This is a genomic window from Glutamicibacter sp. BW77 (assembly GCF_002332285.1).
GTDB classification, from domain to species: domain Bacteria; phylum Actinomycetota; class Actinomycetes; order Actinomycetales; family Micrococcaceae; genus Glutamicibacter; species Glutamicibacter bergerei.
The window spans coordinates 12,877-70,547 of the sequence record NZ_NRGT01000073.1 but is presented as its reverse complement, the minus strand read 5'-3'; the positions used below and the strand labels follow the sequence as shown (position 1 = coordinate 70,547).

The 57,671-nt window shown below is 59.0% G+C and carries 53 protein-coding genes and 1 riboswitch (1 of these 54 running past the window's edge); of the genes, 15 read left to right on the top strand and 38 right to left on the bottom strand.

What is annotated here, in order from left to right; genetic code table 11:
- From CIK74_RS12670 to CIK74_RS12585, 19 genes are all read right to left on the bottom strand, one after another.
- Positions 1-621 carry the start of an FAD-dependent oxidoreductase gene (locus tag CIK74_RS12670; RefSeq protein ID WP_096256567.1) on the bottom strand. 762 nt of this gene lie to the left of the window's left edge, so 621 of the gene's 1,383 nt are visible here — the first part of the coding sequence; the start codon lies at positions 619-621; the stop codon falls past the left edge of the window.
- A 251-nt stretch (positions 622-872) separates the two neighbouring features.
- Positions 873-2,393 carry a S8 family serine peptidase gene (locus CIK74_RS12665; RefSeq protein ID WP_096256778.1) on the bottom strand — a complete coding sequence of 507 codons (1,521 nt, stop codon included), beginning with the start codon at positions 2,391-2,393 and terminating at the stop codon, positions 873-875.
- Between the two features lie 71 nt (positions 2,394-2,464).
- The gene (locus CIK74_RS18800; RefSeq protein WP_170947873.1) at positions 2,465-3,388 is read right to left on the bottom strand and encodes a Ppx/GppA phosphatase family protein; all 924 of its coding nucleotides are present in this window, start codon (positions 3,386-3,388) and stop codon (positions 2,465-2,467) included.
- Positions 3,388-4,080, bottom strand: a complete 693-nt coding sequence (locus tag CIK74_RS18795) for a DUF501 domain-containing protein (RefSeq protein WP_170947872.1) — start codon at positions 4,078-4,080, stop codon at positions 3,388-3,390. Before CIK74_RS18795 ends, CIK74_RS18800 begins: the two co-directional genes overlap by 1 nt.
- Before the next feature lie 48 nt (positions 4,081-4,128).
- Positions 4,129-4,980 carry a septum formation initiator family protein gene (locus CIK74_RS12655; protein WP_096256566.1) on the bottom strand — a complete coding sequence of 284 codons (852 nt, stop codon included), beginning with the start codon at positions 4,978-4,980 and terminating at the stop codon, positions 4,129-4,131.
- 100 nt (positions 4,981-5,080) lie between these two features.
- Positions 5,081-6,361: a phosphopyruvate hydratase gene (eno, locus tag CIK74_RS12650; RefSeq protein ID WP_096256565.1), complete on the bottom strand. Its 1,281-nt coding sequence runs from the start codon at positions 6,359-6,361 to the stop codon at positions 5,081-5,083.
- A gap of 107 nt (positions 6,362-6,468) precedes the next feature.
- Positions 6,469-7,137 carry a MazG nucleotide pyrophosphohydrolase domain-containing protein gene (locus CIK74_RS12645; RefSeq protein ID WP_096256564.1) on the bottom strand — a complete coding sequence of 223 codons (669 nt, stop codon included), beginning with the start codon at positions 7,135-7,137 and terminating at the stop codon, positions 6,469-6,471.
- Positions 7,138-7,150: 13 nt separating this feature from the next.
- A complete protein-coding gene (locus tag CIK74_RS12640; RefSeq protein WP_096256563.1) occupies positions 7,151-7,702 on the bottom strand; it encodes a pyridoxamine 5'-phosphate oxidase family protein in 552 nt (183 codons plus the stop codon).
- Between the two features lie 26 nt (positions 7,703-7,728).
- Positions 7,729-8,271, bottom strand: coding sequence for a GNAT family protein (locus tag CIK74_RS12635; RefSeq protein WP_096256562.1), 543 nt, complete (start codon positions 8,269-8,271; stop codon positions 7,729-7,731).
- Positions 8,272-8,630: 359 nt separating this feature from the next.
- Positions 8,631-9,821, bottom strand: a complete 1,191-nt coding sequence (locus CIK74_RS12630) for an adenosine deaminase (RefSeq protein WP_096256561.1) — start codon at positions 9,819-9,821, stop codon at positions 8,631-8,633.
- 90 nt (positions 9,822-9,911) lie between these two features.
- Positions 9,912-10,586 (bottom strand): DedA family protein, encoded by a 675-nt coding sequence (locus CIK74_RS12625; protein ID WP_096256560.1) that lies wholly within the window; start codon positions 10,584-10,586, stop codon positions 9,912-9,914.
- Positions 10,587-11,114: 528 nt separating this feature from the next.
- A complete protein-coding gene (locus CIK74_RS12620) occupies positions 11,115-12,428 on the bottom strand; it encodes a thymidine phosphorylase (RefSeq protein WP_096256559.1) in 1,314 nt (437 codons plus the stop codon).
- A 57-nt stretch (positions 12,429-12,485) separates the two neighbouring features.
- On the bottom strand, positions 12,486-12,896 hold the full coding sequence (locus CIK74_RS12615) for a cytidine deaminase (RefSeq protein ID WP_096256558.1): 411 nt from the start codon (positions 12,894-12,896) through the stop codon (positions 12,486-12,488).
- A gap of 8 nt (positions 12,897-12,904) precedes the next feature.
- Complete coding sequence (locus CIK74_RS12610) at positions 12,905-14,185, bottom strand: ABC transporter permease (RefSeq protein WP_096256557.1); 1,281 nt, start codon at positions 14,183-14,185, stop codon at positions 12,905-12,907.
- Positions 14,182-15,399 (bottom strand): ABC transporter permease, encoded by a 1,218-nt coding sequence (locus CIK74_RS12605; RefSeq protein WP_096256777.1) that lies wholly within the window; start codon positions 15,397-15,399, stop codon positions 14,182-14,184. Before CIK74_RS12605 ends, CIK74_RS12610 begins: the two co-directional genes overlap by 4 nt.
- A gap of 11 nt (positions 15,400-15,410) precedes the next feature.
- Entirely contained in the window at positions 15,411-17,042 is a 1,632-nt protein-coding gene (locus CIK74_RS12600; protein ID WP_229677023.1) for an ABC transporter ATP-binding protein, read from the bottom strand.
- Positions 17,043-17,165: 123 nt separating this feature from the next.
- Positions 17,166-18,254, bottom strand: a complete 1,089-nt coding sequence (locus CIK74_RS12595) for a BMP family ABC transporter substrate-binding protein (RefSeq protein ID WP_096256556.1) — start codon at positions 18,252-18,254, stop codon at positions 17,166-17,168.
- A 263-nt stretch (positions 18,255-18,517) separates the two neighbouring features.
- Positions 18,518-19,714 (bottom strand): amidohydrolase, encoded by a 1,197-nt coding sequence (locus tag CIK74_RS12590; protein WP_096256555.1) that lies wholly within the window; start codon positions 19,712-19,714, stop codon positions 18,518-18,520.
- Between the two features lie 98 nt (positions 19,715-19,812).
- Positions 19,813-20,925 (bottom strand): mannose-1-phosphate guanylyltransferase, encoded by a 1,113-nt coding sequence (locus CIK74_RS12585; protein WP_096256554.1) that lies wholly within the window; start codon positions 20,923-20,925, stop codon positions 19,813-19,815.
- A 279-nt stretch (positions 20,926-21,204) separates the two neighbouring features.
- Between CIK74_RS12585 and sdhC the strand changes: the two genes are divergently transcribed.
- The 5 genes from sdhC to CIK74_RS12560 all read left to right on the top strand — a co-directional run bounded on the left by sdhC (position 21,205) and on the right by CIK74_RS12560 (position 26,474).
- Positions 21,205-21,585, top strand: a complete 381-nt coding sequence (gene sdhC, locus CIK74_RS12580) for a succinate dehydrogenase, cytochrome b556 subunit (RefSeq protein ID WP_096256553.1) — start codon at positions 21,205-21,207, stop codon at positions 21,583-21,585.
- Positions 21,586-21,588: 3 nt separating this feature from the next.
- Positions 21,589-22,032 carry a succinate dehydrogenase hydrophobic membrane anchor subunit gene (locus CIK74_RS12575; protein ID WP_096256552.1) on the top strand — a complete coding sequence of 148 codons (444 nt, stop codon included), beginning with the start codon at positions 21,589-21,591 and terminating at the stop codon, positions 22,030-22,032.
- Positions 22,033-22,080: 48 nt separating this feature from the next.
- On the top strand, positions 22,081-23,868 hold the full coding sequence (sdhA, locus tag CIK74_RS12570) for a succinate dehydrogenase flavoprotein subunit (RefSeq protein ID WP_096256551.1): 1,788 nt from the start codon (positions 22,081-22,083) through the stop codon (positions 23,866-23,868).
- Complete coding sequence (locus tag CIK74_RS12565) at positions 23,868-24,650, top strand: succinate dehydrogenase iron-sulfur subunit (protein WP_096256550.1); 783 nt, start codon at positions 23,868-23,870, stop codon at positions 24,648-24,650. The genes sdhA and CIK74_RS12565 overlap by 1 nt, the downstream gene beginning before the upstream one ends.
- Before the next feature lie 357 nt (positions 24,651-25,007).
- The gene (locus tag CIK74_RS12560) at positions 25,008-26,474 is read left to right on the top strand and encodes a catalase (RefSeq protein ID WP_096256549.1); all 1,467 of its coding nucleotides are present in this window, start codon (positions 25,008-25,010) and stop codon (positions 26,472-26,474) included.
- Positions 26,475-26,564: 90 nt separating this feature from the next.
- Here CIK74_RS12560 and CIK74_RS12555 read toward each other — a convergent pair whose 3' ends face one another.
- From CIK74_RS12555 to CIK74_RS12535, 5 genes are all read right to left on the bottom strand, one after another.
- Positions 26,565-27,101, bottom strand: a complete 537-nt coding sequence (locus CIK74_RS12555; RefSeq protein WP_170947870.1) for a 2'-5' RNA ligase family protein — start codon at positions 27,099-27,101, stop codon at positions 26,565-26,567.
- Positions 27,102-27,103: 2 nt separating this feature from the next.
- Positions 27,104-28,126 (bottom strand): tryptophan--tRNA ligase, encoded by a 1,023-nt coding sequence (trpS, locus tag CIK74_RS12550; protein ID WP_096256547.1) that lies wholly within the window; start codon positions 28,124-28,126, stop codon positions 27,104-27,106.
- Positions 28,127-28,141: 15 nt separating this feature from the next.
- Positions 28,142-28,987, bottom strand: coding sequence for an exodeoxyribonuclease III (locus CIK74_RS12545; protein ID WP_170947869.1), 846 nt, complete (start codon positions 28,985-28,987; stop codon positions 28,142-28,144).
- Positions 28,988-29,055: 68 nt separating this feature from the next.
- The gene (locus tag CIK74_RS12540; RefSeq protein WP_096256546.1) at positions 29,056-29,559 is read right to left on the bottom strand and encodes a hypothetical protein; all 504 of its coding nucleotides are present in this window, start codon (positions 29,557-29,559) and stop codon (positions 29,056-29,058) included.
- A gap of 76 nt (positions 29,560-29,635) precedes the next feature.
- Complete coding sequence (locus CIK74_RS12535; RefSeq protein WP_170947868.1) at positions 29,636-30,460, bottom strand: GAP family protein; 825 nt, start codon at positions 30,458-30,460, stop codon at positions 29,636-29,638.
- A 108-nt stretch (positions 30,461-30,568) separates the two neighbouring features.
- Here CIK74_RS12535 and CIK74_RS12530 point away from each other — a divergent pair, with 108 nt between their 5' ends.
- Both CIK74_RS12530 and CIK74_RS12525 read left to right on the top strand, forming a co-directional pair.
- Positions 30,569-31,822 (top strand): histidine kinase, encoded by a 1,254-nt coding sequence (locus CIK74_RS12530; RefSeq protein ID WP_141392949.1) that lies wholly within the window; start codon positions 30,569-30,571, stop codon positions 31,820-31,822.
- On the top strand, positions 31,819-32,463 hold the full coding sequence (locus CIK74_RS12525) for a response regulator transcription factor (protein ID WP_096256543.1): 645 nt from the start codon (positions 31,819-31,821) through the stop codon (positions 32,461-32,463). The genes CIK74_RS12530 and CIK74_RS12525 overlap by 4 nt, the downstream gene beginning before the upstream one ends.
- 21 nt (positions 32,464-32,484) lie before the next feature.
- On the opposite strand, the gene CIK74_RS12520 is transcribed toward CIK74_RS12525, so the two are convergent.
- Positions 32,485-32,841 (bottom strand): VOC family protein, encoded by a 357-nt coding sequence (locus CIK74_RS12520; protein ID WP_096256542.1) that lies wholly within the window; start codon positions 32,839-32,841, stop codon positions 32,485-32,487.
- 146 nt (positions 32,842-32,987) lie between these two features.
- Positions 32,988-33,920: a LysR family transcriptional regulator gene (locus tag CIK74_RS12515; RefSeq protein WP_096256541.1), complete on the bottom strand. Its 933-nt coding sequence runs from the start codon at positions 33,918-33,920 to the stop codon at positions 32,988-32,990.
- 135 nt (positions 33,921-34,055) lie between these two features.
- Here CIK74_RS12515 and CIK74_RS12510 point away from each other — a divergent pair, with 135 nt between their 5' ends.
- The gene (locus tag CIK74_RS12510) at positions 34,056-35,456 is read left to right on the top strand and encodes an MFS transporter (protein WP_096256540.1); all 1,401 of its coding nucleotides are present in this window, start codon (positions 34,056-34,058) and stop codon (positions 35,454-35,456) included.
- Positions 35,457-35,662: 206 nt separating this feature from the next.
- Here the strand turns inward: CIK74_RS12510 and CIK74_RS12505 are convergent, their stop codons facing one another.
- Positions 35,663-36,547 (bottom strand): bifunctional methylenetetrahydrofolate dehydrogenase/methenyltetrahydrofolate cyclohydrolase, encoded by an 885-nt coding sequence (locus tag CIK74_RS12505; RefSeq protein WP_096256539.1) that lies wholly within the window; start codon positions 36,545-36,547, stop codon positions 35,663-35,665.
- Between the two features lie 327 nt (positions 36,548-36,874).
- Between CIK74_RS12505 and CIK74_RS12500 the strand changes: the two genes are divergently transcribed.
- From CIK74_RS12500 to CIK74_RS12485, 4 genes are all read left to right on the top strand, one after another.
- Complete coding sequence (locus tag CIK74_RS12500; RefSeq protein WP_308422399.1) at positions 36,875-37,993, top strand: NAD(P)-binding domain-containing protein; 1,119 nt, start codon at positions 36,875-36,877, stop codon at positions 37,991-37,993.
- Between the two features lie 50 nt (positions 37,994-38,043).
- Positions 38,044-38,889: a formyltetrahydrofolate deformylase gene (gene purU / locus CIK74_RS12495; protein ID WP_096256538.1), complete on the top strand. Its 846-nt coding sequence runs from the start codon at positions 38,044-38,046 to the stop codon at positions 38,887-38,889.
- Between the two features lie 78 nt (positions 38,890-38,967).
- Entirely contained in the window at positions 38,968-39,489 is a 522-nt protein-coding gene (locus CIK74_RS12490; RefSeq protein WP_096256537.1) for a gamma carbonic anhydrase family protein, read from the top strand.
- A 45-nt stretch (positions 39,490-39,534) separates the two neighbouring features.
- A complete protein-coding gene (locus CIK74_RS12485; RefSeq protein ID WP_096256536.1) occupies positions 39,535-40,593 on the top strand; it encodes a Gfo/Idh/MocA family oxidoreductase in 1,059 nt (352 codons plus the stop codon).
- A gap of 80 nt (positions 40,594-40,673) precedes the next feature.
- Here CIK74_RS12485 and CIK74_RS12480 read toward each other — a convergent pair whose 3' ends face one another.
- The 5 genes from CIK74_RS12480 to CIK74_RS12455 form a co-directional block, all read right to left on the bottom strand.
- On the bottom strand, positions 40,674-41,678 hold the full coding sequence (locus CIK74_RS12480) for a bile acid:sodium symporter family protein (RefSeq protein ID WP_096256535.1): 1,005 nt from the start codon (positions 41,676-41,678) through the stop codon (positions 40,674-40,676).
- 183 nt (positions 41,679-41,861) lie between these two features.
- Entirely contained in the window at positions 41,862-43,595 is a 1,734-nt protein-coding gene (locus CIK74_RS12470; protein WP_096256774.1) for an HNH endonuclease signature motif containing protein, read from the bottom strand.
- Positions 43,596-43,654: 59 nt separating this feature from the next.
- Entirely contained in the window at positions 43,655-44,854 is a 1,200-nt protein-coding gene (locus CIK74_RS12465) for a cystathionine gamma-synthase (RefSeq protein ID WP_096256533.1), read from the bottom strand.
- The gene (locus CIK74_RS12460; protein ID WP_096256532.1) at positions 44,854-46,155 is read right to left on the bottom strand and encodes an aminotransferase class I/II-fold pyridoxal phosphate-dependent enzyme; all 1,302 of its coding nucleotides are present in this window, start codon (positions 46,153-46,155) and stop codon (positions 44,854-44,856) included. Before CIK74_RS12460 ends, CIK74_RS12465 begins: the two co-directional genes overlap by 1 nt.
- A gap of 88 nt (positions 46,156-46,243) precedes the next feature.
- Positions 46,244-46,334: riboswitch (SAM riboswitch) on the bottom strand.
- A 232-nt stretch (positions 46,335-46,566) separates the two neighbouring features.
- Positions 46,567-47,508: a LysR family transcriptional regulator gene (locus CIK74_RS12455; protein WP_096256531.1), complete on the bottom strand. Its 942-nt coding sequence runs from the start codon at positions 47,506-47,508 to the stop codon at positions 46,567-46,569.
- 122 nt (positions 47,509-47,630) lie between these two features.
- On the opposite strand from CIK74_RS12455, the gene CIK74_RS12450 reads away from it, so the two are divergent.
- The 3 genes from CIK74_RS12450 (at position 47,631) to CIK74_RS19075 (ending at position 50,058) form a co-directional block, all read left to right on the top strand.
- Positions 47,631-48,623, top strand: a complete 993-nt coding sequence (locus tag CIK74_RS12450; RefSeq protein WP_096256530.1) for a DUF1852 domain-containing protein — start codon at positions 47,631-47,633, stop codon at positions 48,621-48,623.
- A 31-nt stretch (positions 48,624-48,654) separates the two neighbouring features.
- Positions 48,655-49,695 carry a methionine synthase gene (locus tag CIK74_RS12445; protein WP_096256529.1) on the top strand — a complete coding sequence of 347 codons (1,041 nt, stop codon included), beginning with the start codon at positions 48,655-48,657 and terminating at the stop codon, positions 49,693-49,695.
- Positions 49,696-49,911: 216 nt separating this feature from the next.
- Positions 49,912-50,058, top strand: a complete 147-nt coding sequence (locus CIK74_RS19075) for a hypothetical protein (protein ID WP_240520537.1) — start codon at positions 49,912-49,914, stop codon at positions 50,056-50,058.
- A gap of 365 nt (positions 50,059-50,423) precedes the next feature.
- Here the strand turns inward: CIK74_RS19075 and CIK74_RS12435 are convergent, their stop codons facing one another.
- From CIK74_RS12435 to CIK74_RS18545, 6 genes are all read right to left on the bottom strand, one after another.
- Positions 50,424-52,529 (bottom strand): hypothetical protein, encoded by a 2,106-nt coding sequence (locus CIK74_RS12435; RefSeq protein ID WP_096256528.1) that lies wholly within the window; start codon positions 52,527-52,529, stop codon positions 50,424-50,426.
- 555 nt (positions 52,530-53,084) lie between these two features.
- Positions 53,085-53,897, bottom strand: a complete 813-nt coding sequence (locus tag CIK74_RS12425; RefSeq protein WP_096256526.1) for an AAA family ATPase — start codon at positions 53,895-53,897, stop codon at positions 53,085-53,087.
- The gene (locus tag CIK74_RS12420; protein ID WP_226910932.1) at positions 53,897-55,405 is read right to left on the bottom strand and encodes a Mu transposase C-terminal domain-containing protein; all 1,509 of its coding nucleotides are present in this window, start codon (positions 55,403-55,405) and stop codon (positions 53,897-53,899) included. The genes CIK74_RS12425 and CIK74_RS12420 overlap by 1 nt, the downstream gene beginning before the upstream one ends.
- A gap of 6 nt (positions 55,406-55,411) precedes the next feature.
- Positions 55,412-56,005, bottom strand: a complete 594-nt coding sequence (locus CIK74_RS12415) for a recombinase family protein (RefSeq protein WP_096256525.1) — start codon at positions 56,003-56,005, stop codon at positions 55,412-55,414.
- 299 nt (positions 56,006-56,304) lie between these two features.
- The gene (locus CIK74_RS12410) at positions 56,305-56,766 is read right to left on the bottom strand and encodes a hypothetical protein (protein ID WP_096256524.1); all 462 of its coding nucleotides are present in this window, start codon (positions 56,764-56,766) and stop codon (positions 56,305-56,307) included.
- Positions 56,754-57,194, bottom strand: a complete 441-nt coding sequence (locus tag CIK74_RS18545; RefSeq protein ID WP_141392948.1) for a hypothetical protein — start codon at positions 57,192-57,194, stop codon at positions 56,754-56,756. Before CIK74_RS18545 ends, CIK74_RS12410 begins: the two co-directional genes overlap by 13 nt.
- Positions 57,195-57,671: the final 477 nt, after the last annotated feature.

Sequence of the window (57,671 nt, the reverse complement as noted above, 5' to 3'; positions counted from 1 at the left end):
GCGTGCTTCCTTCTCATCGATGCGATCGTTGAGCTTGATCAGGTGACGAGCCATGTCTTCCAGCTCGGCGATGGTCTCGATGCCGGCGAAGCCGCCACCGACCACTACGAAGGTCAGGGCACGCTTGCGCGCTACCGGATCAGTCATGTTCGATGCGGATTCGATACGCTCGGCAACCTGGTTGCGCAGCGCTACGGCCTCTTCGATGGTCTTCAGGCCGATACCCGCGTCGCCTAGTCCCGGAATCGGGAAGGTACGAGTGATCGCACCTGCAGACATCACAATATCGGTGTACTCCAGCTCGAATTCTTCGCCACTCACGGGAGCGACGACTGCCTTCTTTGCTGCGTGGTCAATACTCAGCACCCGACCGTTAACCAGTTCGGAGTGCTTCAAGTGCGCACGGTGGGAAACCACAACGTGACGCGGTTCAATCTGGCCACCTGCAACTTCTGGCAGGAATGGCTGGTAAGTCATGTATGGGTTCGGGTCTACGACGGTGACAATGCCACCGTGATCCTTGACCTTCTTCTGCAATTTCATCGCGACGTAAAGGCCAACATAGCCACCGCCAACGACAAGAATGCGCGGACGCTTCTGGGAGCTTTCGATGATCGACATATTCCTTATTCTACGCGGGTTTTCGGAGTTAGTGAAAACATTCACTAACTTTCTGTGTTGGCTTCGTCTCCAGCCACGCACACGGTCTGCACGCAGTCCGGCCCAACCTACTTTTAGTTCATCACGCACACGAGGTTTTCTGCTGATTTCGGCTCCCCCTGCACCACCGTTTTCACGGCGGTTAACGCATCGTGGCGACAGACAAACGAGGAATATTTCTACGTTTATCTGCCGCCACAACGTTGCGTCAACTATTTTTCATCTTCGGGAATCTCGTCGAAGAAATCACGCCCATCGTTTGGTTCATCCACCGGGAGTTTACTCAACGCGGCAAGTTCAACCTCACGAATCTTCTTCTGCCGGCGCGCACTGACCCCTATTTGAGTTCCGCCGAGCAGAAGCGCGAGCAGTAGCAACACACTGCCGCCAACAACGATTACCGGCTGCAAGACCGGAGTCGAGTCATCAGGAAGGATAGGTTTTGGTGCGGCCACCGGGTTGAGTGTGGACTTCTCCATGGACACGCCCGGATCTGGGGCCTCGGTGGTGCTATCGACATTGCGACGGTGAATTCGAATCCATTCAGTAATGGTATTCAACGGGTTTTCTTTAGCCACCGGCACATTCGCGGTCACGGCTGCATGGGCATCAATAATTCCGTAGCCATACAGGTTATCCACGCCCGGTGCCCCGGTGTCCTTAGCGGTCTGCAAGATTCGATTGATCACCTGCGGGGCTTTCATCTGTGGATGCTCCGCACGGATCAAGGCAGCCACTCCGGCGACTAACGGAGCTGCACCGGATGTTCCGGACCAGCGGGCATAACCACCGCCTGGCAAACCACCGACAAGTTGTTCAGCCGGAGCGGCGACACCGATGGAGATGCCCTCCGTGGAGGAATCTTTCGATGCCTTGCCCGACTCGTCGACACCAGCGACGGTCAACACGCCTGGGATTGTCGCCGGGGCGCCAACCTGGCTCATTCCACCGGAACGGTTACCGGCGGCGGCCACGATCACCACGTCCTTATCTTCGGCGTATTTGAACGCATCGTCCCAGCTCTCGGGCCATGCCGGAGAGGTTGATCCCAGAGACATATTGATCACCTTAGCGCCGGAATCAACAGCCCAACGCACTGCCTTAGGAATCTGTTCTTCCACCGGAATGCCCGCGGGGTTGTCCCCGCCCATCCACAACGATACCGAAAGTAGTTCCGCCTCAGGAGCCACGCCAAGTACCCCATCGTTACCTGCGCGCAGAGCAGGGATCTTCTCGTATTCGGGTTCCTTGGGGACCTCTACCTTTTCTTCGTCGTCCTTTTTGTCTTTATTTTCGTCTTCGGCGTGTTTCTTCGCCTTTTCCCAAGCGGTCTTTAAACGTTCGTTCTCGGATTTAACCCGTTCAATTTCTTGCTTGTTATTTCCGCGGCCGCCCAGCAGCGTAGCCACGAGCGTGCCGTGTTCGCTCATCACGCCGATCGGTTTGTCACCTTGTGGTCCGCCGGAACCGGACATATCGGCGCCACCGGTGACCGTCCCCTTCAGATCGGGGTGACTGGTATCAATACCAGTGTCAATGATGGCGACTTTAACGCCTTTGCCCTTGGTGACCTTGTGCGCTTCGCTAATTCCGCGTGCTTTGAGCCAGTACTCGCTACTGCGAATGTCGTCTGCATGAGCCGGAACGGCACCAACAAAGGTTGCGCTGATCAGCAACGCCGCGAGTACGGCGGCTATCCAAGTCCGCGCCACAACGGGTTTACCGGTTCTCATGTAACCCACAATCATCTCCTCGCAAGGGGGCTCCGGCACACCTAGCCGGTAGGGCAAAGTGTTGCAGTTGACTAGTTTCTCGCGGCCGAAGCCGCAATTCCATCGAGAATATCGTGTTCTGAAGCAATCAACGTCATTGGACGCTGCGCGCTAGCTCGTTCAAGGTAATCCAAGATGCGTTCCACGATTAGCGCTCCCGCCTGAATCACATCAACGCGTCCAGGATGCATGAACCCTAAGGCTTCGCGCTGTTCTCGGTTATAGGAGAGCATTTGCTTGGTGGCACGACGCATGTCACTAAAGCTCAGTTCGGCTCCGTGAATGGCAGCCGAGTCATAAGCGCTGAGTCCCAGGGCCTGCGCGGTCAGCGTGGTAAACGTCCCCGCCACCACAATCACCGCGTCAACTTCTGACACATCAACACGATTTTCGAGGGTGGACAGCGTCTGATCGATAAACTCGACCGCGTCGCTGAGCTGGGCAAAGCGTTCGGTAACCCGCACGCAACCCATATCCAGGGAGGTAGCCGCCAACATTCCAGATCCGTCACCGAGCACAAACTCGGTCGATCCTCCGCCTAAGTCGATGACCAGTATCTTGCCATCTTTGGCTTCGCGGACCGAGGCGGCACCGGCGAATGACAGGTTTGCTTCCTCATCTCCGGTGATCACCTCCGGGGTGACACCTAGCAGGTCGGTGATGGTGGAGAGGAAAACATCACGGTTTGACGCGTCACGGGCGGCGCTCGTCGCAGCAAAACGAATCTGCTGGACTTCATGCTCATCACACAGTGCCTTGTATTCGCGAACCGCTGCAAAGGTACGTTCCAAAGCCTCGGGGGCAAAGCCGCCGGTCGCATCAACGTCTTGGCCCAGACGTACTATGCGCATGGTGCGAAGCACGTCGCTCAGCTGCATACCGCTGTCGGTTTCGACAGAGTCGGCGATCAGCAGACGGATGGAGTTGGTACCGCAATCAATTCCAGCGACACGCATTAGGCTTGATCCGCTTCGTTGGCTTCACGCTCTGCACGCTTACGTGCACGTTCGGCCCGTTTGACGGAAGGGTCAACCTTTTCCTGAGTCTTCACATGACGTGAACGATCCTGGCTCGGCGCCTGGCCGGTAGTCTCCCACGCACCTTCACAGAAGCATTTGTCTTTAGTCCACCACTCGGCGATCTGAGCGATTGCCTCATCTCCGAGTGGGTTAACACCTTCGCCAGAGGCCAAAGCGTGACCGACCAGTACGTGCAAACATTTAACTCGGGTTGGCATGCCACCAGCAGAGACGCCGGCGATCTCCGGGACCTCACCGGTGCCCGAGCGTGCGCCGATAGCATCACGGTTTGCTAGGTAAGCCTCATGGGCCAACTCGTAGTCGGCAGCCAGCTGTGTGTCATCACCTAGGCGTTCGTTCATTGTGCCCATCAGTCCCGCTGCTTCCAGCCGAGACACCGCGGCGGTAATCACCGGGTGCGTCAGGTAGTAGGTGGTGGGGAACGGGATGCCACTGGAAAGCCGTGGTGCCGTGGTCGCTACCAAGGGGTTGCCACAAACGCAGCGTGCACCAATTTCCACCACGTCACGTACCGGACGGTTGAGTTGGCGGCTGAGCGTGTCTAGGTCCTGTTCGCTCGGAACTCGTCCGGCGGCGTCGAGGGCTTCGCGGATGGGCTTATCAGTCAAGTTTTTGTCTTTTCGCGTCGTGTGGTTCGGCTTGGGTATGTTTGCTTATTAGTCGGTCGCTGAGCGGTGTACCGAATCAAGCAGCGCATCAACCCAAGGAAGATCTGCGCGCACCTCATAGGTGCTGCCGTTAGGCGTTGCGGTAGCTTCCTCGGTAGGAAGTTCACCGACAACCTTGTAAAGCTTTTCACCCGGCATGACCAAGTTTATCCGCTCACGAGCCTGCTGCTTGATGTACAACGGATCATCCCACCGTGCGATCTCTGCATTCAGCTCATCACGCTGCGCCTCTTTTTCACTGATTGAGGCTCGCAGTTCACTAATCTCGGTCATTTGTGTCCGGTAAAAATTCACCGTAGGTACCAGCATCACAGCAAAAAACGCGAGTACCACTAGCAGCGCAGCAACGCGTCCGGAAAAACGGTGGGCCGCTACCGGAGCTCCGGCCGGAGTCTCATGTGGGGTCTGCGCCTTCTCACCCGGCTTGCGGCGTACCGCTGCGGAGAACTTCATCCGGTCATCACGGCGGCGTTCGTTTTGCTTCTTTTTAGCACGCTCCCGCAAAGGTGTTTTCGACTTATTTTCCTGAGCGCCTTGGCTCTTGGCCGTAGTGCTGCGCGAATTGGCTTTGGGCGCGCCAAAAGAAGATGTTCTAGGTGTTTTGCGCTCTTCGGAAGGCAACTGCCGAACCCGGCGTGCGCTAGGGGTGCTCGGCGACGCTGTGGGCACAATGTGCAACGCATCGGTGCTTGGATCGGCTTCGTGTGCTCCGCGTGGGGCATGAGGCGTATGCTCGGCCGAAGTGTGGCCCTGTGGATCCGTGTGCGTCGCGACCACCTCAGGTGGCTGATCACCTGTAGGGGTATTTCGTCGCGGCATGCGCGGTGGTCGCTGCGCCATACTCCCCCATTCAAACTTGTACTTCCAACGTTGTCTTCATTAAATAACGAAAAGCTCGTCGGTATCCACTACCGACGAGCTTATGCGTTTTACCTGAATATTAGCTGTTGAAACGCGGGAACGCGCTGGTTCCAGCGTAAACTGCTGCCTCGCCCAGGTCCTCTTCGATGCGTAGCAGCTGGTTGTACTTTGCTACGCGCTCGCTTCGGGCTGGAGCACCGGTCTTGATCTGACCTGCGTTGGTTGCCACGCAGATCTCTGCGATGGTGACATCCTCGGTCTCGCCCGAACGGTGCGAGGTGATCGTGGTGTAACCGGCGCGCTGAGCCATCGAGATGGCGTCCAGGGTTTCGGTCAGGGTGCCAATCTGGTTAACCTTCACCAGCAACGAGTTAGCGGTGTCGGACTTAATGCCCTGTGCCAAACGCACTGGGTTGGTAACGAACAAGTCATCACCGACCAGCTGAACCTTGTCACCGATGTTTTCGGTAAGGGTCTTCCAACCCTCCCAGTCGTTCTCATCGAGTGGATCTTCGATGGAAACCAGTGGGAAGTCTGCAACAAGCTGTGCATAGTAGTCGCTCATCTGCTGAGCGCTGCGAGCTTCGCCCTCGAACTGGTAAGCACCGTTCTCGTAGAACTCCGAGGAAGCAACGTCCAACGCCAGGGCGATGTCCTTGCCCGGGGTGTACCCGGCGCGCTTAATCGCTTCGGTGATCAGTTCCAGTGCCGCACGGTTGCTTGGCAGGTTCGGCGCGAAGCCGCCCTCGTCACCCAGACCGGTGGACAGGTTCTTTTCCTGCAGTACGGCCTTGAGGTTGTGGTAAACCTCAACGCCCCAGCGCAGACCCTCGGAGAACGATTCCGCACCCAGTGGGGCGATCATGAATTCCTGGATGTCCACATCGGAGTCGGCATGGGAGCCACCGTTGAGGATGTTCATCAGTGGCACCGGCAGTACGTGTGCGTTCGGGCCACCCAGGTACTTGAACAGTGGCAGGTTGGCGCTGGCGGCTGCGGCGTTAGCCACGGCCAGGGAAACACCCAAGATGGCGTTGGCGCCGAGCTTTGACTTATTCTCGGTACCGTCCAACTCGATCATTGCTTGGTCGATGGAGCGCTGGTCGGTGGCGTCAAGGCCCTCCAACTCGTCGGCGATCTCTTCGATGACCGATGCAACAGCGCCTAACACGCCCTTGCCTAGGTAACGCTTCTTGTCCCCGTCGCGACGTTCCGCGGCTTCGAACTGGCCGGTGGATGCACCGGATGGAACCGCGGCACGGCCGTGGGCACCATCGGTGAGTAGGACCTCGACCTCAACGGTCGGATTTCCGCGGGAATCGAGAATTTCGCGCGCGTGAATGGCGTCAATCAATGCCATGAGTAAGGACTCCTTGTATAAAGGGGTTGTCTAAGGGCTGGTCGATCCAGCGGTCCGATCGACCGTTGGCACCATTGCCTGTTCCTAGCCTAGCGCGTCACACCTTGTTAGGGCGACGTTGTTTCGTTCTTCATCCCTGCATATTTTTTCGTCAACGCATCACGCAGCACCGATTCGGCGTCTAATCCCAGCTCTTCGGCCCGGGCAGACAGGGCCAGTAATTCTGCACCAAGACCCTGCTCATCATGCACCCGGGCGCGCATTTGCTCCGTCGCTTCGGGAAGATTTGAGGCACCTGAGCGATGGTGTCGATCCAATAGCTTTTGTGACAAGGTCAGTGCTGGAAGACCAGCGGGAAGGCCTGCATTATTTCGTTTTGGTGCCCCGTCACGCTCGGCTTGTTTGGCCGCATCCCAAATGCGAATAATCTCCGCAACGTCGTCCGTGATCGCCGGCTCAAGGTTTCCCTGAGCATCAAAGACGTGGCGGTTGCGCCGCAGAAGTTTATCGGCCAGCGCTTTAGCCACGTCCTGTAGACCGAAGTGTTCCTGCTCGCTCGCGATTTGTGCATGCAATAAAATCTGGAAGAGCAAGTCGCCAAGTTCTTCGCACAACAGCTGCGGATCCTTCGCCCCAATAGCGTCGAGCACCTCATAGGATTCCTCAACTAGATAGGTACGCAGCGACTCATGAGTCAGTGCGCCGGTCCAGGCACAACGCTCTCGCAAGGTCTCAATAATCCCGATGAGCCGGTCTAGTTCGCTCTCACTTCGCATAAAGACAAGCTAATCACATCGGTGAGTCCAGCCCCGGCAGGCCATCGATGCTCAACGAATTCTTCTGACCACGATATTCGTTCAGCCCAGCTTCGCCCTTTTTCTGTGCCCAAAGGTCCATGGTGTCGCGTTCACCGGTCAGCTCCATTTGCGGAACGCCCCATCCGCAAGAGTCACTGATCCGAGTCACTTCAACCTCGATGACCGCGCGTGTACCCAAATTTTTGGGGTGCAAGGCAACGACCTCGTCGAAAATTTGATCACCCGGGACATGCACCGTTCCACGACCATGTAGCCGAACAATGCGTGGTCGTTGCTCGAAGGAGTTAAACATCAGGCAGATCCGACCGTTTTCGCGCAGGTGCGCAATCGTTTCTACGCCACTCCCGGTGAAATCCACCCAGGCGACCCGGTTGGGTCCCAAAATCGAAAAAGAATCCAAACCCCGCGGCGACATGTTCACATGCCCTTGGGCGGAAAGTGGCGCTGTGGCCACAAACCACATTGGGTGTTGCCCGATCCAAGCCTTCAGGTTCTCGTCGATTTCCTCGTATATTTTACCCACGCTACGAGCATAGTTGACGCAGAAATCTAAGGCGCGAGGTCATCCCAGTCAAAAGTGGTGACGGTGTTATTTGCCCAGTCTTGGCGCAAGATGGTGTAAGCCACCGAGGCGAGGTATCGCCCATCGCTGGTCGGCCACCCCATACGATAATGTGCTTCTTTCACAAACCCCGCACGCACGAACGTCTTTCTCATCGCGATGTTGTCCTCACGCGTCTGACCTTCGAAACGCAACACCTGAGGCATGGTCTCAAAAACTAGGTCACACAGCGCGCGAAGGACTTTTAACCCAAGTCCATTGCCTCGCTGGTCTTCGGCCAACCGCAGATCAAACACTGGAGAGTCCTCATCTTGCAGGTCTTCCAGAGCAACCATTCCAACCCGGCGCGCATCATCATTGATCCAGTAGCCTTGGGTATCGTCGTTCCAGAAACGTCCCGCAGAAACTTTTGCTCTGGCCTCCTGCTCTTGTGGAGCGGGCTGAACATGAAAAGGAAATGAATTGGATACCAAGAAGTCGACGACTTCGTCGGTATCGGTTTCATTCAGGGCGACAAAAGTGATGGGCATGAGTCGACCCTATCTGCTGAAGCTGGAACCGTGGCTAAAAGATGCAGAAGAATAGACTGCCAAGGGTCGTTTCCGTTTTCTTACGCTTGCCCACAGGGCAGCAAAGCCACGAGCGAGAATTTATGACAGGTAACGTGCGAATCAGCTTAGTCTCTGCGTCATGGTGATGCTCGCTGAGGCCATCACCGGTCATTACTCCTAAATTCTTTGTCGGCGTTGGTATTCGAAGTTAACCGCTGATCGCGATAAATCCGCAACGGGGTTCGGAAATGTAATATTTCCACGCCTAATGCAGGTTTTTAAACACCACAAGGGCCACCGTCTAGGTGACCCTTGTGGTCAAAAGTATGCGTCGAGAATTAGATCTCTTCGTATTCCTCATCGTCATCATCGTCGTCTTCGTCGAGCAGGTCGGCGTAGTAATCGTTGATGTATTCAACCAGCAGTTCACGCATTTCCAACGGTACGAAGGCAGCCTCTGCTGCGTTCAATGTCAGATCCAGCAGATCTTCGAGGTCATAGTCGAAAGCTTCGACCAGAAGTTCGAACTCGTCTGACAGACTGGTGCCACTCATCAGTCGGTTATCCGGGGAGATCGTGACGTTAAAACCTGTCTGCACCAGCAGGTCGATCGGGTGGGATTCAATTCCCTCACCGAAGGCGGCGGTAGCACCGGTCTGAAGGTTTGAAGATGGGCAGATTTCCAGTGGGATTCCACGTTCACGAACCCAGTTGGCCACTGGGCCCAAGGCAACCAGTCCGGTGTCCTGGTCCAGGGTTTCCCCGTCATCATCAACGCCACCGAATTCAATTTCGATATCTTCGGCAACGCGTACGCCATGGCCCAAACGGGTGGCACGGCCAACCAAGATCGCGTCCTTGATCGAGTCTAGGCCGGCACCTTCGCCAGCGTGCACCGTCGTCGGGAAGAGATTTTCCGCCAGCAGATCGAAGGCTTCCTTCATCCGCGAGGCAGGGAATCCTTCCTCCGGCCCGGCAATGTCGAACCCCACAACACCGTGCCCACGGTGACGCAAAGCCAGCTGTGCGATCTCCAGACCGCGGTCAGCCTGACGCATCGCCGAGATTACCTGACCAACCTGAATCGGGTGACCCTCATTGTTTAGCGCCTCAACGGCCTGCTCCATGCCTTCCTGCACGGCGTCAACGACGTCGTCCAGGCTCAGACCTTCGCGTAGGTGTTGTTCTGGTGCATAGCGTACTTCGCCGTAGATCACGCCATCGGCGGCGAGGTCCTCTACGAATTCGCGAGCCACACGGATCAACGCGTCACGCGTCTGCATGACCGCAAGGGTGTGTTCGAAGGTCTCTAAGTAGCGTGGCAATGAACCAGAATCAGCCGATTCATGGAACCAGTCAGCCAGGGCTTCAGCCTCGGTGGCAGGCAGCTCATGGCCGACCTCCGCCGACAACTCAATGATGGTTTGCGGGCGCAAGCCACCGTCTAGGTGGTCATGTAGCGAAACTTTGGGCAGATCCCGGAAGTCGAACTCTGGATCATAGGCAAGATGAATCATTTCTTCAGTCACAGGTCGAGCCTAGTCGCATTTTGCCCGCACAGATAGTTCTAATGGGTAAAGATCTGCGAGCCTGTATGTGACCATCGTCAAGCCAGCAGGTTAACCCTGCTCACGCTCTGGCGGAACAAGTTCCAATACCCCGGTCGATTGCACGGTATCAGCCTTTTGCGGACGCTTACCGTACTTGCTCAACACACGATTAACCAACAAATCAATAAGGTAACCCAAGACCACGGCAATCACTACTGAGGCGATAATTCCGACCAGTTTGTTGTGTGCCAGCCAGTTGCCCGCCAAAGCTCCGATACCCACCGAATAGGCACCCCAAGTCACACAGCCGATCACGTCGAAGAGCGTAAACCGGCGGTGGCTGAAACCGGTAGCCCCGGCAGTCAGGTTCACCGCCACACGACCAATGGGGATATATCTTGCGGTGAAGATCAAAAGTGCGCCGGAGGTTTCAAGTTTTCGCGCGGAGAACCGCAGCACCCGCTGGGCCCTCGCACCACGCATCCAACGGAAACCTTTCGCACCAAGCTTGCGCCCGATGAAGAAAGTAATTTGATCGCCCAGGATGGCTCCGGCGATGCCGAGCAACGCGACGAGGAACAAGTTGGGCGTACCGGTGCTAATACCCACGGCAGCAAGCGACACAAGAAAAGATTCGGAAGGCACTATCGGGAAAAAAGCATCAATCATGCAGAACAAGAACAGCAGCGGCAAAACCCACCACGCACTGGCAGCCTGCGTGATTGCCTCGTTGATCAGTTCCATTAATCCTTATTTCTTCCCCGAGCATGTGCGTGAGCACTGATAATCCATTCTCACTCGAGGATCGGCGCCTTGGCATCCAACCTTCGTCGTATTATGGAATTCTTTGAGACACACCTCCCGGCGGACTCATCAAATCAACGATTGACTATGTCATTTTGGTTCCCACGAGTTTACTGGGAGTTACTGGTGAACATTGCGATTGGCTTCGTGGAAGAAGCTACTTGAACTGGCTAGCGATCATCAAGCCGAAGTTTTGGGATAAAAATACTGCCGCGGCAAACCTCGTGTGTTTTAAGAAGGTCGCAGCTGTTTCAAGGAGCCCACGATTGCCTCGCCGGCCCCGATGCGCAGGCCACCAATCTCACCCACCAGTCTAAAAAGCCTGAGTTTCTGAGCATTCAACGCTATCTGTTCGCAGCTGGTTGGCCCAAATCAGCGAGTAAAAAACCGGCGACAGCAGGAAACCAATTCCATTGCTGTCGCCGGAAATGAATCACGTCAAAGAGTATTCGACCTAATTCAGCGAAATTATTTTGCTGCGATCCGACCCAAGATCAGTCGGGTATCTGCACGGTCAGTATCCGAACCGATCAGGATCGCCTTTTCCACCAGTTCGATAGCACGCGGGAACTTCTCCGGGGTATCGGTGAGCAGGGTAGCAATTGGCTGACCACGGCGCACCAGGGCACCTGGCTTCACGTGCAGGCGCACACCGGCTCCGGCCTGCACCGAATCTTCCTTGCGTGCACGTCCAGCACCCAGGCTCCACGCAGCCAGACCAATATCCATGGCATCGAGCTTTAACAACGCACCTTCAGCCTGCGCGTACACGGTGTGCGACTCTTTGGCCACCGGCAACTTCACATCCGGATCGCCGCCCTGAGCGATGATCATCTGACGCCAGCGGTCCATGGCCTGTCCATTATTTAGCGCACCTCGCACATCCACGTCGGTGATCCCGGCTCCTGCCAACATCTCGGTGGCCAAAGCGACGGTCAGCTCGATCACGTCTTCGGGTCCCCCACCGGCGAGCACCTCAACGGATTCATCCACCTCGATCGCGTTACCGGCGGTCAAGCCCAGCGGGGTGTCCATATTTGTCAGCAACGCCACGGTATTCACCCCGGCGTCCGTACCTAGGTACACCATCGTTTCGGCCAGCTCGCGAGCCATGGCCTCGTCCTTCATGAACGCGCCGGAACCGACCTTCACGTCCAAGATCAGTGTGCCGGTGCCTTCGGCGATCTTCTTGCTCATAATCGACGAGGCGATCAGTGGCAAAGAATCTACCGTGGCGGTCACATCACGCAGTGCGTAAAGTTTTTTATCGGCCGGAGCTAACCCGGTTCCCGCCGCGCAAATTACCGCTCCGGCACCGGCTAGCTGAGCAAACATTTCCTCGTTGGATAGCGCCGCGCGCCAGCCCGGGATCGCTTCGAGCTTGTCCAAGGTACCGCCGGTGTGGCCCAGTCCACGGCCTGAAAGCTGCGGAACCGCAACCCCAAAGCTGGCGACCAATGGTGCCAGAGGCAAGGTGATTTTGTCCCCTACCCCACCGGTGGAGTGCTTATCGGTGGTGGCCAAAATCTTCCCGGTGGTGTCCTTGAGTCCGGAGAAATCCATGCGCTCACCGGAGTTGATCATCGCGTGGGTCCAGCGCGAGATTTCCTTGCGATTCATGCCTTGGAAAAAGATCGCCATATTCAGCGCGGACATCTGCTCTTCGGCGATGGCCCCGCGGGTGTAGGCGTCGATGGTCCAGTCGATCATCTCATCGCTGAGGATTCCGCCATCGCGTTTGGTACGAATGATGTCAACGGTGCTGAATGCTTCGGTAGCCACTTTCGGCTCCTTACTGGTGGAAAGCGTCGGTGTTTGAGACCGCTGGGAAACTACGGCTTAGAGTGAAATATCGTTGGGTCCAAAGGCATAGGGCAACAGCTGCTCCATGCTCAGTACACCCGTGTCGGTTTGTACTTCCATATCCGGTGCGCGGTGCTCAAAGAGCAGCTGACGGCAGCGGCCACAAGGAGTGATCAGCTGAACCGGACCATCTTCGAGCTGGCCCAAGCACAAAAAGTGCTGGAGCTTGCCGCCGCCGGTGGCAAATAATTCGCCGACCATCGCGCATTCGGCGCACAGGGTCACCCCGTAGGCGGCATTTTCGATATTGCAACCGGAGATCAACCGTCCATCGGTGGTCATCGCCGCGGCACCCACCCGGAACTTCGAATAGGGTGCGTACGCCTTGGACAGCGCCGCCGCGGCCGCAGCTTCAAGCTGCGACCACGGCGCGGTGTTGTTTTCCATGGGAAACGTCATTCCTTCACATAGGGTTCGCCGGCGGCGGCAGGTCCGCGTGAGCGGCCCACCAGACCGGCGACGGCGAAGATCGTCACCAGGTACGGCATCATTGCCATGAACTGGCTTGGCACCGGGGTGCCGATGATCGTGAGGATCACCTGGAGGTTGTCCGCGAAGCCGAAGAGCAACGCGGCGGCGAAGGCGCCAATCGGGTTCCAGCGGCCAAAGATCACCGCGGCCAACGCGATGAAGCCGCGTCCGCCGGAGATTTCCTTGGTGAAGGAGTCGATGGCCACCAGGGTGAAGAAGGAGCCACCAATACCGGCGATGATGCCGCCCAAGGTGACATTCCAAAAGCGGGTGGCGTTAACCTTGATGCCTAGGGTGTCGGCCGCCTTCGGGTGTTCACCGACCGCACGCACGCGCAGACCCCAACGGGTTTTGAACAACCCGAACCAGACCAGGAAGACCGCCAGGTACATCAGGTAGCCGATGACCGACTGCTTGAACAGGATCGGGCCCAGCACCGGAATGGCGCTCAGCCCGGGGATCGCAATGACCGGAAGGTGCGCCGGGGAGTTAAACAGTTCCGGATCTTCCTGCATCACCGTGGTGAACAGGAACCCGGTGATGCCCGAGACGAGCACGTTGAGCACCACACCGACGATGATCTGGTTGACCAGGTACTTGATCGCAAATAACGCGAGCACCAGGGAGACCAGTGCGCCGGCGATGCCTGCGGCGATCAACCCGGCAAAGGCGTTCTTGGTGATCGAAGCGACGATCGCCGCGGTGAATGCACCACCGAGTAGTTGGCCTTCGATGGCGATGTTGACCACGCCGGCACGCTCACAGAGCACCCCGGACAGCGAACCGAACACCAGTGGGACGGCGAGCACTACCGCACCGGCCAGTAGGCTGGCCAGAGAAATACTGTTGATGTTCGCGCCAGAGACCACCCAAATCAGGAAGCCGAGCACAAAAAGCACCGCGCAGAGCACTACAGCGTAGGTGGGCAATGTGCGTCCCTTGGAACGTAGCCACCAGGAGTAGCCAGCGACCGCGAGCAGCAGCACACCGAAGACGATATTTGTCGCCATACCTGGGAAGACCAGGTCAGGGATCTTAAACGCATCGGTGTTGGTGCTCAACGAGAAGTTCGCGGCCTGGCTGCTGCCTAGGAAACCGAAGCTGATTAGCGTGATCAAAGCGATCACACTAAGCACTATTGGAGTCTTTTTGCTAGGTAACAGGGAGATCGACGGCTGCAGGGCCGCTGAGGTCGTGGTGGTCACTTGGCACCTGCCTTGATGGTTTCGGTTTTGCGGACGCGCTTTTTAGGATTCATCCCAAAGATCGACTTCACCAGTGGTGGGGCGGCGATGAACAGGACGATCAGTGACTGCACCACCAAGACAATGTCGATCGGGGTTCCGGTGGAAATCTGCATGTTGACCGCACCGGCGCGGAAGGCGCCGAAGAGCAACCCAGCGAAGAAGGTTCCCCACGGGGTGGAGCGGCCAAGGAGCGCGACGGTGATCGCGTCAAAGCCCAACGAACCGGCCACACCAACGGTGAGCACCTTCTCGGTGCCGGCTACCTGTGCAACACCAGCGGCGCCTGCCAACGCACCAGCGAAGGCCATCGCCAAGATGGTGGTGCGCGCGACGTTCACGCCGGCGGTACGGGCGGCTTCAGGGTTATGCCCTACCGCACGGAATTCGAAGCCCAGCGTGGAGCGTTTAAGCATCCAGGCCACCAGCACCGTCAACAAGATCGCCATCACAAAACCAAGGTGCAAGCGCGAGCCAGTCAGTGCCGGGAAGGTCGCATTGGCATCCAGAATCGGGGAGATCGGGTTAGTCTCACCGGGACGACGGAAGGCGGTGGTATTCATCAAGAAATCCAACAGGTACAGCGCCACGTAGTTGAACATGATCGTCAAGATCACTTCGTGTGCGCCGGTGCGAGCCTTAAGCAGGCCTACCAGTCCGCCCCATAACGCGCCGCCGAGCAGACCGAAGAGCACCACCAAGAGCAGGTGCAGCACCAGCGGCAGGTGCCAAGCGAAGCCGACATATCCGGCCATGGTGGCGCCGATGATGATCTGACCTTGGGCGCCGATGTTGAACATGCCGGCGCGGAAGGCCAAAGCAACGCCCAAACCTGCACAGATCAGCGGTGTGGAGACCGTAAGCGTCTCCAAGAAGGGGGAAAAACCCTGTGCGGAGTTGTAGATGGAGCCGTTAAACAGCGCCACGTAGCTCTCGGTTCCGGCACGCCACAGCTGGGTGAAAAAATCGCTGGGGCGGGCGAAGACGTAGCCGGCGGTCTCGATAACTTTTTTGTCGGTGACAGCCACCAACAGTCCGCCGATGACCAGCGCGACAAAAACACCCAGCACCGAGACGAGGCCCGGACCCTGCGTGATTTTGCGAAATAGCTCGTTATTCGAGTTTTTGCCCTCGGGCGGCGCTACGGGCTTGTCGCCGGCAGGCGGCTGACCGATGGTTTGCTCACTCACTGCGCATCTCCTTCCGCTGTGGTGCTGTGCTTAGGTTTGTGGGTGACCTGCGGTGCTTGGGCAGGTACCGGTTGTGCTTCTACTGGTTCGGCGTCGGCCTTAACATGATCGGCCTGGCTGATCGCATCGGCTTGGGAGACTCCGGCCATCATCAGGCCGAGCACCTCGCGGGAGGTATTGCCCGGCACGATGCCGTTGATCTTGCCCTTGTAGAGCACCGCAATGCGGTCCGCGAGCTCCATGACCTCGTCCAGTTCGGTGGAGACGATCATTACCGGGGTTCCCTTGTCGCGTTCGGCGACGATGCGCCGGTGCAGGAATTCAATCGAGCCCACGTCCACGCCGCGGGTAGGCTGCGAGGCGATGAACAGCTTCAAGTCGCGGCTCAGCTCGCGGGCCATCACGACCTTTTGCTGGTTGCCGCCGGACAGGCTGGAGGCCGGGTTCAACGCGTTGTCGGTACGCACGTCGAAGTCCGCGATCTGCTTGGTCGCGTTCTTCTTCATCGCGTCCAGGTTCATCGAAATACCCTTGCCGAAGGGTTTGCGGTCATACAGGTCCAAGATCAGGTTCTCTTCGATGGAGAACTGGGTGACCAGTCCGTGCACCGAGCGGTCCTCGGGGACAAAGCCGACGCCGGCGCGCAAAACCTGCTTGACCGATTTGCCAACAAGTTCCAAACCGTCAAGCTTGATCGATCCGGCGGTCACCGGCTGGGTGCCTAGAATCGCCTCGGTCAGCTCGGTTTGTCCGTTGCCCTGAACACCTGCCACGGCGAGGATTTCGCCCTGGTGGATTTCGAAGGAGACATGGTCCAAGGTGGTGGTGCCGGCGGCGTTGACCACACTGACATCGCGGACCACCAAGCTCGCTGCACCCGGAGTTGCGGCTTCCTTGTTCAGATTTAGCTGCACCGCACGGCCCACCATCAGGTTAGCCAGGTCGGTGGTGGAAGTTTCGGGGGCCACCGAATCGATCACTAGACCGCGGCGCACTACGGTGATCACATCGGAGACCGCACGGACCTCGCGCAGCTTGTGTGAGATAAACACGATCGAGGTGCCATTGGCTTTGAGCTGGCGCATGATGTCCAACAGCTCGTCGGTTTCCTGCGGGGTCAGCACCGCGGTCGGCTCATCAAGAATGAGCACCTTCGCCTCACGGACCAGGGCCTTGATAATTTCCACGCGCTGTTGCACACCGACCGGCAAATCCTCGACGATCGCGTCGGGGTCAACGTCGAACCCGTAGCGATCGGAGATTTCACGGATCTTCTTGCGCGTAACTTGAAGGTCCAGGACGCCGCCGGCCTTCGTGGCCTCGGCTCCCAGAGCAATGTTTTCGGCGACGGTGAAGACCGGGATCAGCATAAAGTGCTGGTGCACCATGCCGATGCCGGCTGCCATCGCATCGCCTGGCCCGGAGAATTGTACGGGCTTGTCGTCGATCAGGATTTGACCCTCGGTCGGCTGATACAGGCCGTAGAGCACGTTCATCAGCGTGGACTTTCCCGCGCCATTTTCACCGAGCAAACAGTGGATTTGGGCATTATCGACCACGAGGTCGATATCCTTATTGGCGTAGAAAGAACCGAAGGCCTTCGAGATTCCTCGTAGTTCGAGTTTCACGATTCCACCATCTTTGTTGTTCGGTTGTTGGGCGGTGGGCAGTCATAGAGCGCGTCACCAGTTCACCGCTCAGGCGGTGAGCGGTGACGCGCTCGGATGACTTATTCTGTGGTGGTGCAAACCCTACTTAGGGCTGGCCTTCGATTCAACCTTCAGGTCACCGGAGATGATCGATGCCTTCAGTGCGTCCAGTTCGGACTTGGTCTCATCGGAGATCTTGGAGTCAAAATCGTGGAATGGGGCCAGTGCCACACCCTCGTTCTCCAGGGTTCCCACGTAAGGGGTTGCGTCGAAATTGCCGTCAGCGTCGGTGACGATGACTTCTTCGACTGCCTTGTCCATGGTCTTGACCACGGAAGTCAGCATGACTGCCTTGTAGTCTGGAGCGGTTTCGTAACCGTCGGAGTCAACCCAAATCAGTTTGACGTCCTTGCCGCCCTTGTTTGCGTCAACCACTGCAGCGCCGGCGCCCTTGCCTACGGGGCCTGCAACCGGCATGACCACGTCTGCACCGTTGTCGATGAAGTTCTTGGTCACCTGCTTGCCCTTATCCTGCTTTTCGAAGTCGCCGGTGAAGGTACCATCCTGCTTCTTCTTATCCCAGCCAAGGAGCTTGACGTTTTCGCCCTTGTCTTCGTTGAACTTTGCGACGCCGTCGGCGAAGCCGTCCATGAAGATGGTCACGGTAGGGATCTTGACGCCGCCGAAGGTGGCTACTGTGCCGGTCTCGGAGGCTGCTGCAGCTGCGTAGCCTGCCAAGAAGGCAGCCTGAGCCGTGTCATAGATGATCGGCTTGACGTTTTCGATCGGCTTCTCGTACTGGAAGTCGACGATCGCGAAGTGCTTTTCAGGGTTAGCGGCAGCGGCCTGCGCAGTCGCATCGCCAAGCAGGAAGCCAACGGTGACGGTCAGATTACAACCGGCATTCATCATGCCAGTGAGGTTAGTGGCGAAGTCCGAGTTGGACTTCGACTCTGCCTCGCGTGGCTTAAAACCAATATCATCGGCAGCGGCCATCAGGCCACGGTGCGATGACTCGTTGAAGGACTGGTCATCAAATCCGCCGGAGTCGGAAACGATGCAGCCAATGTAGTCAGAGTTTCCGGCGGCTTTGTCGGAATCTTCTGGGGCAGCGCCACAGGCGCTTAATGCCAAAGCTGAAATGCCGAGCATGGCCGCGGCCACACCGGTCTTGCGCGATAAGAAGCGCATCTAAACCTCCATGAGTGAAGTGCGAGATTACCGGGAGGCGAGGAACCTTTAGATTCGTGAAGTTGACCTTCGCGAGTGGCAAAAAAGTACTAGCTTTCCCATCGTTTCCATAGCCTATCGGAGATACGCCTTAGGTAAAGACGTTGAAGATTACAAACCGGTAACTTCCAGACCACAAGACGGCAAGCGCTTAACGCCAACACCCAAGTCAGATGACAGTTTGTTAAAGCGTCAAACAAGTGTTAAAAATTTTCGGGTTTCCCCTAGTTGGCCAGCGCTTCGTCGATGGCTTGAATGGCCGCCGCTGCCATCAGCCGGACGCCAACAGAAATACTGCGCTCGTCCGGGTTGTAGTCCCCCCGATGCAGGTCAAAGGTTTTGCCACCCGGGGTACGGGTACCCAAGCGCAACATCGCCCCAGAAACCTTCTGCGTCATCCACGCAAAGTCTTCCCCGCCCATGGACTGCGGAGTCAGCTCAATAGCGGCAGCACCGAATTCACGACGCGCCGCGTCTTCGATCAAGGCCGTCTCCGCCGGGGCATTAATTACCGGCGGAACCCCGCGGGTATGCTGCATTTTAATTTCAACGCCATAGGGCGCGGCCACCTGACGAACGGTCGCATCCAGTAGCTCTCCGGCGGCGTACCAAACCTCACCGTCGAGGCAACGCATGGTGCCAGCAAGGTAGCCGGTGGCCGGAATCGCGTTCGGCGCGCTCCCGGCGTGAATTTGCCCCCACACCACCGATACCGCTGAACGTACATCAAGCTTGCGTCCGAGCACCGCCGGGACCTGGGTGGCGATCTGGCTCATCGCAAAGACAATATCTTCGGTCAGATGTGGCCGTGAGGTATGCCCTCCCCGACCATTAACCTCGATGCGGATGGTGTCGCTGGCAGAGGTGATCGCTCCGATACGAGTACCGATCTTTCCCACGTCGATGCGCGGATCACAGTGCAATGCGAGCACGCGGGGAACCTCGTCCAAAATCCCCTGTTCGATCACCGAGAGCGCACCGCCAGGTAGCTTTTCTTCGGCAGGCTGGAAGATCACCCGGATTTTGCCGTGCAGTGCACCGGCATCGTCCATGGATTTGAGCGCCAAGGCCACCCCGAGCATCACCGTCGCGTGAATGTCGTGGCCGCACGCGTGGGCTACCCCGTCGGTCATTGAGGCGAATTCCAACCCGGTTTCTTCGAGCACCGGCAAGGCATCAATGTCGGCGCGCAGCCCCAAACGAATCGGACCCTGCCCCACATCAACAAACGCTCCGGTTTGCTCCATCGGCACCGGGTCCAATCCGGCTTCACGCAACGTGTTAAGGATCCGTGCGGTGCTCTGGAACTCGGCGAAGGAAAGCTCCGGGTTGCGGTGTAGCTCGCGGCGGAACTCCAGCAGCGCAGGCAGTAACGGCTCGGTCCACTGCTGGACGGATGCTAACTTGCCATTTTCATTCATCGAAGACACCTTAACGAAGATACGCCCCGAGCCATGCGCTTCCTAGCCAGCACGTAACTTTTGGACACCCGATGAAATAGTCTTGCGCTCTGCCCGACCTAGAGGACCGAGGTATCCCCGCGCTCCTTGAGCTGTTCCACGGTCGCTTTGACCTTTTGCGCGTGCTCCTTGGTGGTCACCAACAACGCATCGGCGGTATCCACCACGATCACGTCATCGATGCCGATCAGTGCAACCACTCGTGGTCGATCGCTGTAGACCACGCCGGTGGCGTTGTCGGCGTACACCCGCACTGCCTCACCGAGGGTGATGACGCCCTCTTCGGCGTCTTCGCTGTTCAAACGGCCGATGGCGGCGAAGTCTCCGACATCATCCCAGTTGAAAATACCCGGGATCACCGCGACGTCACCGGCGGCCGCGGCCGGCTCGGCCACCGCGTAGTCAATCGCGGTCTTTGGCAGGTTTTCCCACACCTCGGTCATGACCTCGTCGCGCTGCTCGGTATCCCACGCGTCGGCGATGCGCATCAGTCCCGTATAGAGGTCCGGTTCATTAGCTTCGAGATGTTTGAGCATCAATCCCACCGGTGCGACAAACATTCCGGCGTTCCAGAGGAATCCGCCCCCGGCTAGATAACGCCGGGCGGTATCTTCGTCCGGCTTCTCCACGAACTCCACCACACCACGCGCACTGGGCGCGTTAACTACGTCCAGAGATTCACCGGCCTTGATGTAGCCAAAGGCGGTGGAGGCGTGGGTGGGGTGAATACCGATGGTGACGATCTTGCCGGTGGCCGCGGTATGGATCGCTTCGACCAGCGCCTGCTGGAAGATTTCTACCGGACCGATAACCTGGTCCGCCGCGAAAGAACCCATGATGATGTTGGGGTCGCGGCGGTAAAGAATTGCGGCAGCCAAACCGATAGCTGCGGCCGAATCGCGTGGTGCCGGTTCGAGCACCAGGTTTTCATCGGAGATTTCGGGCAGTTGGGCTACGACCGCTCCACGGTGCGCCTTGCCGGTGACGACCATAATCCGTTCGCCGGCCAGCGGGACCAGACGATCAAAGGTCGCACGAATCAGCGTCGAGCCCGATCCGGTGAGATCGTGCAGGAATTTGGGAGCCGAGGCTCGGGAGAGGGGCCACAATCGGGTTCCGACGCCACCGGCCGGGATGACGCCATGGAAGCGCGCTAAAAGGTCTGCATTCACACGGTCTACACTAATTCATTCGGTGGGCAAACCCCGTCATTGAGACACTTCGCCACCAATAAATACGCCATGCAACTATGCGTTATTACGCGCGTATTCCCGGCCGTTAAGCGCAAAAATGCCACTATTCGGTGAACATACTCACAAGCACAAGACTCAAGATAGAACCAAGGCTCATTTGTGGTTTAGACTCGCACAAGGAACGCTCGCACAAGTGCGTCAAATCTCATTGTGTGCAATATACACATGCGCCGTTGCGAGCCTTGGAGGTTTAGTTCAGTGTCGAAGACTTCGTCAGGCACCCTATACCGCGGCCGTGAAGGCATGTGGTCCTGGGTGGGACACCGGGTCACCGGTGTCGTTATTTTCCTTTTTCTTTTAGTGCACGTGCTTGATACAGCACTTGTACGCGTCGATGCCAGTGCATACGACGCAGTGATTGCCACGTACAAAAACCCCTTGATGGCATTGGGCGAAACCGCTTTGGTCGCTGCCATCCTTTTCCACGCGTTTAATGGTCTGCGTTTGATCTTGGTTGACTTCTGGAAACAGGGCACCAAGTACCAGCGTCAGCTGTTGTGGGGTGTCATCGGCGTTTGGGTAGTTGTATTCGCCGGCTTCGCAATCCGTCACCTCTCGCTTGCATTCGGAGGACACTAAACCATGAGCGCAGAAATTGCTGAACCACGTAGCCAGCGTCTAGATCCGAAGTATGTTCGCGGACCAAAGTCGCGCGGCAACTTCGAGATGCTTGCATGGCTGTTTATGCGCCTCTCGGGCGTAGTGCTGGTCATCCTGATTTTCGGGCACCTCATCGCTAACCTGCTCACCGGCGAGGGCGTAAACGGCCTCTCCTTCGGCTTTGTTGCCGGCAAGTGGGCAGATCCAGTATGGCAGTTCTGGGATTTGGCACTGCTGTGGTTGTCGATGCTGCACGGCACTAACGGTGTGCGTACCATCATCAACGATTACGCCGAGAAGCACGCAACCCGTGCGTGGCTAAAGGGTCTGCTCTACGTAGCAACGATCTTCATCATCGTGCTTGGCTCCCTGGTGATCTTCACCTTCGATCCATGCATCGTGAACAGCCCGTTGCTACAGTGCTAGAACCCGTTTTTTAGTCACAAAGATTTTTTAGAAAAGAGAGCATCAAGAATGCAGGTACACAAGTACGACGTAGTCATCGTCGGTGCCGGTGGTGCAGGTATGCGTGCGGCGATCGAATCCGGTCAGCGCGCACACACCGCAGTGCTAACCAAGCTTTACCCAACCCGTTCGCACACCGGTGCGGCCCAGGGCGGCATGTGTGCAGCACTTGCCAACGTCGAGGAAGACAACTGGGAGTGGCACACCTTCGACACCGTTAAGGGTGGCGACTACCTGGTTGACCAGGACGCAGCGGAGGTCATGGCAAAGGAAGCCATCGACGCCGTGCTCGACCTGGAAAAAATGGGTCTGCCATTCAACCGCACCCCAGAGGGCAAGATTGACCAGCGTCGCTTCGGCGGTCACACCCGTGACCACGGCAAGGCAGCGGTTCGCCGTGCTTGCTACGCAGCAGACCGCACCGGTCACATGATCTTGCAGACCCTCTACCAAAACTGCGTCAAGCACAACGTTGAGTTCTACAACGAGTACTACGTGCTGGACATGCTGATGGTTGAAGAAGATGCCTACCGCGAGGATGGCACCGCCTACAAGCAGAAGCGCGTTGCTGGCGTCGTATCTTACGATCTGGCTACCGGCGAGCTACACATCTTCCAGGCCAAGTCGGTTGTCTTCGCAACCGGTGGCGCCGGCAAGGTCTTCAAGACCACCTCCAACGCCCACACCCTCACCGGTGACGGCATGGGCATCGCCTTCCGCAAGGGCATCCCGCTGGAAGATATGGAATTTGTGCAGTTCCACCCGACCGGCTTGGCCGGCCTGGGCATCCTGCTTTCCGAGGCGGCTCGTGGCGAAGGCGCAATCCTGCGTAACTCCGAAGGTGAGCGCTTCATGGAGCGCTACGCACCAACCATTAAGGACCTCGCACCGCGTGACATTGTCGCGCGTTCGATGGCCAACGAGGTGCGCGAAGGCCGCGGCTGTGGTCCTAACAAGGATTACGTACTGCTTGACCTCACCCACCTGGAACCAGCGCACATCGATGCGAAGCTTCCGGACATCACCGAGTTCGCCCGTACCTACCTGGGTGTAGAGCCATACACCGAGCCGGTACCGGTCTTCCCGACCGCGCACTACGTGATGGGTGGCATCCCTACCAACATCGATGCCGAGGTCTTGCAGGACAACGAAACCGTGATCCCAGGGCTTTACGCGGCCGGCGAAGTCGCCTGCGTCTCGGTCCACGGATCAAACCGTCTGGGCACCAACTCGCTGTTGGACATCAATGTCTTCGGTAAGCGCGCCGGCCTCTCGGCAGCGAAGTACGCGGCTACCGCTGACTTCGTCGCACTTCCAGAAGATCCAGAGAAGTTCACCAGCACCCAGATCGATGCGATGCTGAACTCCACCGGTACCGAGCGTGTTGCGGTACTGCGTAAGGAACTTCAGGACATCATGGACGCTAACGTTCAGGTATTCCGCGATAAGGATTCGCTGGATCGCGCACTGGTTGTCATCGAAGAACTACGCGAGCGTTATAAGAACGTTTCGGTCCAGGATAAGGGCAAGCGCTTCAACCTTGACCTTCTGGAAGCCATCGAGCTTGGCTTCTTGCTGGACATGGCAGAGGTTATGACCGCTGCCGCCATGCACCGCAAGGAATCACGCGGTGGTCACTACCGCGAGGACTTCCCGAACCGCGACGACGAGAACTTCATGAAGCACTCGATGTCCTACCGCGACGCAACGGCTACCACCGAGGGCATTTCAGGCATTCGCATGGAAACCAAGCCCGTCATCTTTACCCGTTACCAGCCGATGGAGCGTAAGTACTAATGAGCACGGAACTTCCGGAACCAGCATCAAAGATCGAGCTGAAGCCAGGTGTCGGCGGTGGCGGAGAAATCCCTACCTTCAACATCACCCTGCGCGTTCGCCGTTACACCCCGGAGAGCACCGCTGACGCGTACTGGGAAGACTTCAAGCTGACCATGTACGGCACCGACCGCGTGCTGGACGCCCTGCACAAGGTCAAGTGGGAGCACGACGGTTCATTGTCCTTCCGCCGCTCTTGCGCACACGGCGTCTGCGGTTCGGATGCCATGCGCATCAACGGCCGCAACCGTCTTGCTTGCAAGACCCTACTCAAGGATCTAGACACTTCCAAGCCGATCACCGTTGAAGCCATCAAGGGCCTGCCCCTTGAAAAGGACCTCATCGTCGACATGGAACCGTTCTTCCAGTCCTACCGCGAGATCATGCCGTTCTTGATCAACGATGGCCACGAGCCATCGGGCGAGCGTTACCAGTCGGCAGCGGACCACGCTAAGTTCGAGGACACCACCAAGTGCATTCTTTGCGCTGCGTGCACCTCGTCTTGCCCGGTCTTCTGGACCGATGGCCAGTACTTCGGCCCGGCAGCAATCGTCAACGCTCACCGCTTCATCTTCGACTCGCGCGATGATGCAGGCGATATGCGTTTGGAGATCCTGAACGACAAGGAAGGTGTGTGGCGTTGCCGCACCACCTTCAACTGCACCGAAGCATGCCCACGTGGCATCCAGGTGACCCAGGCTATCGCCGAGGTCAAGCAGGCAATCTTGTCGCGCACCGTCTAAGGATTAGTCCTTAGTCCTCCCAAAGAGGCTCGAACCACTTGGTTCGAGCCTCTTTGTGCGTTAACCAGGCAATTAACGCCTAGCAACAATGCGGTAAATTCCACATTCCCTATTTGGATCCATTCAAATTTATGGCATGATAGGAGCTATGGGCTTCATCGGTTATTTGTACCAGTTTGCACACCGCGCCTCTGGGCGTAGGCAAACTCTGAGCCGTCCGGAACCCAAAAATTTCACAGACCTCTACGGTGCGTTCCGCGCCCGTGGATGAGGCCCTTGCCAGGGCGAAGCACAGCGGAGTCAATCCCCGCCACACTCTTCCTGACAAAAATGTAGGATCCATGCAAAGGAGAAACAATGGCTGAGAATAAGAACGTGAACCCTGGCGGTTCGACCACCCAGGCAGGTATCCCAGCGGTCAGTGACCGCAACTCCCTGACCGTAGGCGCAGATGGCCCGATCGTCCTGCACGACCACCACCTGGTCGAAACCCTGCAGCACTTCAACCGCATGAACGTGCCCGAACGCCGCCCGCACGCTAAGGGCGCCGGCGCATTCGGCGAATTCGAAACCACCGAAGACATTTCGCGGTACACCAAGGCTGCACTGTTCCAGCCAGGCGTGAAAACCGAAACCCTGATGCGCTTCTCCACCGTCGCCGGTGAGCTTGGCTCCCCCGACACCTGGCGCGACGTGCGTGGCTTCTCAATGAAGTTCTACACCACCGAAGGCAACTTTGACCTGGTCGGCAACAACACCCCGGTCTTCTTCCTGCGCGACCCAATGAAGTTCCCACACTTCATCCGCTCGCAGAAGCGCCTGCCAGATTCTGGCCTTCGCGACGGCACCATGCAGTGGGACTTCTGGACGCAGAACCCCGAATCAGCTCACCAGGTCACCTACATCATGGGCCAGCGCGGCCTACCTAAGACCTGGCGCGAAATGAACGGCTACGGCTCGCACACCTATATGTGGGTCAACGCTGCCGGTGAGAAGTTCTGGGTTAAGTACCACTTCCTGAACAAGCAGTCCGACAAGTTCGAGACCATGCCTGGCGCCGAGGCCGAGGCACTGGCTGGATCGGACGCCGAATTCCACCGCCGCGACTTGTTCGACAACATTAAGGCCGGCAATTTCCCCAAGTGGGACCTCTACGTACAGATCATGCCGTACGACGAGGCAAAGACCTACCGCTATAACCCGTTTGACCTGACCAAGGTCTGGTCCAAGAAGGATTACCCGCGTATCAAGGTCGGCACCCTGACCCTGAACCGTAACCCGGAGAACTTCTTCGCGCAGATCGAGCAGGCAGCCTTCTCGCCGGGCAACATGGTCCCAGGTATGGGCATGAGCCCGGACAAGATGTTGCTGGGCCGTAACTTCGCCTACGCCGACGCACAGCGCTACCGCATCGGCACCAACTTCCAGCAGCTGCCGGTCAACAAGCCAAAGTGCCCGGTCAACTCGTACAACTTCGAGGGCAATATGACCTTCGAGCACACCGGGGACCGCAGCGTCTACGCGCCAAACTCCTTCGGCGATTCCTACAGCGACCAGACCGGACCGGTGGATAACTCCTTCGAGTCCGATGGTGAGCTGGTCCGTGCGGCCTACACGCTGCGCGAGGATGACGGCGACTTCGTCCAGCCAGGCATCCTGGTCCGCGAGGTCATGGACGACGCCCAGCGCGCCGAACTGGTCAACACCGTCACCGGTGCCCTCGACGGGGTTGCCGAGCCGGTGCTGAGCAATGCGTTGGAGTACTGGAAGAACATCGACGCGGACACCGGCGCGAAGATCGAAGCCAACGTACGCGCCAAGTAGTTCAGATGCCGCTACGTTAGGGCAATAAAAATCCCGTGGAACATTTTTGTTCCACGGGATTTTTTGGCTTCTGCACTGAGGGATGCAGGTTCAGCGGCCCAACGCGATTTGTTCGCAGAAGTTCCACGCCCCATTCCGAGTATCGAACAGCTGCACGCTGTGCACCTCGAAGCGCAGATCCACCTCCTGCAACGCGGTGTACGCGGCAGCCAAATCGGCCTCCGCCACATTCTGTGCGATCGTCAGGTGCGGATGATAGTCGAACTTCGACTCGTGACGCAGCGGCCCGGCAAGTAGTGCCTCATGCAACGCCCAACAACGCTCTGCACCCGCAGCCAACGGCAGATACACTACGTCACTGGCGGGCTGGAAAGAACGCGCCGCGGCAAGCCGAACGGTAAAGCGCGAACTTTCCTGCGCCACTTCACGCACCCGTGCCGCGGCTTGCGCCCACGATTTAAGGTAGCCCCCGGAGATCAGCGTGATATGAGGGTCGATCGACTCGGTGTCCGCTCCCCCAAATTTCCTGCGCCATTCACGCAAGACGCTGCGCTGCGGTTCGGGCACGGGAATGACGACCCCCAAGGTGAACTGGGGGTCGCTAATTTCCGTGGCCTGGTCGCTCACGATTAGCTGTGGCTTCCCAATGGCGGCAGGAAGCCGACCTTCTGGTAGACATCGGCCACGGTGGCCGAGGCGACTTCGCGGGCCTTCGTCGCGCCGGCCAGCAGCAACCGGTCAAGCTCCGCCGGATCATCGAGCAGTTCCAGAGTGCGCGTGCGGATCGGGGTCAGGCGTTCGACCACCGCTTCGGCCACCGCAACCTTCAGGTGTCCGTACATCTTGCCTTCAAATTCGGTGACCAGTTCCGGGACGTGCCTGCCGGTCATCGCCGCGAGGATGTTCAGCAAGTTGGACACCCCAGGCTTTTCTTCCTTGTCGTAGGCCACGACGCTGCCCGCATCGGTGACCGCGGACTTGATGCGCTTGGCGATCAGCTTCGGCTCGTCGAGCACATTAATCAGGCCAGCAGGCGACTCGGAGGACTTGGACATCTTCGAGGTCGGGCTCTGCAGGTCGTAAATGCGTGCGCCCTCCTTGGGAATGAACGCCTCGGGCACCACAAAGGTCTCACCAAAGCGGTGGTTAAAACGCTTCGCCAGATCGCGGGCCAACTCCACATGCTGACGCTGGTCATCACCGACCGGCACACCCTGCGGCTGGTAGAGCAAGATGTCCGCTGCCATCAGCACCGGGTAGGTGAACAAGCCAACGCTGGCAGCATCGGCGCCACCCTTGGAGGACTTGTCCTTAAACTGGGTCATTCGGCTGGCTTCACCAAAACCGGTGATGCAGTTGAGCACCCAGGCCAGCTGCGCATGTTCGGGTACCTGGGACTGGACGAAGAGCGTGGACTTGTCCAGATCGATGCCCCCGGCGATAAACTGCGCCGCGGTTTTACGAGTACGTGCACGCAACTCGGCGGGGTCCTGCGAGACGGTGATCGCGTGCATATCTGGAATGAAGAAGAACGCGTCGTGGTCATCCTGAGTTTTGACCCAGTTGACCAAGGCGCCCAGATAGTTACCTAGGTGTAGCGAGTCACCAGAAGGCTGCATGCCGGACAGGACGCGGGGACGAAGTGTTTCCATGAATTGTGGTTCCTTCTAGAACTGGTAGTCGACAACCAACGGTGCGTGGTCGGAGAAGCGCAGATCGTAGGCCGAGGCGCGGTCTACGTGAGACTTGATCGCCTTCGCGGCAAGATCCGCGGTGGCCATCTGGTAGTCGATACGCCAACCGGCATCGTTATCGAAGGCCTGCCCGCGGAAGGACCACCAGGTGTATGGGCCCTGAGCTTCGGGACCGGCAAGCTGCCGGGCCACATCCGTGTAGCCGATCTGCGGACCGAAGAACCCGTCGAAGTAGGCGATCTCCTCATCCATCACACCGGCGCGCTTATTGTGGTTCGGCTTCCAGTTCTTAATGTCCTTATGTGTGTGCACGACGTTCAAATCGCCCACCACCAGCACATGGTCCTTCTCGTTTTTCAGCTCCACCAGGCGCACGTTCATGCGCTCTAGGAAACGGTACTTATCTTCTTGCTTTTGCGTGTTCAGCTCACCGGAGTGTACGTAGGCGGAGACCACGCACAGGGTGGATCCGTCGGACATGGTGAAATCGGCTTCCACCCAGCGACCTGATTGCGCGAAGTACTCCTCGCCAATATGTTCACGCACGGCGGTTGGTTCGGCACGCGAGAGCACGGCCACCCCGGCACGGCCCTTGTCCTTGGCTTCGGCGTGCAAAATGAACCAACCCTCACCGATCAGCTCGCGCAGGATCGCATCCGGTGCGCGCACCTCCTGCAGGCAGAGGATGTCCGCGTCACGCGCGTCGATCCAGTCGGGCATATTACGCTTGTAGGCCGCACGTATGCCGTTGACGTTGACCGAAGCCACACGCACGGCGCCGGCATTCTTGCTCAAAATTTCCACGCTGGTAGGTATCACAATTCCACCTTACAAAAAGACAGCGCAACGTTCTGCCTGAACGTTGCGCTGCGCGGTAACAAATTTATTTAGTTCACGATTTCGCCGTCGATAGCGTCCCCGGAAGGCTTCATCATGTCGCGGGCGTTTGTCGCGGTCATCTGAATAGTTTCCAAGGCGCGGTCGATCATCTCGGCGGAGCCGGCATCGTTCTTTGCGCGCTGCTCGTCGATCACCCGGGTCTGCACCTGAATGATCTTGAAGGAGTGGTCCAGCTTCATATCGCGCTGGCTGGTGCCCTCGTCGACGACGACGGTGGAGGCGCCCTGTGCGCGGCCAGTGGCCGCCGCGGTCGCTTCACGCAACGAATTGTTGATCTTATCCGCGCCGCGCTTGAGGCCGAACATCATAAATGCTGCCAGCAGCAGCCAACCGGCAGAGATCGCGACGATGAACCAGCCGACGACCTGATTGGAGTTAGCGGCGAAGACTACCGCCACCAAAAGGACGACAACCATCACGGCCATGGCCAAAGTTGATGCGTTCAGGGTAACTTTTTTGCCCTGCTTCGCGGTGCTGCCTAGAGGTTCCATACTGACAATTATCTCACCTTGTCTCACCGGTGACCAATTAGATGAGCCCGGTTCGCCCACAGCGTGCCCCCGCTCGCTAAGAGTTAAACGCCCGTTCAAACAAGGACTGCAGATCCGTCCCGCTCAGCGCGCTGCGGATCAGCAGATAACCGGCGATCCCCACCACCCAACCCAGCGTTTCCTGCGCATAACGACCAAGCTTGACCCCGACCCGTTGCAGCCAGCCATCAAGCCGTTCCCCGGCCAGCGCACGAACCCCCACCAACAGCAGCGCCGGCAGGATCATCACCAGGCAGTACAGTCCCAGCGCGATGAGCTGCGTCGGCTCCGCCCAGCCGGAGTTTTTCAGCACCGTCATTGCCCCAAGGTAGGGAAGCATCGTGGGAAGTTCAAGCAACCCCGCCACCAACGCCAACACCAGCACCCCGAATTTAGTGTCCAACGCACCGGCCAACAGCCCGCGAAGGTTCTTCGGCACATCGGGTTGAACCGTTGTTGTGGGGTCGGCCTGGGTTCGCGGCACCCCGGTATCTGCGGCGGCACCAGTTTTTGCACCGGTTTTTGCTCGGGCCGCTTCCTTCTGCGCATCGGTTTTGTAGGTCAGCGCCCAAATAATCATGCCAGCCCCGAGCACCAAGCCCAGCAGCCTCAGCGCCGGTTGCTGGAAGAACCCTTCGGGAATCAGGGCCGCACCAAGATCCCAGCCGGAGCGAAGCAACAATCCAACGACCGCATAGAAAAACGCCAAAATCGCCAAATAGGCGATCACTCGGGGGATCGCGCGCCGATACTCGCTGCGTAGCAGCAACCAGATCGGGATGATCAGCGTACCGATGGAGGTCGCATCGATCAACGCCAAAATGAAAAGTGTCAGGCCCGGAGCCTGTGTCATGAGGTCCATAGTTCCAGTGTGATGCCCGCTGACGTGAGGGAACATCGGGCAACGGGCCACCGGTTCTCCTACTAAAGGAGGACGCGCCGGGACTAAGTTTCTGCGCATAATTAATTGGTGAGAAAAAATCTAGCCACGTTGCTTCGGCGTTTGAGCCGCGGTGATCAGGAACCCGAAACTGCCGGTATGTACGTGGTGCTCACGCTCGTGCTTCATCTTTCCCAACTGGTCAACCCACCCTGGCCGATGTTCCAGCCGCTGGCCGGCTGGTGGTTCCCGGTGCTGCTGCTTGGTGTCGCGGCGATGTTCACCCGGCGCAAGGCACCGACGCTCAGCGCACTGTGGATGACGGCGTTCGCCCTACTGCTGTTGGGGCAGGGCAGCATCGGCGGCTACTTTTTGCTCTTCGAAGCGGTGTTCACCATCTACCTGCTTGCCGCAGAGCCGGTGCGGCGTTGGACGCTGATCATCCTATGCCTGCTCACCCTGCTTGCCGCCGGATATGTGTGGTCGCGTACCGGTTCGTCCAGCGAGGCGGTACTGGTGGTGTTTGTTGCCGGTTTCATCCTCTTTACCCCGATGCTGTGGGCGCAGAATGTGCGCACCGCCAAGGAGCTGGCCAGTAGCGAATCGGCGCGCGCCACCGCGGTCAGTGCCGCCGCCGCGAACCGCGAAGAGCTGCTGGTCGCCGAACATCGTGCGCAGAGCATCGAGGAACGCACGGCCCTCGCCCGGGAGATGCATGATGTGCTCTCCGCCCGGTTATCCTCGATCGCACTGCTCAGCGGGGCGTTGCTGGAACGTGAACCGGTGATCGCGCAGGGAAGCTTGCGGGCCCCGCTGGAAAGTATTCGCAGCGAATCGGTGGCCGGATTGGAAGAAATGACCGCGATGGTGCGCATGCTGCATGCCGGCCAAAGCTCCATGCTGCGCGCCGATCTGAGTGGACTACCCGAACTGGTCCAATCTTTCCAAGCGGCCGGCCAACATATTAACTTCACCATCACGCCGGGTTTTGGTCTGTCGCAGGTGCCCGAGCAAACCCAGACGGCGATCTACCGTACGGTGCGTGAGCTGCTCGTTAACCACGCAAAACATGCGCCGGGCACGCCGCTGACGCTCGAACTTTTCCGCCAGGCAGAGGTCCTGGTGGTCCGCGCGCACAATCCGCTGCCCACAAGGCCGCAACACACAACGTCGGTGACCGGGGCCGGTAGCGGGCTGAAGAACATTCGGGCGCGCGCCGAGATGCTCGACGGGCACTTCGATTGTGACGGCGACACCGACTTTTGGGTGCGTTGCGAATTCCCGCTCACGGCCACCACGGCACCGACCACAGTCATTTTGCAGGAAGACGACGGACAACCATGAGTTTGAAGGTTTTGATAGTGGATGACCACTCGACGGTGCGCATGGGGATCCGCATGATTCTCGAGGCGGACCCGGAATTAGAGGTGGTCGGCGAGGCCGCCGATGGGCGCCAGGCGGTGAGCATGACCCGCGCGCTGCGACCGGATGTGGTGCTGATGGATCTGCGCATGCCGGTTCTCGACGGGGTGGCTGCCACCGGGCAAATCACCGACGCGCAGCTGTCTCGCGTGCTGGTATTGACCACCTTCGACGATGACGACTACCTCTTCGGTGCGCTGCAGGCCGGGGCGCACGGTTTCCTGCTCAAAAGCTCCACGCCGACGCAGATTCTCGCCGGCGTCAAAACCGCTGCCAGTGGGAATTCGGTACTCGATCCGGCGGTGACGGCCCGGGTTGTCGCGCAGGCGATGAGCGCGCTGAGCGAAGCGACACCGCCGGCCAGCGCACTATCTGAGACGCTCACCGGTCGCGAAATTCAGGTGCTTCAAGGTCTGGGCCAGGGGCTGAGCAATCCGCAGATCGCCCAAGATTTAGGTATTGGGGAGACCACCGTCAAAACGCATGTGTCCCGGGTGATGGCCAAATTAGGTGTCGTCTCACGGTTGCAGGCGGCGAAGATCGCCTTCACGCACTGGGGTTAGGCGCATACCTCTGGCAGTTGGCTACCAACTGACCAGGCAGAAGGGATGCTGCTGCGGGTCATGGTACACACGAAAGGTTTCCGAGCCCTCCCCCGTCACCGTCGCCCCGAGTGCGAGCACCTGCTCCTCGGCCAGATCCAGGTCTTTAACCTTCACGTCCACGTGGGCTTGCGCCGGGGAAATATGCCCCGGCCATGCTGGGGCGACATACGGAGTGACGGCCGCAAACGCGAGCCCCGGACGATCTGGCGCATCGCCAATACTCACCCAGTCGGGCTGATCGTCCAGTCGAATCATGCCGAGCAGTTGCTCGTAAAATGTTGCCAACGCGCTGGGATCTTCACAGTCGATGACCATCGCCTGCCATGTGCCAATCATGTCCTTAGCCCCTTCGGTATGTAGCTCCTACGGCGTGCTTCGGTTCACCTCCCATTATGCCCAGCACGGTGTCTGGGCGATAGCCCCGAAATCTCATCGTGCTGCGCCCGACGAGGTGAGCCGGGGTATCGGCTGGCCAGCTAGGTCTAATTACCCGGTGAGCTCTCACGCCACGAATCGTTCATCGCGATGATGGCGTAGTCGATCAGCGCCAGCACGCGGGCCGGAAGCTGCGCCGTGCCCGGCCAGATGGCCACCACGGCGCTGGGGTAATTGGGCGCACGCAGCGGGCGGAAGGCGAGTTTGCGTCCTTCCAGGGAAAGTTCGGCATTGTTCGGACGCGACATCAGCAGGCCGTAGCCCAGCCCCCGGCCGACCATCGCGTTGACCAGGATCATCTGCGGCACCGAGGCGGTGATCTTCGGAACCAGCCCCTGCGCGGCAAAAAGCTGCATCACATAACCGGTGCTGGGCGTGGAGTCATACATGATCAGCGGTTCGTCCACCAGGTCGCTCAGCTCCAAGGGCCGCTGCAGCTGCGCCAGCCGATGGCCGGGGTGCAGCACTACCTGCATTTCGGTTTCGTAGATCACCTGCTTGCCCAGCTGCGCGGGCAGCAGCAGGTCGTAAACGAAGGCCACGTCCAGCTCCCCGGAGTTCAGCGCCGGAATCAGCTCGTCGTGGGTGCCTACGCGGACGCTGACATCCAGATCCGGGTGCAGCGGCGGGAAGCCCTCAAGCAGTGCGGGAATCACATGCGGGGACAGTGAGGCAAAGCAGCCAAAGCGGACCGGGCCGCGCAGCTGGCCATCCTGGTGCGGGAAGGTGGCCTGCAGTTCGTCGACCTGGGCAATAATTTTGCGTGCCATCAACGCGAAGTACTCCCCCGAGGCGGTCATTGTGATGCCATGGGCCTTGCGGCGCAGGCACAGCGGTTCCCGAGCGATTTTTTCGATTGCGGTAATGGACTGAGACAGGGCCGATTCCGAAATTCTCAGTTCGCTGGCCGCCGAGCCCAGGGTCGTGTGCTCGGGCAGCTCGGCCATGATTTCCAGATGCCGTAGGGAGAACTTCGACATACTCTTAAGCTCACCTTCACTTGTTCTGCAGATCTTTGAAGTTTACCTTAGGTTTGTGCGGTGCAACACTTGGTAGTGACTTACAACTCACGCAGTAACGGCCATGGGGTCCGCTACGGCTCAGCGAGGAGCATCATGGGTACCACCGCAGCATCAGCAGGACGGAGCGCCAAGTCCAATCAACGGCGCGTCGCCTTCGCCACCATCATCGGCACCACCGTTGAATGGTACGACTTCTTCATCTACGCGACCGCCGCCGGCCTGGTCTTCAGCCACCTGTTCTTTGAACCGGCAGGCAAGGACATCGCGCTACTGATCTCCTTCGCTTCGGTGGGCTTGTCCTTCCTCTTCCGCCCGCTGGGCGCGTTCCTCGCCGGGCACTATGGCGACAAGATCGGCCGCCGCGCCATGCTGGTCCTGACACTGAGCCTGATGGGAGCGGCCACGATGCTCATCGGCGTGCTGCCAACCTATGAGACCGCCGGCATCTGGGCGCCAATCCTGTTGTTGCTGCTGCGCATCGTGCAGGGCATCTCCGCGGGCGGCGAATGGGGCGGCGCGGTACTGATGGCCGTGGAACACGCGCCGGATACGCATCGCGGACGTGCCGGCTCCTACCCGCAGATCGGTGTGCCGCTGGGCATGCTGCTCGCCTCGGGCACCATGGCGCTGATGACCGGCGTCATCTCCCCGGGCGAAGAATTTGTGCAGTGGGGCTGGCGCGTACCGTTCCTGGCCTCGATCGTACTGATCGCTATTGGCTACTTTGTGCGCCGTGCCGTTGATGAGTCCCCGGTCTTTGAGGAAATCGCCGAGCAGAAGGCACAGACCAAGGTCCCGGTCGTGGAACTGTTCCGCAAGCACTGGCGTCTGGTTCTGGTGGCCGCGCTGGTCTTCGCTGGCAACAACGCTGCCGGCTACATGACTACCGGTGGGTTCTTCCAGTCCTACACCACCGACCCCGACGGCCCGATCGGGCTGGAGCGTACCGACGTGCTGCTCGCGGTGGTCTTCGGCGCAACGATCTGGTTAATCTTCACGATGGTCGCCGGCGTGCTGGCGGACCTACTGGGCCGCGTGCGTACCTACCAGTTAGGGTTCGTGATCCTCGGGCTCTCGCTCTTCCCAGTCTTTGCGCTGGTCAACTCCGGTTCACTGGGTCTGCTCTATCTGGCCTTCGGAATCTTCGGCATCGGATTAGGCCTGACCTACGGCGCACAGTCCGCGCTCTACTCCGAGATGTTCCCCGCCTCGGTGCGCTTCTCCGGGGTGTCGATCTCCTACGCGATCGGCGCAATCGTCGGCGGTGCCTTCGCCCCAACCATCGCTCAGGCGCTGGTTCAGGCCACCGGCGGCACCAATGCGGTGGCCGTGTACCTGCTGATCGTCGTGGTCATCTCGCTGACCGCGGTCAGCCTGATCCGCGATCGCCAGGGCATCGATCTGTCCTTCCGCAACCAGGCAGAGCAGGAAGTTGGTGCGCTGATCTTTGACAAGCGCACCGCGGAACCAGCGAAGAAGCTGGCCAATCACTAGGCAGCACCGCTAACAACGCCCCGGCAAGAACTTTCGGTTCTTGCCGGGGCTTCGCTGTGCCCGGAGCACGAATAGGGATCTGCGCATTCCTCTTGGATCCGCGTCAGCTAGCCGGTGCACTTGAGGTTAAGCGAGCGGCCCGTGGGGCCATCTTCGCCGCGGCGCAGATGGCCCCACGGGCCGCTTGGTTGTGCTGTGCGTTGAACCTAGTTGGAGGTTTTGACGGCGTTGGCGGCGTTGCGTTCGGCGGCTTCAACCACGTTGTTCAGCAGCATCGCGCGGGTCATCGGACCCACGCCGCCCGGGTTCGGCGAAATCCAGCTGGCGACCTCGGCAACCGCCGGATCCACGTCGCCGGTGACCTTGCCATCCACGCGGGAGACTCCCACGTCGAGCACGATCGCCCCGGCCTTGACGTCCTGCGGCTTGATGATGTGCGGCACCCCGGCGGCGGCGATGATCACGTCGGCCCGGGCCAGCAGCTCGGGCAGGTTGGTGGTTCCGGTGTGCGCCAAGGTGACCGTCGCGTTGATCTCGCGGCGGGTGAGCAACAACCCGACCGGACGGCCGATGGTCACGCCGCGGCCGAGCACCAAAACGTGCTTGCCGGCCAGTTCGATGCCGTGGCGTTCGAGCAGCTCCACGCAGCCCAGCGGGGTGCAGGGAAGCGGTGAGGTCATCGGGCGGTTCACGTTCGCGACCAGGCGGCCCAGGTTCATCGGGTGCAGCCCGTCCGCGTCCTTGGCCGGGTCCATCGCCTCCAGGATGACGTCCTGGTCGATGTGCTTGGGCAGCGGCAGCTGCACGATGTAGCCGGTGCAGTCAGGGTTTTCGTTGAGCTGGCGCACCTGGGCGAGCAGCTCATCCTGGGTGGTATCTTCGGGCAGATCCACGCGGATCGACTCGATGCCGACCTGCGCGCAGTCCTTGTGCTTGCCGCCGACGTACCACTTCGATCCCGGGTCCTCGCCCACCAGAATGGTGCCCAATCCGGTGGTGTGGCCCTGCTCCTTGAGCTTGGCCACGCGCTGGGTCAACTCGGCCTTGATGGTTGCCGCGGTGGCCTTGCCATCGAGAATACGTGCGCTCATGCTGTTCCTTCCGGTGGCGTCCCGCGGTGACTGCGGGACTCACGATGCTGATCGGTACAAGACCCAGGCGCGCGGTCCGTATTCACAATGGTTGATCGCTCCCCGGTGGTATTCCACCCAACGCCAGTCACGATACTTACGCGCTTAAGTCTAACGAACTTCACCGGCCGCGCGCAGGTGGATGACGGAGGAAAAATGTGATCTGCCCGGTGCCGCGCGGGTGAGCCAAACCCGTGGTGTTTCCGCTCACCCGCGGAATGCCCGGCGCGCTGAGCGTGTTGCACCAGATAACAGGACAGCGAGTACCCCGCGAAGAGAGAAGACCGCGTGATCTACCAGAGCATCGTGATCGGCGCAGGTCAAGCAGGTCTTTCAGCCGCCTACCAGTTGCAACGGCGCGATCTGGTGTCCGGAAAAGATTTTTTGGTGCTCGACGCGAACGCGCACCCCGGCGGCGCCTGGCAGCACCGTTGGGACAGCCTCACGCTCGGCGCGGCACACCATATCCACCCGCTGCCAGATTTCCCCTTCGAGCATCAAGACCCCACTCGTCCTGCCTCCGAAGTGGTGTCCGCCTACTATGCGGACTTTGAAAAGCAGATGGGTCTGGCCGTACGGCACGGCGCGGCGGTGCGATCGCTGAGCCACGACGGTTCGGTCTTCACCGTGGAGCTCACCACCGGGGAAACCCTTGACGCGCTCACCATCATCAATGCGACCGGCACCTGGACCAACCCGTTCTGGCCCGTCTACCCCGGGATACAAAATTTCGCCGGCCCCCAGGTACACACCGCAACCTATGCCGCGCCGGAACAATTTGCCGGCCAACGTGTGCTGGTGGTCGGCGGCGGCGCGAGCGCCACCCAGTTCATCGTGCAACTTCGAGCCGCCGGAATCGACACGCTGTGGTCCACCCGGCGCGCCCCAGATTGGCGCGAGGTGGGCAATGACCCCGAATGGGGTGTGGCGGTGGAACGCGAAGTTAACGAACGCACCCGCGCCGGGCTGCCACCCAAATCGGTGGTCGGCACCACCGGGCTGATCCTGTCCGATTCGATGAAGACCGGCATCAACTCCGGAGCGTTGGTTTCGCGCGGGCAAATCAGCTGCCTCGGTGCCCAGTCGGTGCGTTTTGCCGACGGCACGCAGGAAAAAATCGACGCGATCCTCTGGGCCACCGGCTTCCGGCACGCCCACCGGCACCTGCGCGGGCTGAAACTACACACCAAAGACGGCGGAATCCGGGTGCTGGAAGACTCGGTCAGCGCCGCCGACGTGCCGGGATTGTATTTTGTCGGCTACGGGGCCTCGGCCTCCACCATTGGCGCCACCCGCGCGGGGCGCAAGGCAGCCCTCGCGGCGGTGCGCCGGTTACGCACCGTAGCCGCCACCGCGCACTCATCGGGCCCGGAATCCACGGACCGGCGCGAGACGGCGAGCGCGTAAGGAAAGTTAAGGATTCGGTGCTGGGGCCTTGCGGAGGTTAACCTCGAACCATGAGCAACCAGTACATCGTGACCCTATCCTGCCTCGACCAACCGGGCATCGTGCATGCAATTTCCGGCGGATTGCTGGGCGCTGGTTGCAATATCACCGAATCCCAGCAGTATGAATCCCCCGATTCGCGCACCTTTTTCATGCGCATCGAGGTGGCCACCGAACAGTCACTCATGCAGGTGCGTGCCGCGCTAGCGCCCATCCGTGAACAATTTGTGATGTCGCTGCGGGTGGACGACGCCGCCAAACGCACCCGCACCATGATCATGTGCTCCAAGGCCGGGCATGCGCTCAACGATCTGCTCTTCGCCCAGCGTGCCGGGAATCTGGCCATCGAGGTGCCGGTGATCGTCTCCAACCACCTGGATCTGAAGCCGATGGCCGACTTCTACGGGGTGGACTTTGTGCACCTGCCGGTGACCGCGGCGAATAAGTCGCAGGCCGAGGCGGAGCTGCTGGCCCTGGCCGATGAGTACAACATCGAACTGGTGGTGCTCGCACGCTACATGCAGATCCTCTCCGACGCGTTGTGCGAGCGGATGAGTGGGCGAGTGATCAACATCCACCACTCCTTCCTGCCCTCCTTCAAAGGGGCGAAGCCGTACCACCAGGCTCATGCCCGCGGGGTGAAGCTGATCGGCGCGACCGCGCACTATGTGACCGCGGATCTCGACGAGGGCCCGATCATCGATCAGGAGGTCACCTCCGTCACCCACGCACGCACACCGGCGCAGCTGGTGAACTTGGGGCGCAGCGTCGAGGGGCGCACGCTGACCCGAGCGGTGCAGTGGCATGCCGAGCACCGGGTGATGCTTGACGGGCAGCGCACCATCGTCTTTTCCTAGGCTTTACGGTGGCACGCGGTATTGCACACCGGGCCGGATCAATTCGCTGCAGTGCACACTGGCGATAGGATGGGTGCCATGGCTCACATAATTACCATTGACGGCGCCACCCCTACCGTGGGCGCCGAAGTTTTCCTTGCCCCTACCGCGACGCTCAGCGCCGACGTAACATTTGGCGACCGCGCCAGCGCCTTCTACGGCGTCTCGGTGCGCGGTGATTCGGCGCCGATCCGGGTGGGCTCGGGCACAAACCTTCAAGACAACGTGGTGCTGCACGCGGACAAGGGATTTCCCTGCACCATCGGCACCGGGGTCTCCGTCGGGCACAGCGCGGTGGTTCACGGGGCTACCGTGGGCGATGGCTGCCTGGTCGGAATGAGCGCCACCATCATGAACGGTGCGGTCATCGGCGAAAAGTCGCTGGTAGCGGCCGGGGCGCTGGTGCTCGAAGGCACCCAGGTGCCGCCACGCTCGCTGGTGGCCGGTGTGCCGGCGAAGGTCCGCCGCGAACTGAGCGATGAGGAAGTTCGCAGCCTCAACGTCAACGCCGAGCACTACCTGGTGCTCGCCGCCAAGCATTTGGCCGCGAACGCCTCCTAGCCCATCCCGGCCTCTTCCCCGCTAGCCAAAGGATCGTATCCTCCCGTGAAGTCCCATATCCTTACCCCGCCCGTCGCCCAGCCGGGCGCAGCACCATCGCAGGCCGCGACCGGACGAACGCTGAATTGGGGCGTGGTGGCCACCGGGCGGATCGTCGCCAAGGTCCTGGGCGACCTGCAAGCCCTGGAGGATGCAAACGTGTGCGCGGTATCCTCCCGCGACGTGGTTAAGGCACGCGCCTTCGCCGACGAGCACGGCATCGAACGCGCCTACGGTTCCTACCAGGAGCTTTTGGCCGATGCCCAGCTGGACGCCGTTTACATTGCGACCCCGCATGGGCAGCACTTCGAGATCGCGATGGCCGCGTTGGCCGCCGGCAAGCATGTGGTCTGCGAGAAGTCGCTGACCATCAACGCCGCCGAGGCGCGCACCCTTGTTAACTTCGCCGGCGAACGCTCGCTGTTCCTCATGGAGGCACTCTGGGCGCGGTTCACCCCCGCTTTCGCCCGGGCACTGGCGATTATCGAATCCGGGGAACTGGGCGAGATCAGCTGGGTACAAGCGGACCTCGGATTCCTTGCTCAATACGATCCGGCCTGGCGTCTCTTTGACCCGAAGGCCGGCGGAGGGGCGCTATTGGATTTAGCGGTGTACCCGTTGACTTGGGCCGTCGGTGCGCTAGGATTCCCGGATTCGGTGCAGGCGGTAGCGCAGCTCAACGCAGACGGGGTGGATACTCAAACCGCGATCAACCTGGGGTACGCAGCCGGTGGGCACGCGCAACTCATGGTGACGCTGACCGGCAATGCACCCCAGCAGGCGCGGGTGGTCGGTTCGGCCGGATGGCTGGCGACCAACACGCCGCTGCATAACGCCAGTCAACTGATCGTTCACCCCACCGACGGGCCGGCACGCGTGGAAGAGTTCGAGGCGGTAGGCGAGAACTACGGGTACGAGTTCCGTGAGGCGACCCGCTGCATTCAGCAGGGACTCACCGCGTCCCCCACCATGCCGTGGGAGCACTCGGTGAAAACCATGGAACTCTTCGATACGATCCGCGCATCGGTGGGGGTCCGCTACCCGAACGATCTGCTCACCCACTAAACCACCACGTTTTAAACCGCGCAGCGCCGGCCCCAGAATTTCTGGGGCCGGCGCTGCGTGCATGGTGCGCAGGGGCTTGGTTACTTCACCGTTTGCGCCTCCGCGGCCGCACGTTGAGCATTCTTTGCGCTGCTGCGACGCCAGTACGCTGCGATCAGCGCGCCGGACAGGTTGTGCCAGACGGAGAACACGGCGCCGGGAAGGGCAGCCTCGGGGGTGAAGAACTGCTTGGCCAGACCGGAGGCCAGACCAGAATTCTGCATCCCCACCTCGACGGCCATGGTGCGGCGGCTGGCGATCGGCTGCTTGAAGAGTTTTGCGGTGCCGTAGCCCAGCGCGATGCCGCCGGCGTTGTGCAGGATGACCGCCAGCAGGATCAGCAGGCCGGCACTGAAAATCGCCGCCGAGCTGCCGGCGACCACGATGACCACCACAAACGTGATCGCGATGACCGAAACCCATGGAAGGGCCGGCAGCACCGCGTTGACCAGACGCGGAATGATCGCACGCAGCACCAGTCCGAGCACTACCGGGATCAGGACGATCTGCACGATGGACAGTGCCATGGTGCCGGCGTCCACCGGCAGGTACTGTCCGGCCAGCCACAAGGTGAGCAGCGGGGTGAAGATCGGGGCGAGCAGGGTGGAGATCGAGGTCATCGTTACCGACAGTGCGACGTCGCCCTTGGCGAGGTAGGTGACGACGTTTGATGCCGTGCCGCCCGGGGCGCAGCCGACCAGGATCACGCCGGCGGCCAGTGCTGGTGGCAATTGCAGCAACATCGCGATGCCCAGGCCCAGCAGCGGCATGATGACGTACTGGGCGATGACGCCCAGGACCACCGGCAGCGGCTTGCGCACTACCAGGGCGAAGTCCGGCCAGGTCAGCGTGAGTCCCATGCCGAACATGATGACCATCAGCAACGGATTGATCAGCTTGGAGAAGCCGGTGAAGGTTTCGGGGGTGAGTAGTGCGATGGCTCCGCCGGCGAGAACCAGCAGCGGGAAGAGGGTGACGGCAACCTTGGCGTTGCGTTCCTCGCCGGCCGACTCGGGTGCGGAGTGAACAGGAAGATCAGAAGACATGAACTCATCTTGGCAAAACGATCACCCTCGCGCCAATTATGACGACAAAACGATCAAGATTCGCACGCTCAACATGATTACGCCGCATGATTTTCCGGACGCGGCCACCGGGCATTGTCTGGAGGCCGGGAGCGCCGGGTGGCAAGGGCCGCGCAGCTTTGGCGGTTCGAGGCGATTCGTTGCTTAGGGGTCGACTATTTCTACATCGAGCTTCCCTGCACGCCACAACCTGGTCATGGAATCGGCCAATGCGTTAGCCTCCAGCGCCTCATCGGGTGTCAGGAAAAACGTGTTCACCCGCAAGCGCTGCTCCGGATCCAGCTCCTTAGACAGCAACACCATCGGACGGCATCCTGGAATTTTTACCGCGTGGAACAAGCCACAGTGCCGTTCAATATGATGCACCGGACAGCCCAGATCCGAGGAGCAGATGTCGGTATTGCCGCCTTTCTCCCACGCATCCAAATGATCCAGCTCGCACCGTTCGGCAGGCATACTGCACCCCGGATATGAACAACCCCGATAGGCGGCACGGATCGCACGACCCTGCGCCTTGGAATATAACCGTTGTGTCCGGCCCAAATCCAAGGGAAGACTCTTGCCGTTGAGCACCACTGGATACACTCCGGCGTTGCATAACGCCGCGCGCGTCTCGCCCACCGATAAGGCAAAGCCGGAGGAAGTCACCGCGAAATCCTTGCCGCGTTCGAGCATCTTCTCGTAGTCAATGATGATGCTCACCTGCGGGGTGGCCAACCCGGGTTGTTTACCTGGCGAACCCCCTGAACCTGTGCGATCGATCATCAGCAGCGCCATGAACCCGATCAGATGTCTCCGCTCGGGGCTCAGATTTTCCCATGGTGCGTCCATTTGCTCAGGGCGCGGTGTGCGGGCCGCCGGTTCTGCGGTCGGTTCGTTGTTGACCTGCCCTGCGGGCTGCTCGTCAGGTTCCTCGGCGGTGGATGAAAGAAGTTCCCCGTCGCCGGCTTCCTCCGACTGTGTGGCGTCGGCTCGCGCCCAGTCGGGCATGGAACTGACATCGTCCCATTGACTGGCTGGTTCTCCGGTTAGCTCAGAATCCAGCTCCCGGAGCGCGTCGCGATTCCCCGCGATCGTCTTCGGGTTGTTTAGCTGCTGCCGGAACGCCTCGATGACCGCGGCCTGCGCGGGCAGTACGCGAAGTAGATATTCCACTAGTCCGTTGCGGGTGCCGACTTTGAAAAAACCGATTTCCGCAAGCAGCGCCTCCATTTCACGGGTTCCAGACTTGACCTCCGCCACCAGATCCGACAGATGCTTCCGCGCGGTCTCCGGCTCGTTTTTGATGAAGTGAACCGCGTCGGCCTGTAATTTTGTCTTCGCCGCTTCGCGCACGTGGTCCTGGCCTAAGTCATTACGCACGGCATGGATCTTCTTTGAGGCGGCCACGACCAGCCGCGGGTCCGTGTTCGCGTCGGTAAACTGCTTGGCGAGTTCAGGCAGCCATGGTGCGGTGAGTTGGCCGGCATCGTTGACCCCGGCGATCAGGCAATCGGCCTGCACCAAGCGATCCCGTGCGGTAGACAACGGGATACCCAACCAGCCATGCAAGAGGTCCGCGGTGTGCCTAAAGTGTGTGCGTCCGCTGGTGGTGCGCCCCACGGTGGCGTCCACATCCTGCGCGGTGGGTTTCGGGCCCGCGTCGCTGATCGTTTGGAGAGACTCTTGGTCGAGTTTGTGTGCACCGGTGCGGCGTGCCGCTTCGGCGGCGTGAATCTGTGCGCGGGTGAGCTGTTGCCCGAGGTGTTCGGTGAGCATCGCAAAGTAGGCGGCGTGCCCAGCGGGAAGATCTGGCTGGGCGAGCGCTGCCGTGGCGGAGGCGACCAAGCTGGCTGCCTCCGCCAGCTGCCTCAAGGCTGCGTTCATGGATGCTGTCATGAACACAGCATGGTGCCTTCGCGCAATGTTGGGGTTGTGCTGCTGACGAATGTGGATAACTAGGCGGAAGCCATGGCGGGGCGTGGGACGTTCATGACAGCGGAGCGTGCGGCGGCCAGCCCGGCGGTGAGATCGTTGATGAGGTCCTCCGGTTCCTCGATGCCCACCGAAAGGCGGACCAGGTTGGCCGGGATTTCCAGCTCGGTGCCGATCAGTGAGGCGTGGGTCATTTCGCGCGGGTAGCAGACCAGGGATTCGACGCCGCCCAGAGAGACCGAGAGCTGGAAGTACTCCATGGATTCGGCGAAGGCGCGGGCCGCTGCTTCATTGGTGAGTTGCAGCGAGACGATGCCTCCAAAACCACGCTGCTGGCGCTTGGCCAGCTCGTGGCCGGGGTGGCTTTCCAGCCCCGGGTAGTAGACCCGGGTGACCTCGGGCTGCGCATCGAGCCAGCGGGCCAGCTTGTCCGCCGAAGCGCAGTGGCGTTCCATGCGCAGGCCCAAGGTCTTCAAGCCGCGGGCTGCCAGGTAGGAATCCTGCGGTCCGGCCACCGCGCCGCCGGCGAACTGCTGGTAGCCGACGGCTTCGGACAGCGTTTGGCCACGGAAATGGTGATCGGCCACGATGACGGCCCCGCCGAGCACATCGGAGTGCCCGCCGATGTACTTGGTGGTGGAATGGACCACCGCGTGGGCGCCGAAATCCAGCGGCCGCTGCAGGTACGGGGTGGCGAAGGTGTTGTCCACCACCAGCAGGGCGCCGTGCTCGCGGGCGATGGCTGCCCAGCCGGCCAGGTCGGCGATGCCCAGCAGCGGGTTGGACGGGGTCTCCACCCAGAGCAGCGCGGTGTTCGGGCGCACCGCGGCGCGCACCGAATCCAGGCTGGTGATGTCCACCGCGGAAGAGGTGATCCCCCATTTGCCGTGCAGCTTGGAGATCAGCCGGTTGGTGCCGCCGTAGCCGTCGGCGCCCAGGATGATGTGGTCGCCCGGTTCCAGCACTGCGCGCAGCAGCGCGTCTTCGGCGGCGATGCCCGAGGCGAAGGCGAATCCGGCGGTCCCGCCTTCCAGTGCGGTGAGCTGCTCTTGGAATCCGTCGCGGGTGGGGTTCGAGCCGCGGGAGTATTCATGCCCGGAACGCAGCACGTTGATGCCGTCCTGGATGAAGGTGCTGGTCTGGTAGATCGGGGGCACGACCGCCCCGGTGTGCGGATCCTTGTGCTGGCCGGCGTGCACGGCGAGGGTGTTGAAGCCAGTCATCATGCTCCTTGGGTTTGTGGGGCCAGGGCCTGGTCCAATGCCAGATCCAGTGCCTGGGTGAGGTCGGCGAGCAGGTCGGCGGGGTCTTCCAGACCGACCGACAGGCGCAGGGTGGAGGTGTTCAGGCCGGCGTCGGCCAGCTGCTGCTCCGAGAGCCGGCAGTGCGTCATGGTCGCCGGGTGGGAGACCATGGTGCGGGTGTCCCCCACATTCGCGGCCAGGGAAATCAGCTTGAGCCCATCGATTACCGGGGAAACCAGGGCCGGGTGGGCCAGCTCGATGGCCAGCACGCAGCCGGTGCCCTTGGGCGTGATCTTCTTGGCCAGCTCGTGGCTCGGGTGGCCGGGCAGCGCAGGGTGGTGGATGGCGGCAATGCCCGGATACTCGGCAAGCGCGTCGATCAGCCTGGTGACGCTGCGCTGCACGTGGGCGGCGCGCACCGGCAGCGTCTCGATGCCTGCAAGGATGCCCTGGGCGCTGGCCGGGGCCAGGGTCGGGCCCAGATCGTGCAGGAACTTGGAACGCACCAGCATTGCGTAGGCGGCCGGTCCGTGGCGCTCAAGCAGCGAGGTGTTGTTCAGCCGCACCCGCGGGGCGGCGATCTGCGGCCAGCGGGCGGCATCGGAGAAGTCGAATTTCCCCGAGTCCACCACTACCCCGCCGAGCACCGAGCCGTGACCGGCCAGGCCCTTGGTGGCCGAGTGCACCACGATGTCGGCACCGAGTTCCAGAGGCCGAATATTCAGCGGGGTGGCCAGGGTGTTGTCGACCACCACCGGGATGTTGTGCTCGTGGGCGATCGCCGCGATGGCGGGCAGATCGGCCACGGTGCACAGCGGGTTGGAGACGGACTCCAAGAAGAACGCCCGGGTGTCCGACTCAATGGCAGCGGCCCAGGCGGACGGGTCGGCCTGGTCGACAAAGCTGATGCGGATGCCGAAGTCGGCGAAGGTGTCGGTGAACAGGTCCACGGTGCCGCCGTACAGCGAGGAAGAGGCCACAATGTGCTTGGGTCCCTGGGTCAGGGCCAGCAGGGACAAGGCCACGGCTGCCTGCCCGGTGGCGGTGGCCACCGCGTGGGCCCCGCCTTCCAGGGCGGCCACGCGCTGTTCGAGAATCGAAACGGTGGGGTTGCCGGTGCGCGAGTAGGTGAAGCCGGCCTGGCGCAGGGCGAACTTCTCGATCGCTTCGGCATGCGATGCGAATTGGTAGGCTGCGGAATTGTGCAGCGGCGGCAGCATCGGGCGGAAGTCTCCGCTCGGGCGGTACCCTGCGTGCACCGCGTCGGTTTCCTGGCTCATGGCTCCTCCTCGATTATCTGCGAGGGAGTGCACCGATTGGCATCGTGCGGCGGCACGAAGCACAGTACGCAAAAACGCGTTCGGAACTGCTCCATCGTTCCTGGCATTAGCACCTTTCGGTTTCCCGATGGTTGCTGCGACGTCAACGAGCCAGATCTCTTAGTCGCTCTTGATGGTTTGTTGTTCCTCCATGGTTGGCCATGGGACGCAAACGGTGCAAGCGGTATCGGGCGGCCGGCTTCATACAAGGCCGCCAGGCTTCATATGACTTCTCGTTGTCATGATGACGAGGTGGCCGGCAGCACTTTATGACGCGACCTTTTGAGATGAATCGGCGTGATGTAGAGGTTTTGTTGGAAGTTTGTGACGATGTGCCGGTGCTCGATGACCGGGGGTTACGCTGCTGGCGGCTCAGCCAAGCACTTCTACCCCGAAGCTGGCGACCACCGTTCGCACTTCTTGCAGGTAGCGCTGGGCCTGGTCGGTGAGCGGAATGGCAGCGTGATCAATCCAGCCGATCTCGATGCGCTCCTCGATCGCTAGCGGGATGGCCACGATGGAGGGGTCCAGCTCGTCGCTGATGATGCCGGTGGAGATCGTGTACCCGCCCAAGCCGATCATGAGGTTGAAGATGGTGGCGCGGTCCGAGACCTGGATTTCGCGTTGGCTGGAGCGCGTGGAGAGCACCTCCTCGGCGAAGTAGAAGGAATTATTCGCGCCCTGGTCGAAGGTCAGCCGGGGCAGGTCTTCGAGGTCTTCGAGCGTGACCTGGGTTCGGGTGGCCAGCGGGTTGCTGCGCGAGATGAAAATGTGCGGATCGGCCAGGAACAGCGGGTGGAATACCAGCCGGGACTCGCGCAGCAGCTTGTCGATGACCTTCCGGTTGAAGTCGTTGCGGTACAGGATCCCGATGTCGCTGCGCAGGGTGCGCACGTCCTCGATGATCTGTTCGGTGCGCGTCTCGCGGAGCGAAAACTGGTATTCCTCGGCCCCGCTGGCCTGCACCATCCGAACAAAAGCATCCACCGAAAAGGAGTAGTGCTGGGTGGAGACGCCCAGCAGCCGCCGGGCCGAGGGGCGACCGAGATAGCGATGCTCGAGAAGCTCCACTTGCTCGAGCACCTGCCGGGCGTAGCCGAGGAATTCTGCGCCTTCGGCGGTGAGCGTTACTCCCCTGGCCGAGCGCATCAGCAAGGTGCGCCCGACTCGTGATTCAAGCTCTTTCATCGCTGAGGACATGCTGGGCTGTGCGACGTAAATGAGGTCGGCCGCCGCGGAGATGGACCCCTCGGAGGCGACCGCCACGAAATAACGAAGTTGCTGCAGCGTCAATCCATTTGTTCCCTGAACCATAGCCAGAGTCTATATCAATCCATAGTTATATCGAGTTACCCGATATCAAGAATCACCCTGCATGATTGACGCAACGACTTCCCCTCGGCCTGCCCAGGCCTCCCAAATACAGATTGGCCATCATGGCAGACGCATTAAATTTCAGCATTAACACCACTAAATTCGACGAGAATTACTCCCCTTCGACAAATTCGCGCACCACCACGAACTTCGCCAATTTGGCGCGTGGAGAGCGCCGCGAAGAGAACCTGCGCAATGCCCTGACGATGATCAACCGCCGGTTCAATTCCTTGGCTCACTGGGACAATCCCCAGGGCGACCGCTATTCTCTTGAACTGGAAATCATTTCCGCAAATGTGCATTTTTCTGCCGATAATACCGACCAGCAATTTCCTCTTTTAGAAGTGCTTGAAACCACGATCGTGGATAAACTCACCGGCACTCGAACCCAGGGAATAGTCGGCAATAATTTTTCTTCTTATGTCCGCGATTACGACTTCAGCGTGGTGCTTCCAGCTTCGTGTAATGACAGCGGAGCCCCGGTGCTTCCGGAAGATTTTGGCGATCTCCATGGGCAGCTCTTCCAGCATTTCTTGAACTCACAGGCGTACCGTGAGCGTTTTGCCCAGTTGCCGGTGGTCTGCATCAGCGTCTCGACTTCCAAAACCTATTTCCGCACCGGCAACAGCCATCCAGTGCTCGGTTTGGAATACCAACAGGATGAGAATTCATTGACCGACGCCTACTTCGGAAAAATGGGCTTGAGCGTGCGCTACTTCATGCCACCAGGTGCCGTGGCACCGCTGGCGTTCTACTTCCGTGGCGACCTGCTCAACGACTACACCAATCTGCAGCTGATCAGCCTGATCAGCACCATGGAGACATTCCAGAAGATCTACCGCCCCGAGATCTACAACGCCAATTCGGCAGCGCCTGCTGTGTACCACCCGAGTCTCGGCGCCCAGGACTTCTCCCCTACCCGCGTTTTTTATGACCGCGAAGAGCGAACCCAATTGGGCAAGATCCAAGGCAAGTTCACCGAAGAGCATTTCATCACCCCGAATCGCCAATTGCTCGAATCCTGGGCTGCCAACTGCGCAGTCCCCACCGCCTAATCAATTATCTTAGGAATCCGAAGGACCAATTATGACCAATTCCCTGCTTCCCACCTCTATCGTCGGCTCCCTGCCCAAGCCTTCATGGCTTTCTGAAACCGAGACCCTCTGGTCCCCGTGGAAGCTCGAAGGCGCAGAACTCATCGAGGGCAAGCAGGACGCGATGCGCGCCGCGGTCCTGGAGCAGACCCGCCGCGGCATCGACATCATTTCCGATGGCGAGCAGACCCGCCAGCACTTCGTCACCACCTTCATCGAGCACCTCTCAGGCGTTGATTTCGAAAACAACCAGACCGTGCTGATCCGTGACCGCTATGAGGCAAATGTGCCCAGCGTGGTCGGCGCAGTGGAGCGCAAGGCTCCGGTGTTCGTAGAGGATGCGAAGTTCCTGCGCACGCTAACCGACCGCCAGATCAAGTGGACCCTGCCCGGTCCGATGACCATGGTGGACACCTTGCATGACGGCTACTACGGCAGCCGCGAGAAGCTGGCCTGGGAGTTCGCTGCCATCCTGAACCAGGAAGCCAAGGAGTTGGAAGCCGCTGGGGTGAATGTCATCCAGTTTGACGAGCCGGCGTTCAATGTCTTCTTCGACGAGGTAGCCGACTGGGGCGTGGCCGCTCTGGAACGCGCCTGCGAAGGATTGAAGGCTGAGACCGTGGCGCATATTTGTTTTGGCTACGGCATCAAGGCGAACAATGATTGGAAAGCAACCCTGGGCACCCAGTGGCGTCACTACGAGAAGTCATTCCCGCTGCTGCAGCGCTCGTCCATTGACACCATTTCGTTGGAATCCCACCACTCGAATGTCCCGCTGGAGGTCGTGGAGCTGGTGCGCGGCAAGCGGGTTATGCTCGGCGCAATCGATGTGGCAAACCAGCATGTTGAAACCCCTGAAGAAGTGGCTGAGACACTGCGTAAGGCACTGGAATATGTGGATGCAGACAAGCTGATCCCGAGTACCAACTGCGGCATGGCACCGTTCCCCCGCGATGTTGCACTGTCCAAGCTCAGCGCGCTGAGTACCGGGGCCGCGGTACTGCGAGAGGAGCTCGTCGGCGCTCGCGTTTAATACCGCAGTGGCGGCGCCGCCACTGCCCGCGGAAGACTTCAAGGCGCTCTTCCGCGGGCACCCGGCGACATCGCACTGACTACCGCTGATGCAGGCCAGGGCCCGGTGACACTAACCGGGTCATCGGTGGCATCGGTGAGCGCGCAGCTTCCGCTGCTGTTGTTCTCTGTTTCCGCGTAGTCCTCGGCCGCCGGGGTACTTGCCCAGGCGGCGACGGTGGTTGCACATTTTCTGGATGCCCAGGACGGAGTGGCGAAGCTCGGCGCAACCAGCGTCATCGACCGCTTTGTTCAGGACCAGACCTGGACCCGATTGAGCGCGAACGAATCGGTGTTCGACCACGTGCACGCGTGGCTGCGCTGACAGATCGTCGAACGGATTCAGGCTGGAGACTCCACGGTGATCATCGCCCGCGCCTTGCAGTCGCGCATCCAACGCGATGCGCAGCTAGGCGAACACAGAGACGCGCTGGTCCTCCTCAACCGAACCTGACACCACGTGGGCCCATGCCGTGCGCTGGTGGGTTTCCGAACCATCATGAAAAACTGGCCTAATAGTCATTGGCAGCTCCGGTACCGACTTGCACGATTGATGGTTGGCCTCTCATCACCAAGATCATGACCCATCACACTGCTGACCCGCATCGTGTCATCATTCGGAATTGCCTGCTCCCGGTGGTACGGAAATTTTCAAGTCAAGTTAGACTATGGCGCAATTTCTAAAAGTATTTAGCAATCTATGAAGTCCGAGAAAATACGGTTTAAGTTGGACATGTCTTTTGGCTCTATTTCGATCAGGCGGATGCCATGCTTCATGGCAAGCTGTCTCTTCCGATTGATTTTCTGGTCGTATTGTTCCTGACCTTTCAGGCCCCAAGCTTCGACGAAAACATTGTTGGCAATTAACCAGTCTCCGCGGAGGCCTGTCGTATTTAATGCTTCATCAAATGGATAAAATGGCTCGACCGTGTGGCTGATACCGTTTAGGTATAGGAAGTTGTCGATTTTTCGTTCAATGTCTGAGCGGCAGGCGTGTCCGTCTACGGCTAAGCCGAAGTTGCCAAAGTTGTTTTTAGACTTGCTCATCTGATCCATAGGAGCGTCAGCCAGGCGTAGCCATTCATCCCAGCCTCGCCAGACATTTCCAGTATCACTTATAAGACCGTTTCTGGGAATCATAAATCGCAGAAGCATCTGTCGGTCAACGATTTTCGGCTCGGTGGCGGTAATTGTGCTTAGATCATTTTGTGTGGGTAGCCGGCCAGAGAACTCTTCGCTGATTAAGGACATCAAAGCGAAGGCGGCTCTTTGCGTGTTTCGCCCTTGCAATCCGTCGTCTACCCATATGCCACGAGAGGCCCTTGTACAGCACAGCGAACAGTATGAAAGCTCTCCAATGCTCAACGCAGAATTTGAACAGATGCGGCATTGGCCTTGACCGTCGGGGATTCGTAGGAAGAGATTTTGGAATCGCGCATAGCCCCACTCGTCGATTTCCACACCATTTTCGCCTGTAAACATCTCGAGCTGCTGATGGTCACATGGCATTTGAGACTCTGCAGAGGAATAGAGCCCGAGGAGCTTTTGTTCGACATCGTCAAAGGTATGTAGCACCAACGGTGTAACCCCAACAACTCGGAATGAGTTCCAACTGTTATTTTGCTCCTGGGAAGCAGGAACCATAATTGTGGTGACACCATTTGGGAATTCATAACTAACGTCGACGGACACGACTTTGAGCCCATGTCTTGCAACTACTTCAATCACCCACGCTTCGTACGTCAACGACGCAAGCCTCAAATGTTGAATCGTTGAGTCATACTCACCGATTAGACGGATTTCAGATCGTGATGAATTGACGACTGCAAAGACCTCATACAGCCCTCCACCCTCAGCAGTGATGCGTATGTCTGCGTATTGAGGAACTCGTAAATCGCACGCTGGTTTATTGAGATCGATTCCCTGCCTGTTGGCAGCTTCCGAAACGGCAAGCCTCGTTCGTTCGTCTTTAAGACAGAGCACTTTATCGCTACTGACCATTCCAATTTCACTTCGTCCGCTCTTGACACGGATTTTAAAGCGTCGTGAATTATGTACAGGAACGAAAGTGATGTTCTCAGGATTTATTGGCTCAGAATTCCTTCCCAACCAATACTCAGTTATCGAGGCCGCTGCAGAGCTATGTTGTCGCAGGCGTTCGTTAGCTGGCGAACCAGGGTCTTCAATAGCTCGCTGTATTCGAAGCGCATGGTACTGGCGCAGTGCCTCCCCAAGATCACAATTTTCAGCAGCTCCCCTGAAAATCTCTTCTACCGAAAAAGCCAGTTCCTCCCCACTAGGCAACGCTATATAACTAGACATATATTCGGCGCCTATTTCTAAGCAATGCTTTTCAGAAATTGGTGATTCGATCCATTTCTTTCGTAGTTCATGGCTCGAAAGGAAATCACTATAATTCCTGACCTGCTTCTGATCGTACCTGCTGAATGTGTGCACCAACTTCACCTCAATGTAGAAAAAAACGTCCAGAAGTCGTTTGAGGGAATCTCGGTATTTCCAAAGGTCGCGTTCGAAAAGATACCCAATATGTCGACTGGAATCTGGACCACCAAATTCAAGAGGTAGCAGAACTTCGATCGCCTCGTTATTGAAATCGTTGTCAATCCGACGGGAGAGTAATGCTCTTGACTCGAGCTTGTAAGGTACCTTCATTTTTCCCTTGATGCCTTGGATGGCTCGTTGAACTTCTGGTTTCAATCGGTCACCATCGCCATGCCATCCAGCAAAATTTAGTGTTCCATTGTCGAACTTCTTCAAATCGACTAACTCAAACATGGCGGCACCTATTTTCTATCGCTTTGCTCGGATCGACACTCATCTATAGTAATTCCCAACAATTATAGTGAACTTCCCGAGCGATACCGGCTCTTAAAACTTAAGCGTGGTGCAGAATGCTCAACAGGGCCGTAGCCCCGCCGTATATAACTGTGAGCATCGAGGTGGCTGGTCTGGGACTAGCTGGCAGGATAGGAACCAGCCGCCCCACCCCTGGATGTGGCTCAGCCTGTTGCATCATGTCAATACCTCCGGGAACTCTGATACGTTGCGTCAGATGAAAACCTCCGGGAAACAGGATTCTCATTGTGAGGCCTTTCTCGCCTGCCGGGCCGAGGACCCGGACTTGGATATCGACAATCGCTCCAGGTTGCCGGTCAGCCCCAAGATCTGCTGCGACAACGCCATGACCCGGATCTTCTTGAACTGAAATGGCTTAATTCTCAGCCGAAGTGGCCTACTTTTAAGCGCTTTAATGGTCTACAAAAACTTGACGAAACACACTTGTGACTGTTAGCTTGATTTGGCGGTTTTCGCGCAGATACTCATGGCGGTTCAACTGATTCCGATAACGAGCGTGGAACGCGCAGCTTCAACAACGTCATCGGTAATAGTGTCCAGCTCATTGATCTTCAGGACCCGCTGCATCTGTGTGAAGAGCCGATCAATCAGCCGGAAATTACCGCGCGTGATGCGCGCGATCGCCGCGACAGCTTGCGTATCGGTGAAGTCCTCCAAATCCATGGTTTTGCCGAGGGCACGCCACTTTCGTTGCAGGACGAAATGCAGTTCATCCTGCGCAAGCGGACGGTATTCGTGGGCGAAGCCGACACGGCTATAGAGCTGAGGATATCGGCTGAACTGCTTTTCTATGCCGGGCATCCCAATCAGCATCAGAGCGATATTGTTCCTGTCATACCTATCTCGCAGCACTTCCAAGGCAGTGGCGTTGAGTCGTTCCGACTCGTCGACGATGATCAGCTCCACATGCTTGTCTTGATTCATCGGACCGTTCGTGACGCCTAGGGTATCAAGATGTTGGTGAATGCAGATCGAGGTCCGATTAGTGATCAGTGAGAGCTCTTCTTTGATTTGCTTAGGAGTTGTCAGAACCCCTGGGGTGAAGAAGACGGTTCGCGTTTTGGCTAGATCCTTATAGATTTGGAGGTCGCTGTCCTCCCGGCGACCCCATTCCTCTACTAACGCCGCGGCTTTCGGGCTCCAGTTGGCATAGCGTTTAGCCGAGAGGGTTTTGCCGATTCCAGCTTGTCCGTAGCAGATCCCGATGGTCCGCTGCCTGCGCACCGCATTGGCGAACTCAGTGAAGCGGCGGTGCTCCTTTGTTGCGATAAATGTTGAGGGTGCCATTATTCGTCCTCTGCGTAGGTGCGCAACTTCGTTTTCTTAGTTGGGTGGGCCGCCGGATCAGGTTGGGTTGGCTCCGTTGGTGGTTGTCCGGCCGGTAGAAATTCTGCGACGGTGGCTATTCGTTCTTTGATTTGTCCGCGCAACTGACGCTTGCGTGCGGAGCGTGCCTTCTGGATGTCCTTGAACGTCACGGTGGCTCGTTCATGCGTGGGATCCACGGCTTTGCAGATGTGCTGGCCCCGGTGAAAGACCTGGATCTCGGCAACGTCCCGAGGGTCGTAGCGAAGAATGACGGATTCTCCGACGTAGGCGGCCAGCAACGGGGAAATGTAGCGTAGGCCTTGGAAGTGCACGCCATCGCGGTGGACGATTCTTGGTTTGGCGACCGTGAGCAGCAGCAGGTTCAGTTCATCGATGGTTTCAGGCAGACGCGGTAACCAGCCGTTGCCCTGCCACGCTTTTTGAGGCGTTTCCTTGATCTCTTGATGCTCACGCTGGTGATAGTTCTGCCCAATGAACTCTTCTAGCGCCGTGTCCAGTTCACCGATGGACAGCCCCGGCTTAGGATTGGGCACGCTGTGCAGGTAGCCAGGCAACCGGGCTAAGAGCTCGGTATTGAGGGTGCCGAAGAATCGCTCAATCTTTCCTCTGCCCTGCGGCCGGGCCACCGTGGAGAAAATGATTTCGAAGTGCAGGTCTCTGGCGGCCTGCGCTAAGTGGTGGCTCGTGAAATCGGTTCCGTGGTCTACATAGAGCACATCAGGGATTCCGCACATCGGCCAATAAGCTGTCTTTTTGGGCCAGATCGCCTCACGCAACGCCAATGCCGTATTCAAGGATGAGGGGGCGCCGGTGAAGATCATGTACCCGCAGAGGGCTCGCGAGTAATCATCCATGATCGTGGTGAGCCACGGGCGGACCGGCTGGTGGCTAGCGTCAAAAACCAGGATGTCGAGCTCGGTATGATCGGCCTGCCACACCGCGTTCGGGCGTTCGGCGCGGCGGCGCCAGACCAGTTCATATTTATCTCGGTACGCCGCCGTACCTTGCTGCGCCAGCGTCATCATCCCCGGATCTATCTCGCCGACAATCGAGCGGATGGTGGAGTAGGAAACCGGTGCCCACCCTTGGTGGAGCGCTACCTTGTTGACTTGTTCGTGGATGGCTGCCGTGGTCCTGGGCGGTTTAGCTAAGGCGAGGCCTTCGACCAGGTTCACGAATTCGCTGGGCATCCGGCGTCCACGTTTGCCAGGTGCCACCGGTTCCAGACCAGGCTTCCCGTGGAGCTTGAAGCTCTGGTGCCATCGTTGCAGTGTCCTCAGGCCGATATGGTGTTCCCCTGCCAGAACCGTCAGCGGCACTCCGTCTTCGACGTGTTGCCGCAGCATTTCCCAACGTGCTGTTGCCTTAGCCAGGTAGTCACGAGGAGTTCCTGCTTTCTCGGTACTGCTGTCATTCTGGTCTCGCCCCAGCGGTGCGTCCCTGCGCGTTTCGCTTCGCCGGGACATGGCCGATCACAAGCTCTTGGAAGAGGCGGGCTCTTGGCCCAAGTGGCGGTAGAACGTTGCGCGGCTCCAGCCAACCAGGCGTGCTGCGTCTTCGGCGGTGCGTCCCCTGGCGCGGGCATCTTTGGCGATCGCGAGCTTGTCGGCAATCACTGCCGGGTCAGAGGCCGGCCGGCCGAAACGGGTTCCGGATTGCCGGGCGGCGGCAATGCCGGCGTTGACTCGTTCCACGATCAATTCGCGCTCGTATTCGGCCAACGAGGCAAGCATGTTCAGCATCATCCGACCGGTCGAGGTGGCCGGGTCGATGCCATCGGAAATGGAGCGGACATTAATCCCGCGCTCCCGCAAAAGGTTCACGGTATTCAAGACATCGATCAGGGAGCGGCCCAGCCGGTCAACCCGCCACACCACGACGGTGTCGCCGGCTTCGGCATAGTCCAGCAGATTCTTCATTCCGGGCCGCTCGATCGCGCTGCGGCTGCCGGAAGTCACGTCGGCGAACACGTCGCGCTTCTGCACCCCTGAAGCAACCAGGGCATCGAGCTGCAAGGCCGCGTCTTGGCTCAAAGTGCTCACGCGCGTGTATCCCAAATGTCTCACCTGCCCAGTGTGGCTCAAAAACCCCTGCACGGCAAGCAGGTAAGACGTTTTACGTTGGGACGACTTTATAAGACGGTTGGACTCCTTGCCGTTCCGGAATATTGAGACGGCATGGCCGGGCTGAGGAGAGTGTCTCAATAATCTTTAGTTTGTTGAGACAACGCGGATAGGGTCAAGCAGGCATCTAAACCGATACCATCTCCTGCAACGTGGCAAGCAACATGAAGAGGGGCCGCACCTGGTAGGTGCGGCCCCGTCATGTCTGGCAACTTCAGGTATTGGCGTAGGGTGCTGGACACTTATTCCAAAAGCTCTCCGACGCCACGAAGGTTTATTTCACCGAGGGTAACGATGTGCAGGTATTGATCCGGTGCTTGCTGTTCAGCGGCGCCCCGACTGCAATATAGAGCCGTGGGCTGTGGATTCTCCATGATCCCGAAGATTGGATTCCCATCGGCGTCCTCATCGTACGATGACAAAGTAGTATGCGTCAGATACAAAACGCAGCCATCTACCAGGTCTATGCTTTCGGCACCCTGCACCTTACGAGCTTCCCAGCTGACTTTAGTGTCTAGATACTTTTCCTGAATCGCAAAGCATTCACGTTCACTGGCCACGATCGCAATTATTGGCTCTATGTATTCAAGATCTGGAAATGGGCTGGGTTGTTTCCCATAGACGACGTAGACCATCTGATCTTCTGAATATTTCGAGCCCAGGCGAATCTTGATTTTTGTCAGGATACTGCTTAGAGACGGCATGGAACCCCCTTCTGTACAGGAGCGTAGGCATCAGCATAGTAAGTCTTGCCTTTGTAGACAATAGATCCGAGAGTACGGCCTGACCATGTGGTTTTTTTCGCAGATTTGCATGACAGTGCGTGATTTGTCTGCGTGAAGACAACAGGATAGTAAGTGCCGTTATATTTATCGCCCTTTATCTTTTGGGCTGGCTGGCTAATATCCGGGCCACCTCGAACATGACAATCCCATTGCTGCGCCATGGTTGCTTTAGCCTCAACAGACGTGTTCAGCACGTCAACATTCGTATCGGAAGAAACTTTCGACAAATTTAAGAGCGCTTTGTGGGAAGAATCAGGAGCTTCTAAGGCCACAGCAGCATTTGCGTTGCCAATCAGCAGGGCGGCTATCGATAAAGCCGCGAGACCTTTTAGACTTTTCTTTGACAAGATTTCACCAGAACCAAAATAGGCAATTTTATGGACAAAATAATGAAACCAGAAGACAAGCGATTTTTCATAGTTGTGTCGCTCATCGTTGCGGGCTTAGTTTTACTTGCCTTCATCATTGGAGCGTCCGGAATTCTCTCGTACATTTTTGACCCCGAACCAGAAACTGACCTTCTGTTCATGCTGGTTCGGTAGGAATTGAAGGCCTACTAGCACTCAGTGCTTCTGTGCGACACGCTCAAACAGAAATCGAATTTTCTTCGGTGCGAGTTCGACCCTTCCCCAATAGATCCGGGGATGTCTGCTAGGGAACTAGTCAAGGCGCTTAAAAAGGTGATGCCCAACCCCGGCAAGGGTCAGGCATCATTATTTTTGAACAAAAAATTCAATTTAAGAGTACCTTGAGACCGGCAAGACTGCGAAGGTACACGCTCCAGCATGTCGAAGCTTAACATGAGCGTCAAGGCCACCGGCTAG

Coding starts and splice junctions, on each gene's coding strand:
- CIK74_RS12665 (WP_096256778.1), bottom strand. CDS start 2,393: ATGAGAACCGGTAAACCCGTTGTGGCGCGGACTTGGATAGCCGCCGTA.
- CIK74_RS18800 (WP_170947873.1), bottom strand. CDS start 3,388: ATGCGTGTCGCTGGAATTGATTGCGGTACCAACTCCATCCGTCTGCTG.
- CIK74_RS12655 (WP_096256566.1), bottom strand. CDS start 4,980: ATGGCGCAGCGACCACCGCGCATGCCGCGACGAAATACCCCTACAGGT.
- eno (WP_096256565.1), bottom strand. CDS start 6,361: ATGGCATTGATTGACGCCATTCACGCGCGCGAAATTCTCGATTCCCGC.
- CIK74_RS12645 (WP_096256564.1), bottom strand. CDS start 7,137: ATGCGAAGTGAGAGCGAACTAGACCGGCTCATCGGGATTATTGAGACC.
- CIK74_RS12635 (WP_096256562.1), bottom strand. CDS start 8,271: ATGCCCATCACTTTTGTCGCCCTGAATGAAACCGATACCGACGAAGTC.
- CIK74_RS12625 (WP_096256560.1), bottom strand. CDS start 10,586: ATGGAACTGATCAACGAGGCAATCACGCAGGCTGCCAGTGCGTGGTGG.
- CIK74_RS12615 (WP_096256558.1), bottom strand. CDS start 12,896: ATGGAAAACAACACCGCGCCGTGGTCGCAGCTTGAAGCTGCGGCCGCG.
- CIK74_RS12595 (WP_096256556.1), bottom strand. CDS start 18,254: ATGCGCTTCTTATCGCGCAAGACCGGTGTGGCCGCGGCCATGCTCGGC.
- CIK74_RS12590 (WP_096256555.1), bottom strand. CDS start 19,714: ATGAATGAAAATGGCAAGTTAGCATCCGTCCAGCAGTGGACCGAGCCG.
- CIK74_RS12575 (WP_096256552.1), top strand. CDS start 21,589: ATGAGCGCAGAAATTGCTGAACCACGTAGCCAGCGTCTAGATCCGAAG.
- sdhA (WP_096256551.1), top strand. CDS start 22,081: ATGCAGGTACACAAGTACGACGTAGTCATCGTCGGTGCCGGTGGTGCA.
- CIK74_RS12565 (WP_096256550.1), top strand. CDS start 23,868: ATGAGCACGGAACTTCCGGAACCAGCATCAAAGATCGAGCTGAAGCCA.
- CIK74_RS12560 (WP_096256549.1), top strand. CDS start 25,008: ATGGCTGAGAATAAGAACGTGAACCCTGGCGGTTCGACCACCCAGGCA.
- trpS (WP_096256547.1), bottom strand. CDS start 28,126: ATGGAAACACTTCGTCCCCGCGTCCTGTCCGGCATGCAGCCTTCTGGT.
- CIK74_RS12540 (WP_096256546.1), bottom strand. CDS start 29,559: ATGGAACCTCTAGGCAGCACCGCGAAGCAGGGCAAAAAAGTTACCCTG.
- CIK74_RS12535 (WP_170947868.1), bottom strand. CDS start 30,460: ATGGACCTCATGACACAGGCTCCGGGCCTGACACTTTTCATTTTGGCG.
- CIK74_RS12525 (WP_096256543.1), top strand. CDS start 31,819: ATGAGTTTGAAGGTTTTGATAGTGGATGACCACTCGACGGTGCGCATG.
- CIK74_RS12520 (WP_096256542.1), bottom strand. CDS start 32,841: ATGATTGGCACATGGCAGGCGATGGTCATCGACTGTGAAGATCCCAGC.
- CIK74_RS12515 (WP_096256541.1), bottom strand. CDS start 33,920: ATGTCGAAGTTCTCCCTACGGCATCTGGAAATCATGGCCGAGCTGCCC.
- CIK74_RS12510 (WP_096256540.1), top strand. CDS start 34,056: ATGGGTACCACCGCAGCATCAGCAGGACGGAGCGCCAAGTCCAATCAA.
- CIK74_RS12505 (WP_096256539.1), bottom strand. CDS start 36,547: ATGAGCGCACGTATTCTCGATGGCAAGGCCACCGCGGCAACCATCAAG.
- purU (WP_096256538.1), top strand. CDS start 38,044: ATGAGCAACCAGTACATCGTGACCCTATCCTGCCTCGACCAACCGGGC.
- CIK74_RS12490 (WP_096256537.1), top strand. CDS start 38,968: ATGGCTCACATAATTACCATTGACGGCGCCACCCCTACCGTGGGCGCC.
- CIK74_RS12480 (WP_096256535.1), bottom strand. CDS start 41,678: ATGTCTTCTGATCTTCCTGTTCACTCCGCACCCGAGTCGGCCGGCGAG.
- CIK74_RS12470 (WP_096256774.1), bottom strand. CDS start 43,595: ATGACAGCATCCATGAACGCAGCCTTGAGGCAGCTGGCGGAGGCAGCC.
- CIK74_RS12465 (WP_096256533.1), bottom strand. CDS start 44,854: ATGACTGGCTTCAACACCCTCGCCGTGCACGCCGGCCAGCACAAGGAT.
- CIK74_RS12460 (WP_096256532.1), bottom strand. CDS start 46,155: ATGAGCCAGGAAACCGACGCGGTGCACGCAGGGTACCGCCCGAGCGGA.
- CIK74_RS12455 (WP_096256531.1), bottom strand. CDS start 47,508: ATGGTTCAGGGAACAAATGGATTGACGCTGCAGCAACTTCGTTATTTC.
- CIK74_RS12450 (WP_096256530.1), top strand. CDS start 47,631: ATGGCAGACGCATTAAATTTCAGCATTAACACCACTAAATTCGACGAG.
- CIK74_RS12445 (WP_096256529.1), top strand. CDS start 48,655: ATGACCAATTCCCTGCTTCCCACCTCTATCGTCGGCTCCCTGCCCAAG.
- CIK74_RS12435 (WP_096256528.1), bottom strand. CDS start 52,529: ATGTTTGAGTTAGTCGATTTGAAGAAGTTCGACAATGGAACACTAAAT.
- CIK74_RS12425 (WP_096256526.1), bottom strand. CDS start 53,897: ATGGCACCCTCAACATTTATCGCAACAAAGGAGCACCGCCGCTTCACT.
- CIK74_RS12420 (WP_226910932.1), bottom strand. CDS start 55,405: ATGTCCCGGCGAAGCGAAACGCGCAGGGACGCACCGCTGGGGCGAGAC.
- CIK74_RS12410 (WP_096256524.1), bottom strand. CDS start 56,766: ATGCCGTCTCTAAGCAGTATCCTGACAAAAATCAAGATTCGCCTGGGC.